Annotated in this window: 53 protein-coding genes, 1 pseudogene and 2 riboswitches (1 of these 56 running past the window's edge); of the genes and pseudogenes, 38 read left to right on the top strand and 16 right to left on the bottom strand. The window is 55.2% G+C overall.

From position 1 onward, the window contains the following. Together zapA and PVA01S_RS14835 are read left to right on the top strand one after the other, a co-directional pair. A protein-coding gene (gene zapA, locus PVA01S_RS14840) for a cell division protein ZapA (protein ID WP_127608247.1) crosses the window boundary here: on the top strand, positions 1-1,138 show its end. The gene continues 1,442 nt to the left of window position 1, outside the view; the window shows 1,138 of its 2,580 coding nt (coding positions 1,443-2,580); its start codon lies beyond the left edge, outside the window; the stop codon is at positions 1,136-1,138. Between the two features lies 1 nt (position 1,139). Then, positions 1,140-1,706: a CvpA family protein gene (locus PVA01S_RS14835; protein WP_054798139.1), complete on the top strand. Its 567-nt coding sequence runs from the start codon at positions 1,140-1,142 to the stop codon at positions 1,704-1,706. A 658-nt stretch (positions 1,707-2,364) separates the two neighbouring features. Here PVA01S_RS14835 and PVA01S_RS14830 read toward each other — a convergent pair. The 3 genes from PVA01S_RS14830 to PVA01S_RS14820 form a co-directional block, all read right to left on the bottom strand. Further along, the gene (locus PVA01S_RS14830) at positions 2,365-3,063 is read right to left on the bottom strand and encodes an SDR family NAD(P)-dependent oxidoreductase (RefSeq protein WP_054798138.1); all 699 of its coding nucleotides are present in this window, start codon (positions 3,061-3,063) and stop codon (positions 2,365-2,367) included. 148 nt (positions 3,064-3,211) lie between these two features. Beyond that, on the bottom strand, positions 3,212-3,625 hold the full coding sequence (locus PVA01S_RS14825; RefSeq protein WP_230876053.1) for a cupredoxin domain-containing protein: 414 nt from the start codon (positions 3,623-3,625) through the stop codon (positions 3,212-3,214). 202 nt (positions 3,626-3,827) lie between these two features. Further along, entirely contained in the window at positions 3,828-4,196 is a 369-nt protein-coding gene (locus tag PVA01S_RS14820) for a phage holin family protein (RefSeq protein ID WP_054798137.1), read from the bottom strand. A 190-nt stretch (positions 4,197-4,386) separates the two neighbouring features. Here PVA01S_RS14820 and PVA01S_RS14815 point away from each other — a divergent pair, with 190 nt between their 5' ends. From PVA01S_RS14815 to PVA01S_RS14715, 21 genes are all read left to right on the top strand, one after another. Continuing rightward, positions 4,387-6,774, top strand: coding sequence for an endonuclease MutS2 (locus PVA01S_RS14815; protein WP_127608246.1), 2,388 nt, complete (start codon positions 4,387-4,389; stop codon positions 6,772-6,774). Between the two features lie 159 nt (positions 6,775-6,933). Beyond that, positions 6,934-7,614, top strand: a complete 681-nt coding sequence (locus PVA01S_RS14810; RefSeq protein WP_127608245.1) for a PspA/IM30 family protein — start codon at positions 6,934-6,936, stop codon at positions 7,612-7,614. Between the two features lie 101 nt (positions 7,615-7,715). Next, the gene (locus PVA01S_RS14805; protein ID WP_127608268.1) at positions 7,716-8,135 is read left to right on the top strand and encodes a DUF350 domain-containing protein; all 420 of its coding nucleotides are present in this window, start codon (positions 7,716-7,718) and stop codon (positions 8,133-8,135) included. Positions 8,136-8,340: 205 nt separating this feature from the next. Next, the gene (locus PVA01S_RS14800; RefSeq protein WP_127608244.1) at positions 8,341-8,835 is read left to right on the top strand and encodes a hypothetical protein; all 495 of its coding nucleotides are present in this window, start codon (positions 8,341-8,343) and stop codon (positions 8,833-8,835) included. Positions 8,836-8,974: 139 nt separating this feature from the next. Then, a complete protein-coding gene (locus PVA01S_RS14795) occupies positions 8,975-10,306 on the top strand; it encodes an MFS transporter (protein ID WP_127608243.1) in 1,332 nt (443 codons plus the stop codon). A gap of 114 nt (positions 10,307-10,420) precedes the next feature. Then, positions 10,421-11,347: a cysteine synthase A gene (gene cysK / locus PVA01S_RS14790; protein WP_127608242.1), complete on the top strand. Its 927-nt coding sequence runs from the start codon at positions 10,421-10,423 to the stop codon at positions 11,345-11,347. A 138-nt stretch (positions 11,348-11,485) separates the two neighbouring features. Next, positions 11,486-11,785 (top strand): hypothetical protein, encoded by a 300-nt coding sequence (locus PVA01S_RS14785; protein ID WP_054798134.1) that lies wholly within the window; start codon positions 11,486-11,488, stop codon positions 11,783-11,785. 177 nt (positions 11,786-11,962) lie between these two features. Further along, positions 11,963-12,454, top strand: coding sequence for an Lrp/AsnC family transcriptional regulator (locus PVA01S_RS14780; RefSeq protein ID WP_054798133.1), 492 nt, complete (start codon positions 11,963-11,965; stop codon positions 12,452-12,454). A gap of 15 nt (positions 12,455-12,469) precedes the next feature. After that, positions 12,470-13,666, top strand: a complete 1,197-nt coding sequence (locus tag PVA01S_RS14775) for an aminotransferase class I/II-fold pyridoxal phosphate-dependent enzyme (protein WP_127608241.1) — start codon at positions 12,470-12,472, stop codon at positions 13,664-13,666. A 129-nt stretch (positions 13,667-13,795) separates the two neighbouring features. Beyond that, positions 13,796-14,065: an aspartyl-phosphate phosphatase Spo0E family protein gene (locus PVA01S_RS14770; RefSeq protein ID WP_054798132.1), complete on the top strand. Its 270-nt coding sequence runs from the start codon at positions 13,796-13,798 to the stop codon at positions 14,063-14,065. Positions 14,066-14,186: 121 nt separating this feature from the next. After that, on the top strand, positions 14,187-14,726 hold the full coding sequence (locus PVA01S_RS14765; protein WP_236596002.1) for a hypothetical protein: 540 nt from the start codon (positions 14,187-14,189) through the stop codon (positions 14,724-14,726). A 35-nt stretch (positions 14,727-14,761) separates the two neighbouring features. After that, positions 14,762-14,975, top strand: a riboswitch (cobalamin riboswitch). Positions 14,976-15,149: 174 nt separating this feature from the next. Continuing rightward, positions 15,150-16,169, top strand: coding sequence for an ABC transporter substrate-binding protein (locus tag PVA01S_RS14760; protein ID WP_372813148.1), 1,020 nt, complete (start codon positions 15,150-15,152; stop codon positions 16,167-16,169). Continuing rightward, a complete protein-coding gene (locus PVA01S_RS14755) occupies positions 16,169-17,212 on the top strand; it encodes a FecCD family ABC transporter permease (protein ID WP_127608240.1) in 1,044 nt (347 codons plus the stop codon). The genes PVA01S_RS14760 and PVA01S_RS14755 overlap by 1 nt, the downstream gene beginning before the upstream one ends. 98 nt (positions 17,213-17,310) lie before the next feature. Continuing rightward, complete coding sequence (locus tag PVA01S_RS14750) at positions 17,311-18,102, top strand: ABC transporter ATP-binding protein (protein ID WP_127608239.1); 792 nt, start codon at positions 17,311-17,313, stop codon at positions 18,100-18,102. Beyond that, a complete protein-coding gene (cobT, locus tag PVA01S_RS14745) occupies positions 18,095-19,177 on the top strand; it encodes a nicotinate-nucleotide--dimethylbenzimidazole phosphoribosyltransferase (protein WP_127608238.1) in 1,083 nt (360 codons plus the stop codon). Before PVA01S_RS14750 ends, cobT begins: the two co-directional genes overlap by 8 nt. Before the next feature lie 118 nt (positions 19,178-19,295). Continuing rightward, the gene (gene cobU, locus PVA01S_RS14740) at positions 19,296-19,841 is read left to right on the top strand and encodes a bifunctional adenosylcobinamide kinase/adenosylcobinamide-phosphate guanylyltransferase (RefSeq protein ID WP_127608237.1); all 546 of its coding nucleotides are present in this window, start codon (positions 19,296-19,298) and stop codon (positions 19,839-19,841) included. 23 nt (positions 19,842-19,864) lie between these two features. Then, positions 19,865-20,851 carry an adenosylcobinamide-phosphate synthase CbiB gene (gene cbiB / locus PVA01S_RS14735; protein WP_127608236.1) on the top strand — a complete coding sequence of 329 codons (987 nt, stop codon included), beginning with the start codon at positions 19,865-19,867 and terminating at the stop codon, positions 20,849-20,851. Next, entirely contained in the window at positions 20,830-21,678 is an 849-nt protein-coding gene (cobS, locus tag PVA01S_RS14730) for an adenosylcobinamide-GDP ribazoletransferase (protein ID WP_127608235.1), read from the top strand. Before cbiB ends, cobS begins: the two co-directional genes overlap by 22 nt. 21 nt (positions 21,679-21,699) lie before the next feature. Further along, positions 21,700-24,495, top strand: a complete 2,796-nt coding sequence (locus PVA01S_RS14725) for a cobyric acid synthase (RefSeq protein WP_127608234.1) — start codon at positions 21,700-21,702, stop codon at positions 24,493-24,495. A 22-nt stretch (positions 24,496-24,517) separates the two neighbouring features. Then, complete coding sequence (locus PVA01S_RS14720) at positions 24,518-25,087, top strand: cob(I)yrinic acid a,c-diamide adenosyltransferase (protein ID WP_054797958.1); 570 nt, start codon at positions 24,518-24,520, stop codon at positions 25,085-25,087. Further along, positions 25,084-26,001 (top strand): RluA family pseudouridine synthase, encoded by a 918-nt coding sequence (locus tag PVA01S_RS14715; protein ID WP_127608233.1) that lies wholly within the window; start codon positions 25,084-25,086, stop codon positions 25,999-26,001. The genes PVA01S_RS14720 and PVA01S_RS14715 overlap by 4 nt, the downstream gene beginning before the upstream one ends. Positions 26,002-26,064: 63 nt before the next feature. On the opposite strand, the gene PVA01S_RS14710 is transcribed toward PVA01S_RS14715, so the two are convergent. Then, positions 26,065-26,811 (bottom strand): YdcF family protein, encoded by a 747-nt coding sequence (locus PVA01S_RS14710; protein WP_054797959.1) that lies wholly within the window; start codon positions 26,809-26,811, stop codon positions 26,065-26,067. Between the two features lie 160 nt (positions 26,812-26,971). On the opposite strand from PVA01S_RS14710, the gene PVA01S_RS14705 reads away from it, so the two are divergent. The 3 genes from PVA01S_RS14705 to PVA01S_RS14695 are packed head-to-tail and all read left to right on the top strand — an operon-like array spanning position 26,972 to position 29,707. Continuing rightward, entirely contained in the window at positions 26,972-27,358 is a 387-nt protein-coding gene (locus PVA01S_RS14705) for an arsenate reductase family protein (RefSeq protein WP_127608232.1), read from the top strand. Positions 27,359-27,381: 23 nt separating this feature from the next. Beyond that, positions 27,382-28,458 (top strand): site-2 protease family protein, encoded by a 1,077-nt coding sequence (locus PVA01S_RS14700; RefSeq protein WP_127608231.1) that lies wholly within the window; start codon positions 27,382-27,384, stop codon positions 28,456-28,458. 55 nt (positions 28,459-28,513) lie between these two features. Further along, positions 28,514-29,707, top strand: a complete 1,194-nt coding sequence (locus PVA01S_RS14695) for an aminotransferase class I/II-fold pyridoxal phosphate-dependent enzyme (protein WP_127608230.1) — start codon at positions 28,514-28,516, stop codon at positions 29,705-29,707. Positions 29,708-29,972: 265 nt separating this feature from the next. Here the strand turns inward: PVA01S_RS14695 and PVA01S_RS14690 are convergent, their stop codons facing one another. Both PVA01S_RS14690 and PVA01S_RS14685 read right to left on the bottom strand, forming a co-directional pair. Next, complete coding sequence (locus PVA01S_RS14690; RefSeq protein ID WP_127608229.1) at positions 29,973-31,949, bottom strand: glycoside hydrolase family 15 protein; 1,977 nt, start codon at positions 31,947-31,949, stop codon at positions 29,973-29,975. Positions 31,950-31,962: 13 nt separating this feature from the next. Beyond that, positions 31,963-32,988, bottom strand: coding sequence for a LacI family DNA-binding transcriptional regulator (locus PVA01S_RS14685; protein WP_127608228.1), 1,026 nt, complete (start codon positions 32,986-32,988; stop codon positions 31,963-31,965). 525 nt (positions 32,989-33,513) lie between these two features. On the opposite strand from PVA01S_RS14685, the gene PVA01S_RS14680 reads away from it, so the two are divergent. Then, a complete protein-coding gene (locus PVA01S_RS14680; protein WP_054797960.1) occupies positions 33,514-34,404 on the top strand; it encodes a 5'-3' exonuclease in 891 nt (296 codons plus the stop codon). Between the two features lie 82 nt (positions 34,405-34,486). On the opposite strand, the gene PVA01S_RS14675 is transcribed toward PVA01S_RS14680, so the two are convergent. The 4 genes from PVA01S_RS14675 to PVA01S_RS14660 form a co-directional block, all read right to left on the bottom strand. Continuing rightward, positions 34,487-35,206 (bottom strand): response regulator transcription factor, encoded by a 720-nt coding sequence (locus PVA01S_RS14675; protein WP_127608227.1) that lies wholly within the window; start codon positions 35,204-35,206, stop codon positions 34,487-34,489. 225 nt (positions 35,207-35,431) lie between these two features. Next, complete coding sequence (locus tag PVA01S_RS14670) at positions 35,432-36,181, bottom strand: LytR/AlgR family response regulator transcription factor (RefSeq protein ID WP_127608226.1); 750 nt, start codon at positions 36,179-36,181, stop codon at positions 35,432-35,434. Positions 36,182-36,191: 10 nt separating this feature from the next. Continuing rightward, positions 36,192-37,988: a sensor histidine kinase gene (locus tag PVA01S_RS14665; RefSeq protein WP_164751843.1), complete on the bottom strand. Its 1,797-nt coding sequence runs from the start codon at positions 37,986-37,988 to the stop codon at positions 36,192-36,194. 191 nt (positions 37,989-38,179) lie between these two features. Then, positions 38,180-39,199: a LacI family DNA-binding transcriptional regulator gene (locus PVA01S_RS14660; protein WP_244932965.1), complete on the bottom strand. Its 1,020-nt coding sequence runs from the start codon at positions 39,197-39,199 to the stop codon at positions 38,180-38,182. Positions 39,200-39,569: 370 nt separating this feature from the next. Between PVA01S_RS14660 and PVA01S_RS14655 the strand changes: the two genes are divergently transcribed. Beyond that, complete coding sequence (locus PVA01S_RS14655) at positions 39,570-40,082, top strand: acyl-CoA thioesterase (RefSeq protein ID WP_054800215.1); 513 nt, start codon at positions 39,570-39,572, stop codon at positions 40,080-40,082. Between the two features lie 100 nt (positions 40,083-40,182). On the opposite strand, the gene PVA01S_RS14650 is transcribed toward PVA01S_RS14655, so the two are convergent. Further along, a complete protein-coding gene (locus tag PVA01S_RS14650) occupies positions 40,183-40,476 on the bottom strand; it encodes a DUF3055 domain-containing protein (protein ID WP_127608224.1) in 294 nt (97 codons plus the stop codon). 218 nt (positions 40,477-40,694) lie between these two features. On the opposite strand from PVA01S_RS14650, the gene ilvD reads away from it, so the two are divergent. Further along, positions 40,695-42,380: a dihydroxy-acid dehydratase gene (ilvD, locus tag PVA01S_RS14645; RefSeq protein ID WP_127608223.1), complete on the top strand. Its 1,686-nt coding sequence runs from the start codon at positions 40,695-40,697 to the stop codon at positions 42,378-42,380. A gap of 88 nt (positions 42,381-42,468) precedes the next feature. Here ilvD and PVA01S_RS14640 read toward each other — a convergent pair whose 3' ends face one another. Beyond that, on the bottom strand, positions 42,469-42,783 hold the full coding sequence (locus PVA01S_RS14640) for a hypothetical protein (RefSeq protein WP_244932964.1): 315 nt from the start codon (positions 42,781-42,783) through the stop codon (positions 42,469-42,471). A gap of 236 nt (positions 42,784-43,019) precedes the next feature. Between PVA01S_RS14640 and PVA01S_RS14635 the strand changes: the two genes are divergently transcribed. Beyond that, complete coding sequence (locus PVA01S_RS14635; protein WP_127608222.1) at positions 43,020-44,030, top strand: HRDC domain-containing protein; 1,011 nt, start codon at positions 43,020-43,022, stop codon at positions 44,028-44,030. A gap of 66 nt (positions 44,031-44,096) precedes the next feature. Here the strand turns inward: PVA01S_RS14635 and corA are convergent, their stop codons facing one another. After that, positions 44,097-45,032 (bottom strand): magnesium/cobalt transporter CorA, encoded by a 936-nt coding sequence (gene corA / locus PVA01S_RS14630; RefSeq protein ID WP_127608221.1) that lies wholly within the window; start codon positions 45,030-45,032, stop codon positions 44,097-44,099. Between the two features lie 441 nt (positions 45,033-45,473). Then, positions 45,474-45,614: riboswitch (SAM riboswitch) on the top strand. Positions 45,615-45,741: 127 nt separating this feature from the next. On the opposite strand from corA, the gene metA reads away from it, so the two are divergent. The 3 genes from metA (at position 45,742) to mqnC (ending at position 49,173) form a co-directional block, all read left to right on the top strand. Beyond that, a complete protein-coding gene (metA, locus tag PVA01S_RS14625) occupies positions 45,742-46,668 on the top strand; it encodes a homoserine O-acetyltransferase MetA (RefSeq protein ID WP_054797969.1) in 927 nt (308 codons plus the stop codon). Further along, positions 46,665-47,864, top strand: coding sequence for an aminotransferase class I/II-fold pyridoxal phosphate-dependent enzyme (locus PVA01S_RS14620; protein ID WP_127608220.1), 1,200 nt, complete (start codon positions 46,665-46,667; stop codon positions 47,862-47,864). Before metA ends, PVA01S_RS14620 begins: the two co-directional genes overlap by 4 nt. A gap of 169 nt (positions 47,865-48,033) precedes the next feature. Next, entirely contained in the window at positions 48,034-49,173 is a 1,140-nt protein-coding gene (mqnC, locus tag PVA01S_RS14615; protein ID WP_127608219.1) for a cyclic dehypoxanthinyl futalosine synthase, read from the top strand. A 162-nt stretch (positions 49,174-49,335) separates the two neighbouring features. Here the strand turns inward: mqnC and PVA01S_RS14610 are convergent, their stop codons facing one another. Continuing rightward, positions 49,336-50,904, bottom strand: coding sequence for a L,D-transpeptidase (locus PVA01S_RS14610; protein WP_127608218.1), 1,569 nt, complete (start codon positions 50,902-50,904; stop codon positions 49,336-49,338). A gap of 117 nt (positions 50,905-51,021) precedes the next feature. Next, positions 51,022-52,134, bottom strand: coding sequence for a GGDEF domain-containing protein (locus tag PVA01S_RS14605; RefSeq protein WP_127608217.1), 1,113 nt, complete (start codon positions 52,132-52,134; stop codon positions 51,022-51,024). Positions 52,135-52,263: 129 nt separating this feature from the next. Between PVA01S_RS14605 and ytxC the strand changes: the two genes are divergently transcribed. The 5 genes from ytxC (at position 52,264) to PVA01S_RS14585 (ending at position 57,078) form a co-directional block, all read left to right on the top strand. Next, positions 52,264-53,187, top strand: coding sequence for a putative sporulation protein YtxC (ytxC, locus tag PVA01S_RS14600; RefSeq protein ID WP_127608216.1), 924 nt, complete (start codon positions 52,264-52,266; stop codon positions 53,185-53,187). 322 nt (positions 53,188-53,509) lie between these two features. Further along, positions 53,510-55,447, top strand: coding sequence for a threonine--tRNA ligase (gene thrS / locus PVA01S_RS14595; RefSeq protein ID WP_127608215.1), 1,938 nt, complete (start codon positions 53,510-53,512; stop codon positions 55,445-55,447). Positions 55,448-55,614: 167 nt separating this feature from the next. Next, positions 55,615-56,298, top strand: coding sequence for a 3D domain-containing protein (locus PVA01S_RS14590; RefSeq protein ID WP_127608214.1), 684 nt, complete (start codon positions 55,615-55,617; stop codon positions 56,296-56,298). A 60-nt stretch (positions 56,299-56,358) separates the two neighbouring features. After that, a complete protein-coding gene (locus PVA01S_RS26655; protein ID WP_164751842.1) occupies positions 56,359-56,517 on the top strand; it encodes a hypothetical protein in 159 nt (52 codons plus the stop codon). A 171-nt stretch (positions 56,518-56,688) separates the two neighbouring features. Beyond that, the gene (locus PVA01S_RS14585; RefSeq protein WP_174817585.1) at positions 56,689-57,078 is read left to right on the top strand and encodes a hypothetical protein; all 390 of its coding nucleotides are present in this window, start codon (positions 56,689-56,691) and stop codon (positions 57,076-57,078) included. 91 nt (positions 57,079-57,169) lie between these two features. Here PVA01S_RS14585 and PVA01S_RS14580 read toward each other — a convergent pair. Then, a pseudogene (locus PVA01S_RS14580) lies at positions 57,170-57,671 on the bottom strand (ammonium transporter); the annotation flags it as partial.

Raw genomic sequence — 57,671 nt, 5'->3', positions numbered from 1 at the left:
GCAGCTTGGCGAGCAGCTCGAGCAATGCCGCGAGCAGCAGCAGCGTGCGGATGGGCTGCAGGCGGAGCTGGAGGCGCTGCGTTCGGCTCAGCGGGAGCAGGCGGAGGAGCTCGAGCTGCAGCTTGAGCTGTACGGCGTGCTCGAAGCCGAGCTGGCCGGTCAGCGCGAAGACAGCGTAACGCGAGAAGCGGAGCTGCGTCAGGCGCTTGAGGCGGAAGCTGCGCGCATACGGGAGCTGGCGGAAGCGGAGGCAGCGCTGCGCGCGGAGCATGCCCGCGAGCTGGAGGCGCTGGAGCAGCGCCGTGTGAGCGAGCTGGCCGAGGCGGAGGCTCGTGCGCGAGTGGAGCTGGAGGCGCGGGCGGCCCGGGCAGCGGAGCTGCAGCAGGAGCTCGCGGAGCGGGAGCAGCGCGGCCAGGAGCTGGAGCGGCAGCTCGGGCAGCAGCAGGCGTATAACCTGCAGCTGCAGGAGAGCAGCAGCCAGTGGCAGCGGCGGAGCGAAATCCAGGCGTCACAAGCGGACGAGCTGCGTACCTTGCTGCAGGGCAAGCAGGAGGAGCTTGGGCTGGTGCAGGAGCTGTATGACGAGCTCCAGAAGAAGTATCAAGAGATGGTTCAACGGCTCGCGGAGCAGGAGTCCTCGAGCACCCAAGAGAATGAACAGCTTCGAACGCGGCTTGCCGAGCTCGAGCGTCAGCTTGAAGAACGGGAACGCCGCTTGATCGACGCGCAGAAGGAAGTGTTGGGCGCCCAAGAATTCAGTCGCGCCCTGCAGGAACAATGCGCGGCCTGGGAAGCGAAGCAAAAAACGTCGCTCGAAGAGCACAACGTCCTGACTGCCCGTCTTGCCTCGCAAGCCTCGCGGATTAACGAACTGGAAGCTGCGGTTTCGCAGGCCGGTCAATTGCAGAAAGAGTTCGTCTCACAGCAGCGTGAACTTAGCTTGCAGGTGGAGCTGTACAATGAGCTGCAAGAGGAGCTGAAGCTCCAAATCGGGCAGCACCAAGCGCTGCAAGCCGAGTATGACGCGCAGCAGGAGAAGGCCGAACGGGTGTTCCGCGAGCTGGAATCGCTGAAATCGGAATACGAGAAGCTGCAGGTCGAATATAACGAGTGGATCGAACTTGTGGAGAAAGATTAGCATGCAGCCGATGAATGGCTTGGATTACGCGGTTCTGGCGGTCGTTGCCGCCGGAACCGTGCTCGGTTACGCCCGCGGTTTCGTCGGGCAACTCGTTTCGTTTGTCGGTTTGTTTCTGGCCTATGTCGCGGCGTTTGCTTTTTATGACGACACGGCCCCGTGGATTCGCAGCCTGTTGAACTTGTCGGAGCATGAGACGTACCGCAAGTACGCGTTTTTGGCGGAAGGCCTGCATCTCGATACGTATGTCTACAACGCGCTGGCTTTCGGCATTCTGCTGTTTGGCGTCAAGCTCGGCTTCAGCGTAGCCGGAAGGCTGCTGAACTGGCTGGCCGCCGCACCGGGCATCAAGACGGTAAACAAGTGGAGCGGCGCCGCGCTCGGGTTCGTGGAAGCGGGGCTGATCGCGTTGATCGCCGTACACGTCATGACGGTCTTTCCTAACGATACGGCGCAGCGCTTGCTCCAAACGTCGATGACAGCCCCGTATATGTTGGAGCATACGCCCGTCGTGACCGACAAGCTGCAGGAAATGTGGGAGAACCGCTCGGAGCGGGTGAAAGCGTAACTTGTACAGCGCTTGCCATGCCGCTGCGATCTGCATCTATGAGATGTCCGACGTTCACCACAGGCCATCATGCAAAATAGGTTTGACGAGCGGCGTATATTTTCGAGATGAACGGTTCATATTAGACTTCGACGGTGAAAGCGAGAGAGGTGTGGTTCCGTTGGAGGTTCTAACGAGCAATGCCGGGGAAGTTGTTGTTGAATCCGACTAGAAGCGAGGGGATGTGCCGCAGAGACGTTATTGTAGTATCCGTACTGCATAGTGTTCAATGAGGGTAGACCCGAGATTCATAAGGTTCAGAGCAGTGACCAAATTGTGTTCACCGTCAGGGACTCCGCAAGGAGTCCTTTTTGGCATACTTTCCAAAAATAGCGGAACACGGGTACCTTGATTCTCAACTTTCAGCACCCATTCGGGCAAAAGCGGAACTGTGGTCTCTTATACGGGGGAATTTCGCTACAAACGCTGCAGAGAGGTGAAAATGCGACCGCAGCCGCCCCAAGTTCCGCTATTATACCAAACGCCAAAACAAAAACGTGGATAACGCATCTGGTTCCGCGATCGCGGCCCTGTCATCGCGTCCCGCCGCTGCGGCCACCGAGCCAGCCTTCTCGCCTTCGCGTTCCGCCTTCGGCTCCCCGCTTTCGCGCTATGCGCCTTATTCCAACACCGTTCCCGCTTCGACCAGCCTCCCGGTGAAGCCGGGGTTGCTTAGCGCAGCCAGAGCAGCGATATCCGGGGCGACGAGGTGCGGGTCTTTACCGGTGGCGTGCATTTCGGACTTGATCGTGCCTGGATTGAACAGGTTCGCCAGAATCCGGTAGCTGCTTTCTTCCTCGGCCGTTGTCCGGGTCAGCGACTCGAGCCCGGCTTTGCTGGCGCTGTATGCGGCGAAGCCGCCCGCTCCGTTGGTAGCGAGCGAAGAGGTGATGTTGATGATGTGCCCGCCTTTTTGCTTGCGCATCGTCGGCAGCACGGCGCGCGTCATCAGGAAGGCTCCGGTGAGGTTGACGCTGATCTGTTCGTTCCAAGCCGAGAGCTCCGTATCAATCACTTGTCCGGTTTCGTAAACGGCGGCGTTATTAATCAGAATATGAATCGTACCGAATCGTTCCACGGCTGTACGAACAAGCCTATTTACATCGGCTTCTTGGCTGACGTCGGCCTGTACGGCCAAGGCCGAGCCGCCGCTGGCTGCAATTTCGGCGGCGACCGCTTCGATTTTACCGAGTCGCCGGCCGCACAATACGACGGTAACGCCCGCGGCCGCCAACGTTATCGCCGTAGCCCGTCCAAGTCCTGTTCCTGCTCCTGTAACAATCGCCGTTTTTCCCTTCAAGCTTGCCAAATTTACCATCCTGTCCGCTCCTTTGCCGATTTTTTATTATTATAACAGCCGCTGGTACAGAGGGGAAATTATATTTCCTGATAAATCGCATAAGGAAAAGTTACTTCATAAAAAAAGCGTCCCTTTCGAGAAAGGACGCTTCTGCGGTATATTCGATTTATTCGACGATCAATTTTGATTTCATGGAGATGTGGCCCTGCCCGCAAGGAACGGTGCAAATAATATCATAGGTGCCGGCTTTGTCGGCCTTCACGGTAGCCGTCTTCGACCCGTTATCCAGCTTCACATTCAAACCGTTGATCGAGATGCCGTGCATGCCTTCTTTGTTTTCCAGCGTAAAGGTGACGTCTTGGCCTTGTTTCACCTTGTATTCCTTCTGATCGAATTGGAAATTGGTGGCGACCAGCTTCACTTGCTGAGCCGAGGAGCTTGAGCTGGAAGCTCCTGTCGAAGCTGGCGGCTGCTCTGCCGCTTTAGGGGCTTCCTTCGCCCCGCATGCCGCTAAGGAAAGCATAAGGGCGAATGCCGCTAACGTTACGATCCATTTATTCATATTCATCTTGATTCTCATTTGTAATCCCTCCGTCTCATTTACATGTCCGGGCATTGCTGCATCCCGTAAAGTAAGTGTAACTCGAAGAGGGACTTTTGGCTGTGTCGGGCGGGTGACAACAATATGAACAGATCGTGAAGTAGCCCGGGCAAGTGAAAAACCCAGCCGCACCGCGGGAAACGGTTCGTTCGCGGCTGGGATGAACCGTGGTTGTTTGTTGTTACTTGGCGTCTTCCCGTCCTGAAATGCCATGTTCGAACGGCGTTTTGACCGGAATGAACAAATCGATAATCCCGACCACAAGGGCGGCCAGAATCGCGCCGACAATGCTTGTCGAAACGCCGCCGACAATAAACTGGGCGAGCCAAATGACGAGTGCGCTCACGAGAAAACCGACGATACCCCGGCCGAACGGCGTAATTCGCTTGCCGAACACGCCTTCGATAACCCAGGCGGCGACAGCGATGACCAGGGCCAAGAAGAACGCGCTCCAGAATCCTCCGACAGTGAAGCCGGGAACGATCCAGCTTACTACGAGCAGCATAAGAGCGGAGACAATAAATCGGACTAGATGACCTAACAGATACATCAGACTCATTCCTCCTTAGCGGAACTTATTGTGCAGCATGCTCATCCGGTGCAACATTTAGGGTTGCCTTGAACCCCGGCCGGTATGAATGGAAGGTGAAGGGAAAATCATTCGCTTTGGTTCCGCAAGTTGGATATAATAGCAGGTGTAAATGGTTAAGCCAGAAAGGCAGGGACCCATGGGGAAACTGATGAAACCTACGAAATCGTATAATGAAAAAATATTGAATACGCTGGACTATCACTCCGTCTTGGAACGGTGCGCCAACCATGCTTCAACCTCGCTCGGACAAGAACGGGTGCTGGAGACGGTGCCTAGCGGACTGTTTTCCGAGGTGAAAAAAAGGCTTCAAGCGACCGACGAAGCGGTCAATGCCGACCGTCTCAAGGGCGCGGCGCCGTTCGGCGGTATTCGGAATATTCGGAACGCCTTGCATCGCGCGCGCATCGGCGGCGTTCTGAACCCGTCGGAGCTGCTCGACGTCGCGATGACGAGTCAGGGCGGCAGGCGGCTGGGACGCTTCTTAAGCGACGTAAACGACGATTACGCGATCCCGTCATTAATGGAGCTTATTGGACAGCTAACCGATCATAAGCCGATGGAAGACCGCATCCGCCAATGTATCGACGAGAATGCGAACGTGGTCGATAGCGCAAGTCCGGAGCTGGCGCGGATCCGTCATGAGCTGCGGGGCAGCGAATCGAAGGCGCGGGAGCGTCTGGAGCAGATGGTGCGTACCCCCTCGATTCAAAAAATGCTGCAGGACAACCTGGTCACGATCCGCAATGACCGGTATGTCATCCCGGTGAAGCAGGAATACCGCAGTCATTTTGGCGGAATGATCCATGATCAGTCGGCGTCGGGCGCCACGTTGTTTATTGAGCCGGAAGCCGTCGTACAGATGAATAACCGCGTCCGCGAGCTGAAGCTCAAGGAAGAAATCGAAGTCGAAAAAATATTGCGCATGCTGACGGTGCTCGTCGCCGAAGCCGCGGATACGCTGCTCGTCAATGTCGAGGCGCTGGCCGAGCTCGATTTTATTTTCGCCAAAGCGGGACTCGCCCGGGAGATGAAAGCGACGCTGCCGATTTTGAACGACCGCGGCTTCATCAAGCTGAAGCGCGGCCGGCACCCGCTCATCGCGAGCGAGCAAGTCGTACCGATCGACGTGGAAATCGGCAATAAATATTCTTCCATCATCGTTACCGGCCCGAATACAGGCGGTAAGACCGTCTCGTTGAAAACGGTCGGTCTGCTGTCGCTGATGGCGATGTCGGGACTGTTCGTTCCGGCCGAAGAGGGCAGTCAATTGTGCGTCTTCGACGCCATTTACGCCGATATTGGCGACGAGCAAAGCATCGAGCAAAACCTCAGTACGTTCTCCAGCCACATGACGAATATTATCCGGATTCTGAAAGAAATGACGCCAAAAAGCCTGGTGCTCCTCGACGAGCTCGGCGCCGGCACGGATCCTGCGGAAGGCTCTGCCCTCGCCATCTCGATTCTTGATTTCATGCACCGGATGGGCTGCCGGATTATCGCCACGACGCATTACAGCGAGTTGAAGGCGTACGCGTACGACCGTCCAGGCGTCATTAACGCCAGCATGGAGTTCGACGTGCAGACGCTGCGGCCGACTTACCGGCTGCTGATCGGCGTGCCCGGACGAAGCAACGCGTTCGCGATTGCCGAGCGGCTTGGCCTGCCGCGCGCCATCATCGAGAGCGCCCGCGGTCAAGTGGGCGAGGAAGAGCAGCGGGTTGAATCGATGATTGCCACGCTCGAGGAGAACACGCTGCAGGCTGAAGCCGAGCGGACGACGGCGGCACAGCTGCGCAACGAAGTCGAGACGCTCCGCGAGGAGCTGAAGCGCGAACGGCAGAAGTTTGAAGAACAGCGCGACAAGATGCTCGAGCGCGCCGAACGCGAAGCGCGGGAGGCGGTAGCTAAAGCCCGGCGCGAAGCCGAGGAAGTCATTGCCGAGCTGCGCCGCCTGCAGCGCGAGGAGGCCGGGGGCGTTAAGGATCACAAGATCAGCGAGCTGAAGCGTAAAATGAACGACGCCGTGCCGGAGTTGAAGGCCAAACACGCGGTCAAATCGGCGAAGAAGAAGCCGGATCGCCTGGAGCCGGGCGACGAGGTGCTCGTGACCACGGTCGGGCAGAAGGGTCATGTCGTCGAGATCGTGGGCGAGCATGAGGTTTCGGTACAGCTCGGCATTCTCAAGCTGAAGGTGAATAAAGCTGACGTTGAGCTGATTAAAGCGGCTTCCGCGCAGCCGAAGCCCCAGCAGCCGAAGGCAACGTCAAGCCTGAAGCGGACGCGCGACGACAACGCGAAGATGGAGCTTGATCTGCGGGGCGCGAATGTCGAGGAGGCGATTGTGGAAATCGACAGATTTCTCGACGAATCGTATTTGGCGAATTTCGGCCAGGTCTATATCATTCACGGCAAAGGAACCGGCGTTCTGCGTTCCGGGGTGCAAGAATATTTACGCAAGCACAAGCATGTGAAAAGCTACCGCATGGGCAATTACAATGAGGGCGGGGCCGGAGTAACCGTTGCCGAACTGAAATAGTCCCGAGTCGAACGCGCATATCGAATTTTTTCTGCGATCCTCTGAAACGAAAAGCCTCTTGCTTTCGTAATAAAGAAGTGTAAACATCGATGTTCAGGTTGAAGGGTCTGCAGGCTTGTCTTCCACATAAATAATAATTTGAGAGGATGTTAGGTAAAGATGGGGATTTTTAAACGATTGCGCGATTTGACGATGGCTTCGATTAACGACTTGCTTGACAAGGCCGAAGATCCGGTGAAAATGCTGAACCAGTTCCTCCGCGATATGGAAGAGGACATCCTCGAGGCGGAAACCGCAGTCGCGAAGCAAATCGCGATTGAGAAAAAGTTCAAGCAGCAGTATGAGGAAGCGCTGGAAATGGTGCAAAAGCGCGAAGAGCAGGCGCTCAAGGCGCTTGAATCCGGCAACGAAGATTTGGCCCGCCGCGCGCTTCAGGACAAGAAGGAGCATCAGGCGCGTTACGACGAAATGAAAGCGCAGTTCGATACGGCCAAAGCGAATGCAGATCGCCTTCGCGGCCAGCTGGCCGAAATGAAAAACGAATTCGGCAAGTTGAAGAGCAAGAAGGAAGTGCTGGTGGCCCGGGCGGAAGCGGCTAAAGCGCAGAAGCAAATCAACCAGGCGATGTCCGGCTTCGGTACCGATAATGCGGCCAAAGGCTTCGACCGTATGAGCGAGAAGGTGCTTCAGCTTGAAGCGGAAGCCGAAGCGAGCAATGAGCTGCGCGGCAAAAACAAAAGCTTGGACGACGAGCTCGATGCGCTTGGCAAGAACGACGGCGTCGAAGACGAGCTAGCCGCTTTGCGTGCCAAACTGGCTGCCAAGAAACAATCGGAATAAGACGATATGGACGAGACTGAAGGTTAATCGCCTTCAGTCTCTTCGGCTGTTCTCGGATGTGAGCAACCATATGCAGGGAGAGGCAGGGGCAATCGATCATGATGAATGAAGAGGTGGATCGTTTGATGGGAAATCCGTATGTGGAAACCTTGGCGTTTTTTTCGGTCGCCGTATTGGCGCTCGTCGTCTTCTTGGCGGTTTTCGAGTTGGTTACGAAATACAAGGATTGGGAAGAAATCAAGAACGGCAATGTGGCGGTTGCGATGGCGACGGGCGGTAAAATTTTCGGCATATGCAACTTGTTCCGGTTTGCGATTCTTAACAACGATTCCGTACTGCATTCGCTGATTTGGGCGGGATACGGTTTTGTATTGCTGCTTGCAGCCTATTTTATTTTTGAGTTTTTGACGCCCTACTTCAAAATCGACGAACAAATCCAAAAGGATAATCGCGCGGTCGGCTTTCTCTCGATGATTCTTTCCATCTCGCTCTCGTATGTGATCGGCGCGAGCGTGACCTAAGGGCACCGGCTTGCAGACACCGTAGAAGATGAACAAGCCCTGAGGGAGAGGTGCGGAGATTGAAGTATTTATGGGGGACCTTGTTTGCGCTTGCGCTTGTGTTTTTGGGCGCGGGCGTTTACTATTTTATTAAATATGCATGAAGAGAGTGGCCCGGCGATATGGAACATGGACCCGAGGCCGGTCACCCGAGGAGGTATGACGATTGTCGCAAGCGGAAGATTTGTTTTGCCCTTGGTGCCAAACCGAAATTGTATGGGATCCCGAGATCGGACCGGAGACTTCGTGTCCGCATTGCTATAATGACTTGGGCGATTACCGCAGCATTCAATTAACGGTCAAGCAGACAGGACAATCGATCCAGTTTGACGAGGATGAAGACGAAGACGACGATATGGACGAGGCCGAGCTGGAAGCCATGGACGACGAATATGAGGAAGGCGTGCAGCGGCTGCTGGACCATCAAGAGGAAGCGCCCGAGTGCACGTCCTGTCAAAGCTTTATGCTGCTCGCGGGCACCCGGACGTCGCCGGATTCGTTCGTACCGTTCGTTCATCAGGCGATCAAGAAACCGCTGCTTTCCGCTTCGCATGCGAGCCAGGTATACGTTTGCCCGTCATGCTTCAAGGTTGAGCATGTATTGGCGGAGAAGGATCGCGTGGCGATGATCGAGCTGCTCAAGCAGCACGGGAAGGCGTAAATTCGATAGCAACGATGTACAAAAAAAGGGAATCCGAAGCTGGGCCGCCGGCGGAGGATTTCTTTTTTTTGCTTCAAGTCATGCTTTCCGGCCGATTGGGGAAGCTAAAGCTTACACACTCCAAAGAGAGGGTGAGGGCATGTACACCGGATCGAAACATGATTCGCACCATGGCAGGACGGGCTTGCTGCAAGACGGGAAAGACCGGCACGAATGGCGTGAGGTGCGGGGGGAACATGAAGAGGAAGGAAAGCGGGGCGGCCGCAAATCCGTCCTGAAGAAAGGCGAGCCGCTCTCCGCACAGTCCAGACTGCTGCTTGCGGTAAGCGGTTTTTTTGCGGCAGGCAACGCTTTATCCGGGACGTTCGTTAACGTGTACTTGTGGAAGGCGAAGCAAGATTTCACGCTGATCGGTTGGTTTACGCTGATTCATCATTTGACGATGGCGCTGACGTTCTGGATCTCGGGTAAATGGGTGAAGGAACATAACAAGATGAATTGTCTGCGTGCCGGCGTGGCGGTTTCCGCGCTGTTCTACTTGATTGTGCTGTGGTTCGGCGAAAGCGCAGCTGAATATTTCGTGCTGCTCGGCGTAACGCAGGGGCTCGCCGCGGGCTTTTTTTGGCTTGCGTTCAATGTCGTTTATTTCGAAGTGACGGATCCGGACAGTCGTGACCGGTTCAACGGCTGGGTCGGCCTCATCGGGTCGGGCGTCGGGATGATTGCCCCGTGGCTTTCCGGTATGTTGATCGTACGCATGGGCGCCGTCAGCGGATACCGGTTTATTTTTACGCTGTCGCTGGTCGTCTTTGTCGTCGGCGTGATCGTCAGCTTTTTTCTGAAAAAGCGGAAGACGACCGGCACTTATGAATGGATGCTGACATGGCGATGTTTAAGGCAAAAGGATACCGCATGGCGCACGGTCAGCGCCGCGCTTGTCGCTCAAGGCTGCCGCGAGGGCGTGTTCGGCTTCATGATTGCGCTGCTCGTGTATGTGCATACGGGCAACGAGATGAAGCTCGGCAATTTCGCGCTCATTTCCTCGGCCGTCTCGCTGGTGTTCTTCATGCTGGCAGGGCGTCTGTTGAAGCCAAGATTTCGGCGAATGGCCATGCTGATCGGCGTTGTGATGCTGGTTCTGATCATTTTGCCTTTCTTCTGGAAGGTAAGCTTCACGACGCTGCTGATTTTTGGAATAGGGGCCGCGATTTTCTATCCGCTGTACAGCATCCCTATGACGACCATCGTCTTCGATTTAATCGGCAAAGAAGAGGAGAGCGCGAAGCTTCGCGAGGAGTACATCGTTATGCGCGAGCTGGCGCTGAATGCGGGAAGGCTGCTCGGCACAGCCGTGTTCATCGCCGTCATTTCCTTCGCGAGCTCTCCTGCGGTGATGAACTGGCTGCTGCTCGGCATCGGCAGCTCGCCGCTGGCCGCCTATTACTTCATGCGCAAGGCGCATGCCGCGTGATGGCGGGCCAGACAAACGGCCGACTTGACCTCGGGCGGTCCGGGTCTTTACAATTAAGGCCATAGGCCCGGGTGTTCGCACCCGGCGCAAGCGGAAGTAAAGGAGCGGCGCGGTATGACGAAGCGAACAAGAATGGTAAACAGCATCACCGAGCTGATCGGGGACACTCCCGCAGTTCGGATTCGGCGGCTGGCAGGCGAAGACGATGCCGAATTGTATGTAAAGCTTGAATATTTCAATCCCAGCGGCAGCGTGAAGGACCGGGCCGCTTATAATTTGATTATACAAGCTGAGAAGGACGGGCGTCTGAAGCCGGGGGCTACGATTATCGAGCCGACGAGCGGGAACACGGGGATCGGACTGGCGATGAATGCGGCGGCCAAAGGGTACCGGGCGATATTGATCATGCCGGATAATATGTCGAAGGAGCGGATTAATATTCTGAAAGCCTATGGGGCCGAAGTTGTGCTCACGCCAGCCGAGGAGCGCATGCCAGGGGCTATCCGGAAGGCCGAGGAGCTTCGCGGGCAAATCCCCGACAGCTTCATTCCGCAGCAGTTTGAAAACCCCGCGAACCCGGACATCCACCGGGTGACGACGGCGCTCGAAATTCTCGAGCAGATGGAAGGGCGTCTCGATGCGTTCGTCGCCACTTCCGGAACGGGAGGCACGATTACCGGTACGGGTGAAGCGCTTCGCAAGGAGCTGCCGGACATCCAGATTTATGTCGTCGAGCCTAAGGGCTCGCCGGTGCTGTCCGGAGGCAAGCCGGGGCCGCACAAGCTGGTCGGGACGAGCCCGGGCTTTGTTCCGGCGATCTTGAATACGAGCGTATACGACGAGATTGTGCAAGTATCCGACGAGGACGCGCTGCATACGATGCGCGAGCTCGCCAGGCGCGAGGGCATTCTTGTCGGGCCGTCGGCAGGGGCGTCGGTGTGGACCGGGTTGCAGGTGGCGCGCAGGCTTGGAGCCGGCAAACGGGTGTTATGCATAGCTCCTGATACGGGCGAACGCTATTTAAGCATGGATATTTTTTAAACGAATACAAAGATACTCGGCTAAGAAGCCGGGTATTTTTCATTCAGATAGTTTGCATATTTATTCAATAATGTGTATAATAATCAATATAAAGCAGGTGGATGTTACGGTCCTGAATCAGGGGAGGAGAATCGCGAAATGAAAATCGCGCTGCATAACGAGCTTCCGGGTGAAGCGCAATTTCGTCAATGGATCGACTCTATGGCGGGAGAAGCCGACGGCTTTCCGGTCTTCGAATATGAAACGATATGTCAAAGCGGGCGTATTATCGCCGCTTATGATCAAGAACGATTAGTTGGCCTCGGCCGGCTGTCGGACAATAACGCCGCTTCGCAGATGGAATTTTCCATATTGCCGGAGTACCGTAACCGGGAGATTGAAATGTATATGCGTAAGCTGCTGCCCGTTGCATCGTCGAAGTCGTCCGTTCATTCATAGCGGCCAAGCCCGCCAATCCTACCAGTGCCCATATCAGGTGTCCAGCGGAATGAAGCTGAACGCCTTTTTTTTGCGCCCGGAACCTCGAAGAGGAATCACCTATTTTTGCTTTGCCAAGCGGGTGCGATAGGTGTAATATGAAGAAATAGTTTCTTGTTTAAACAGGAGGATGAGTCCATGGAACAATTCAAAATGAAAATCATTGAGCTGCTGAAGGAAGACGCTCGCCGCACACCAGCCCTGATCGCGACTATGCTTGCGGCACCGGAGGCGGAAGTGGCGGAGGCGATCCGCGAGCTCGAGGAAGCGAACGTTATCGTAAAATACGCGACGGTCGTGAATTGGGCCAAAGTGGATAGCGAGAAAGTCACCGCTTTAATCGAAGTGCAGATTACACCTGAACGCGGCCGCGGTTTCGATGCCATAGCGGAGCGTATTAACTTATATCCGGAAGTGAAGTCGGTTTACTTGATGTCGGGAGCGTACGATTTGCTTGTTGAAATTGAAGGCAAGACGCTCAAGGAAGTCGCGTCGTTCGTATCGAACAAGTTGTCCCCGATCGATCGCGTGCTGTCGACGAAGACGCATTTTATTTTGAAAAAGTATAAACAGGACGGGATTTCGTTCGAGGATCATCAGGACGACAGCCGTCTGCTAATCTCACCGTAAAGGACGTCGTGAACGATGATAGAACAACAAAGTCAAAGTCAAACCAAGAAATCGATGTCGAGCTATATTGCTCCGCTTGTACGCGAAATTCCGCCTTCGGGGATCCGCAAGTTTTTCGATCTGACTGTCGGCAGTAAAGATATCATCTCCCTTGGCGTCGGCGAACCGGACTTTAGCACGCCTTGGCACGTCAGAGAAGCATGCGTCTATGCGCTGGAGAGGGGAAACACCAAATATACGCCGAATTCCGGCTTGCCGGAGCTGCGCGAAGCTATCGCCGAATACTTGTACGATTCGTTCCAGGTCCCTTACGAACCGACGGACGAGGTGCTCGTTACGGTCGGCGGCAGCGAAGCGATCGACCTGGCGCTTCGCGTGTTGGTTACGCCGGGCGACGAGATTCTGATCCCGGAGCCTTGTTATATTTCGTATAGCCCGATTACGAAAATCGGCGGCGGCATTCCCGTAGGGATCGAGACGTTCGCCAAAGATCAGTTCAAGCTGACGCCTGAAGCATTGAAAGCGGCCATCACGCCTCGCTCTAAAGTGCTGATTTTGTGCTACCCCAGCAATCCGACGGGAGGCATCATGACCTATGAGGATTGGCTGCCTATCGCCAAAATCGTCGAGGAGCACGATCTTATCGTCATCTCGGACGAAATATACGCCGAGCTGACGTATGAGAAAAAGCACGTCAGCTTCGCCTCCATACCCGGCATGCGCGACCGGACGATTCTGGTTAGCGGGTTCTCCAAGGCTTTCGCCATGACCGGATGGCGGATGGGGTATGCTTGCGGACACCGCGATTTGATTGCGGCCATGCTGAAAATCCATCAATACACCGTCATGTGCGCGCCGTCAATGGGCCAAGTGGCGGCCATCGAAGCGCTTCGGCACGGGCTGGAGGAGAAGGACCGGATGGTGGAGTCGTACAATCAGCGCAGGCGGTTAGTTGTGCATGGTTTCAGCCAGATCGGTTTGCCGTGCCATGAGCCGCAAGGAGCGTTTTATGCGTTTCCTTCGATTCAAGCGACCGGCCTTACCTCGGAGGAATTTGCGCAGCGCCTTTTATTCGAGGGGAAGGTCGCGGCGGTGCCCGGATCTGCGTTCGGACTGGGCGGCGAAGGTTTTTTACGCTGTTCCTACGCCTATTCGGTCAGTCAATTGACGGAAGCGATCGATCGAATAGGAAATTTCATGAAAAAGTTGTAGGTTCGACAAAAATAGTCATTTTCAAGTTTCTCCAAAACTGGTATGTTAGATGTATGGAAGTTTCATAGATAAATCCTTTATGAAGCTGTTATCCATAGGTCTAAAGATCGGGAACGGGAGGGATGAACGATGGCATTTCCGGAATATCGGCTTCGGCAGTATTTGAACGTCGTATGGATTCAAGAGAACGATCGCAATGCCAAGTGGATTTTTGGTAAACGGAAAACAAACTCATCCGCAACGTCTTTAGAAGATGAAATTTACCGTCTGCGACAAGAGCTGGAATCGTTAGTCCAAAGCGGGAATACGTTAACTTCCCCTCGAGTCGTCGAGATTAGCATGGAACTGGACATTAAAATTAATGAATATATGAATCGTCATCGTGGAAGCCGTTCCTGAACGGCTTCTTTTCGTTATTCCTTATATTTTGATACAAGCCTTTCGGGTATGGTAAGATAGGTCGATAGAGACCTAGCAGATGAATGTTTTGATGCAACGCGGCAAATGGGAGGAAAAGGATTTGAGGAAAGGAAGCTGGCTGGTCATCGCGTTGGTCCTTATGCTTCTGGCCGGATGCGGCGGCGGAGGAACGAAAGCGGACGTGCCGATTTTTATCATGTCATCGACAAGCATGCCGGGCGGTGCGGCGGAGAAGCTTGAAGCGGCCCTTGTGTCTAAAGTGGGAGAAGCCCCAACGGTGGCAGTCGCGGTCTCCCCGATGTTTTCGCTCGAGAAGATGATCATTGAGGTTGCGGCGGCCGGTAACGGTATTCTCATCCTTCCCGGCGATCAATTCCGGGGCTTGGGTAAGCAGGGTGGATACGTGCCGCTCGACGAATTGGCGAAGGCGGAAGACTTCCCGGACGGAGTGCTGGAACTGCCGGTGGACGGGAATCCGGACGGCAAGCTCGAAAAGCACTTATTCGGCATCCCGGTCGAGAAGACGACATGGTTCGCCGATCTGGGCCTGGGCGGCCAAGACTTGTACGCGTTCATTCCGCAAAATGCGCCGGATATTGAAAAAGCGAAGCAAGTGATGAAGCACATTGCGCAAAAATAGCCGTTGTCCTGAACGATTGGGCAATAAGCGGCGTTGTTCTAAATAAAGGTTCGGGTGCCTGCGGGCGGCGAAAGCCGCTGGTTCGCAGGTTAAAAGGGAAGCCGGTGCGATTCCGGCGCGGTCCCGCCACTGTAACCGGGCGATAAGCTCTCTCTGATAGCCACTTGCCGGCAATTGCCGGTTGGGAAGGCGAGAAAGCGCCGAAAGGAGCCCGGAAGCCAGGAAACCTGCCCGAACTTCATACGCTTGTTCCTTTCGCGGAAAAGGAGCGCAGCGGCGGTTTGCTCCGGCCCCAGGTCTTTACGACCCGGGATCGGGTCTGAAACATGCCCTCTGCTCCGGATTCGCGTCCGCAGGCGGAGGTTTTTTTGTATGTTCAGTCAAGGGAACGTTCTAGCCAATGATGAATGAAGGAGAGAAAAGATGATGAATACCAGCACGAAACGACACTTGCGAAAGCTGACGACGGCCGTCGTCAGCTTAGCGCTTGCGGCCGCATTGGCTGCTTGCGGCAGTAAGGCGACCGCGCCGAACCAAGGTCAGATCGTCGACCCGCCGAAAGCGCAGAGCAGCCAGCAGGAAGGAACGGAGCAAGCGAAGCGGACGACATACCCGCTGAAGGTGCAGGATGCGACAGGCAAGGAATTCGTGTTTGAGAAAGCGCCGGAGCGGATCGCTTCGACGTCACCGAGCGAAACGGAGATCTTGTTTGCGCTCGGACTCGGGAGTAAAATCGTCGGCGTCTCGGATTATTGCGATTACCCGGCGGAAGCTGCGACGAAGCCGAAGCTCGGCAGCATCACGAAGCCGAACGAAGAAGCGCTGATCGGAGCGGGCGCCGATCTTGTTCTGACCGGCGTTTCCATGAAAGCGCCGACGGTGGACAAGCTGCGCGAGCTGAAGATCAATCTGTATCAGGTACAGCCGAAAACGATGGACGACGTCCTGGCGAACATTGAGAGAATGGGCGAAATTTTCGATCGCCAAGAAGAAGCCCGGAAGCTCGTCGAGCAAATGAAAGCGGATCGGCAAAGCGTGGTCGACGCTGTAAAATCAGTAAAGCCGGAGCAGAGGAAAAAAGTGTTCATCGAATTTTCCCCGGGCTATACCGTCGGTTCGGGCGAGTTTTTGAGCGAACTGATCGAGACGGCAGGCGGGATCAACGTATACGCATCGGAGAAAGGGTACGTCAAGCTGAGCGAAGAGAAAGTCATCGCCGCAAACCCGCAGGTCATTTTGTATCCGAAAAATTTGATCGACGACAAGTCGAAAAAAACGCTCGACCAAATCATTCGCGAGCGCAGCGGCTGGGATCAGCTCGAAGCGGTGAAAGGAAACAAGCTGGCCGGCATCGATAAAGATACGACAAGCCGTCCGGGTCCGCGAATTACGGAAGGCTTGAAGGAAATCGCCAAAGGGATTTATCCGGAACTGGTGAACTAATGAAGCGGAAGCTGATGCTATGGGGCGGACCTTGCCTTGTCTTGCTTCTGTTAGCCGCAACCGTCTCATTATCGGTCGGCTCGGTGCAGGTGCCTTTCGTGCACGTCTGGAAAATATTGCTGCATCACCTGCCTGGCATGGAGGGGCGCTTAACGGTAGATTGGCAAACGTCTTCGGAGCAAATCGTGTGGAAGGTCAGGCTGCCTCGCGTCGTGCTCGGGATGCTCGTCGGAGCGGCCTTGGGACTGGCTGGCGCCGCTTTCCAAGGGGTGCTGCGCAATCCGCTGGCCGATCCGTACACGCTCGGCGTTTCCTCGGGCGCGTCGGTCGGCGCTTCCTTTCTTATCTTATTCGGCTTGCAGTATGTATTCGGCGAATGGAGCGTTCCGGCGGTCGCCTTCGGTACAGGAACGCTAACGCTTGCGGTCGTGCTGATGCTGGCGAGAGCGGACGGCAAGCTGCGGATCGAAACGGTGATTTTATCGGGTGTGGTGATGCAGGCGTTTTTGTCGGCCCTAGTCTCGCTGATGGTCTCGATGTCGAAGCAGGTCATCAATGAAATTATATTCTGGCTGATGGGCAGCTTGGCGCTTCGCGGTTGGTCGTATACGTTGATATTGCTGCCTTACCTGGTAATTGGCGTAGCGGTGCTGACCGGTTACGGCCGGGCCATGAACGTATTCGCGCTAGGCGAGCGGCAAGCGGCATACTTAGGCGTCAACATCGAGCGCACCAAGCTGATCGTATTGATCGCTTCCACGTTAATTACGGCGGCGGCCGTATCCGTCTCCGGCGTGATCGCGTTCGTCGGACTGCTCGTGCCGCACTTGCTGCGGCTGATCGCCGGGCCGGATTACCGCCTGCTGCTGCCGTTATCGGTGATAGGCGGCGCCATCTACGTGCTGCTCGCGGATACGCTTGCGCGCACGCTGCTTAGTCCGACGGAGATTCCGCTAGGCGTGGTGACCGCATTCATGGGCGCGCCGTTCTTCGCTTATTTGTTGCGACGACGAAAGCGCATCATTCGGGACCAAGCGGTGTGAGCGCAGCAGGGAAACGGTAAGGGGACGCTAGGAAACGAAGGAGGAGGCTGGACGGCGGTTAGGCGGAGATTGGCGAATGCGGCGAAGGGGGACTTGCCATGATCGAGGTTGCGATGGAACGGGTGGTGAAGCGGTACGGCGCGCGGACAGTTCTGAACGGCATCGACTTTCAGGTGGAGCCGGGGGAATGGTTTGGCATTCTCGGTCCGAACGGCGGCGGCAAATCGACGCTGCTGCAGGCTATGGCCGGCGTCGAGCCGATAGACGTCGGGACGGTGAAGCTTTCGGGCAAGCCGGTCGGCGAGTACTCGCGTAAAGCGCTGGCCCGGCAGGTCGCGGTGCTGCAGCAGGATGCGCTGCCGCCGGTTGGCTTCACGGTGCAGGAAGTGGTGGAGATGGGCCGTTACCCGTATCAGAACTGGTTCGGCGATGAAGCGGAAGACGCCGCCGCCTTGGTCGACCGCGTCATTCGCTGGCTCAAGCTCGAGCCGCTGCGGGAACGCCCGGTCGACGCGCTGAGCGGCGGAGAACGCCAGCGTGTCGCGCTCGGCAAGGCGATGGCGCAGCAGCCGAAGCTGCTGCTGCTGGACGAGCCGACGACGTTCCTCGATATCGGCTTCCAGCTCGAGATGATGGATAGGATTCGCCTGTTGCAGAAGGAGTGCGGCATGACGGTCGTCTCGGTGCTTCACGATCTGAACTTGGCCGCACAATATTGTGACCGGCTGCTGCTGCTGCACGAAGGCGTCATTGCCGGGATTGGCGGAGCGGGGGATGTGCTGCAGGAGGATTTGCTCGAAAGGGTATACGGTACGCGGCCGTTCGTGGTGTCTCATCCCGAACGGGGCGTCCCGCAAATTTTATTGGCAGGGGGCGTTCATGATGAATAACGACAGGTGGAAGGACTTCGTTTCCGGTATTGAGCCTATAAATGACGGCAAGTGGGCGGAAGCCGCAGCGCGGCTGGATCGGCTGACGAAGCCGCCGGGCAGCTTAGGCCGGCTTGAGGATATGGCGAAGCAGCTTGCCGGGATTACGGGGCAGTTGTACCCGGATTTGTCGCGTAAAGCGGTCATTGTGATGGCCGGCGACCACGGCGTGTGCGAGGAGGGCGTGAGCGCCTTCCCGTCGGAAGTGACGCCGCAGATGGTATTGAACTTCTTGAACGGCGGTGCGGCCGTCAACGTGCTGGCACGCCAGGTCGGAGCCGATGTCGTTTGCGTCGACGTCGGCGTGAATGCCGACTTGAGCCATCCGTCGCTCGTCTCGCGCAAGGTGCGCAAAGGAACGGCCAACATGGCGCAGGGCCCGGCGATGACGCGTGAAGAAGCGATTGCGGCGATTGCCGCCGGCTTCGACTTGACCGGCGAGCTGGCCGCGCGCGGTTACCGGCTGTTCGCGGCGGGCGAGATGGGCATCGGCAACACGACGGCCAGCTCGGCGATTTTATCCGTGCTCGGCGCGACCGACACGGTGCAAGCGACAGGGCGCGGGACCGGCATTGACGACGTGCGGCTGGCGCATAAGCAGGACGTCATTCGCCGGGCGATCGAGCGGAATCGGCCGAATGCCGACGATCCGATCGACGTGCTGGCGAAGGTGGGCGGGCTGGAGATCGCCGGGCTTGTCGGCGTCATTCTCGGGGCCGCCCGGCATCGCTGCCCGGTCGTGATCGACGGCTTCATCTCGTCGGCGGCTGCGCTGATCGCATCGCGGCTTGCCCCGCTCAGCACGTCGTATATGCTCGCTTCGCACCTGTCGCACGAGCAGGGGCATGCCCGCCTGCTGGAGCGAATCGGCCTTGCGCCGATATTGCGCATGGATATGCGGCTCGGCGAAGGAACGGGCGCTGTGCTCGCCTTCCCTCTTATCGAAGCGGCCGTAAATATTATGAGCCAGATGGCGACGTTCGACGATGCTGGCATCTCGCAAGCGGTGGATAAGAGTACGCCGGAGAAGGTGTAGCCCCACCGGTCCGCGGCCGGGAGATAGGGGAGGCGGCTGAGCGGTTTCGTTCAAGGTTCGGCATTTGGCATTTGGCGTAGGCATTCACAAAAACAGATAGCATCGGGAGGCTCGTGCAATGAAGGTGTTGGTGACGGGCGGCGCGCGCAGCGGCAAAAGCTCCTTCGCGGAGCGGTATGCCGCCACGCTCGCCCCCGAAGGGTTGTACGTTGCGACGGCGCACGCGTATGACGAAGAGATGAAAGCGCGTATCGGGCTTCATCGCCAGGAGCGCGAAGAGCGCGGTTTTTCATGGACGACGGCGGAAGCGCCTTACGCGCTGGCGGAGACACTGCGTCAGGCGGATGCGCCGGTCGTGCTGGTCGACTGCCTGACCTTATGGCTGTCGAACTGGCTGCTGCGCTTTGAAGGGCACAGCGCCCGCGATCGGCTGCTGGAAGGGAAGATCGGGGAGCTGGTTGAAGCTTTCCGGGAGCTGGAACGGCCTGTCGTGCTTGTCACGAACGAAGTCGGCAGCGGGCTTGTGCCCGAAAATAAGCTGGGACGGTTATTCCGCGATTTGTCCGGTCGTATGAACCAGCGTCTGGCCCGGGAAGCGGACCAGGTGTTTCTGGTTACGGCCGGCATTGCCGTTGAGTTGAAAAGCCGTGAGTTTCGTCTGTAGCCGGGGAAGGCGAGGGAACGGAGTTGCTTGTATACAGTTGGGAAGAAGCGGCCTGGATGGCCTTGGCCGCGATCGTCACGGATTGGATCGTCGGCGATCCGGCCTGGCGCTGGTTGACGCATCCGGTTGTGTGGATCGGGCGATGGATCGGATGGCTGGAGCGCCGGCTAAGAGAGGACGGGCGGCCGTTGCCGCCCGCTTCGCTTCGCAGGCGCGGGCTCGTATTGACAGCGCTGACGGTAGGTTTGGCGTTTGCCGTCATCTACGCCATCGTCTGGGCGGCGTTTTGGATCCATCCATGGCTTGGGTACGCGGTTAACGTATGGTTCATCTCGACCACCATCGCGGTCAAAGGCCTGAAGCAAGCGGCGATGGCCGTTTATGTGCCGCTGCGGGAAGGACGGCTTGCCGAAGCGCGCACCTTCACCGGTTATATCGTCGGGCGCGATACGACGAAGCTGGAGGAGCCGGAGCTGACGCGCGCCACGGTGGAGACGGTGGCGGAGAACATCGTCGATGCGTTCACAGCTCCGATTTGTTTCGCTTTATTGGGAGGCGCGCCGCTGGCGATGCTGTACCGGGCGACGAACACGCTGGATTCGATGGTCGGGTACAAGAACGACAAGTATGCGGATTTCGGCTGGGCCTCGGCGCGCTGGGACGATGTGCTCAATTACATACCCGCCCGGCTGGCCGGCCTGCTGCTCGTAGTGTGGGCGTGCTGCGCGCCGGGTATGTCGGGAAAGCGCGCGGCGATGGCGGTGCTTCGCTTCGCGAAGCTGCATCCGAGTCCGAACAGCGGCATTCCTGAATCGGCGGCGGCCGGCGCGCTGGGCATCGAGCTTGGCGGCGTGAACGTCTACCATGGGCGCGCCAGCGAACGCGCCCGGATGGGCTGGCCGCTGCGGCAGCGCGGACGGGACGATATCGTCCGCACGGTGGGGATGCTGTACGGCGTCAGTTATCTCATGGCAGGAGGGCTGCTGATATGCGCGCTGTTGTCGCTCTGATCGGAGCGTGGGGTGCCGCTTGCGCGGCGGCCTTTCAGTTTTTGACCCGGCTTCCGGTGCCGTTCCGGCTCGAGTACAATGACGCTTTGTTTCGGCGGAGCGTCGTTTTTTATCCGTTCGTCGGCTGGGTGCTGGGGGGGCTCGTTGCTGTACTCGGCGGTATGCTGACGGCCTTGGGCCTGCCGCCGACGGTAGCGGCTGCGCTGACGCTCTGCGGCTGGATCGCCTTGACCGGCGCGCTGCATCTGGACGGTCTCATGGATACGGCGGACGGAATTTTCAGTCACCGCTCTCGCGAGCGTATGCTTGAAATTATGAAAGACAGCCGCGTCGGCGCCATGGGCGTTATTGCTTGCGTGCTGCTGCTGCTCATCAAATGGTCGCTGTTGTCCGAGCTGCTCGGCACATCCGGCGAACGACTGCCCTCCAGCTGGCCGCTCGTCTCGCTTGCGCCGTTGTGGAGCCGCTGGTTCATGGTGGCGGCGATCGTCGGCTGGCCCTATGCGAGAGCGTCGCAAAGCGGCGGGCTGGGCGGTTTTTTTCGCGGGGTCGGATGGCGGCATGCGGGCGTGCAAACGGCGCTTGCTCTGGCGCTGTCTTGGCTAACCATTTGCGGCTTAACAGCTGCCGGCTGGATAAGCTCGACGCCCGGAGAAGGCCTAAGGTTGGCGCTGGCGTTCGGCTTGACGGCAGGTGTGCTCGGCGCGGTCATGAGCACGTATATCGCCAGAAAGCTGGGCGGCTTGACCGGAGACACGTACGGCGCGATGAATGAAACGATCGAAGCGGCGCTGCTGCTGCTGCTGTGGATGATGGCGGTGAGATGATACAAGAAGGGAGCGTGTCTCATGCTGGAACAATACGGACACGGAGGGGATTTGCGGACGGCGGCCGACATATTCGGACAGCCGAAGGACGGGTTTCTGGATTTCAGCTCCAATATGAATCCTTTGGGGCCTCCGGAGGCGGTACGAGCGATGATGGCGGATCGGTGGCGGGAGCTCGCGCATTATCCGGACCCGGCTGTGCGGGAGCTGACGCTGAAGCTGGCCGCCAGACACGGCGTTGACCCGGCCTGCATACTCGTCGGCAACGGAGCCGCGGAGCTGATCGATTTGACGGTGCGGGCGCTGCGGCCCGGGACGACCGGCCTGGTGCGGCCTTCCTTCAGCGAATACGAAGAAGCGGTCCATAAATGCGGCGGCCGTATTGTCGATATTCCTGTTCAAGCGGATCGCGGCTTTGAGCTGCAGCTGCCTGCTCTTCAAGCGGCCGCAGCGGGGTGCGACCTGCTGTTCCTCGGTCACCCGAACAACCCGACGGGCCGATTGCTGCCCGCCGATGTGCGGCAGGCGCTTGCAGAAGGCAGCCTCGGCAAGGGAGGCTGCGAGAGTCCCCATACGATCGTGGACGAAGCGTTTCTCGATTTCGTCGCGGAGGAGGAGCGGTTTACGCTGGCGCGAGCTGCGGCGCAAAGCCGGCGGTTGATCGTCATCCGATCGATGACGAAGTTTTATGCGGTTCCCGGCATCCGGCTCGGCTACGCGGTCGCGCATCCGGAGCGGATCGCCGAGCTGCGGCGTCTGCAGGTGCCGTGGAGCGTGAACGCGCCGGCGCAATGGATCGGCGCGGCCGCTCTCGACGACCGCGATTATGCGCAGCGGACGCTCGCTTGGCTGAAGCCCGCGCGGGAGCAGCTTGTCGCCGGGCTGAGGGGGCTCGGGCTTCAAGTATACGATAGCGAGGTCAATTTCGTATTGTTCTCGCTGCGGCCGTTAGGCTTGCGGATCGGGGATTTGCAGCGGGAGATGGGCCGACGGGGTATCCTGATCCGCGACGCTTCGACGTTCCCCGGTTTGGATGCCTCCTATGGCCGGCTGGCCGTCAAGCGGCCGGAGGACCATCGCAGGCTGATCGCCGCATTGCGGGAAGCGCTCGAGGCGCTGCTTGCGGACGGTCAAGCTGCTGGAAAAGCTTCGGCGGCGGCGAGCTCCCCTGCAAGCGCCCGCACAATCGCCGCGGCTTCCGCTGCCCGGCCGGGGCCTGCGGGCTCGGCCGGTTCGCCGCCTTACGCGGCGACGCTGATGCTGCAGGGCACGGCGTCCGACGTCGGCAAAAGCTTGCTGACCGCAGCGCTTTGCCGCATTTTGCTGCAGGATGGTCATCGGGTGGCGCCCTTCAAGTCGCAGAACATGTCGCTCAACTCTTACGTGACGCCCGACGGGAAAGAAATCGGGCGGGCACAAGGGATGCAGGCGGACGCCTGCCGGATCGCGGCAACGACCGATATGAATCCGATTTTGTTGAAGCCCAAAAAAGACATGGTGTCCCAAGTTGTCGTGCATGGCAAGCCTTACCGCGATTTGGACGCGCGCGCATATCGGGAGCGATATTTGCCCGAAGCGGAAGGGGTCGTGAAAGAGGCCCTGCACCGGCTTCGGCAAACATGCGATATCGTCGTGATTGAAGGGGCGGGCAGTCCGGCCGAGGTCAACCTGAAGGACCGCGATATTGTCAACATGCGGCTTGCCGGGTGGGCGGACGCTCCGGTGCTGCTTGTCGCGGATATCGACCGCGGCGGCGTGTTCGCGTCGCTCGTCGGGACGCTCGATATTTTGACCCCGGAGGAACGGGCGCGCGTTCAGGGCTTCGTGATCAACAAGTTTCGCGGCGACGCGACGCTGCTGAAGCCGGGCATCGACTGGCTGGAGGCGCGTACGGGCAAGCCGGTGCTCGGGGTCATTCCTTATTTGCCTGACCTCGGCCTCGAAGACGAGGATTCGGCTTCGCTTGACCGGAAGCTGGCTGAATCAAGCGGACATGGCGCTCCCAAGGGTACCCCGGACGAAGACGGTGTGCTCGACATCGCCGTCATCCGCCACCCGCGCCTGTCGAATTTTACGGATATCGATCCGCTCCTGTACGAACCGGATGTGCGGGTTCGATTCGTCACGACAGCCGCCGAGTTCGGCCGGCCGGATGCGGTTATCGTACCCGGGAGCAAAAACACGGTCGACGACCTGCTCTTTCTCCGCGAAACGGGCTTGGACCGCCAAATCCAGATGCTGGCGGCTCATGACGGTTGGATCGTCGGCATTTGCGCCGGATATCAGATGCTGGGCGCCCGGCTGCTCGATCCTGATCTTGTCGAGTCCGATCGCCCCGAACTGCCGGGCCTCGGCCTGTTCCCTACCGAAACGGTGTTTGCAAGCGACAAACGGACCGTACGCGTCGAAGGCCGTACAGCGTTGTACGCCGGCGCCGGCGAAGCCGGCTGCCCCGTCACCGGTTACGAGATTCATATGGGGCGGACAACCTTTCTCGAACCGGTAACACCCGCATTTCGGGTGCGCCCTTGCGGATTCGCTGCTGCAGGAACGGTTCCTGACTCGGATGAGCTGACCGCGGACGGTGCCGCATCGGCGAATGGCCGCCAATGGGGGACGTACCTGCACGGCATCTTGCATAATGACGGCTTCAGGCGCGCGTTTCTGAATCAAATCCGCGTGGCCAAAGGCTGGGAGCCGCTGCCCGCAGCCCTGCGCTTTCTGGAGCGGCGCGAAGCGGCGTTCGACCGGCTGGCCGACCACGTGCGGATGCACTTGGATATGGACCGTTTATATGAGATGATACAAAATAAATAATCAACAGGCAGGAGGCGTTCGAATGCGAATCTATACGCGTACGGGAGATGCGGGGCAAACCGGTGTGATCGGGGGCCGTGTGGATAAGGACGACGTTCGGGTCGAGGCGTACGGGACGGTGGACGAATTGAACAGCTTTGTCGGGCAAGCGATGGGCTTCCTGGATGCGGGAAGAGATGCCGATTTACTCGCCGATTTGCTGGAGATTCAGCATGAGCTGTTCGACTGCGGCTCGGACTTGGCTTTGCTGAAGCAAGAGCTTCGGCCTTACAAGGTAACGGCGGAGATGGTCGATCGCCTGGAAACATGGATCGATAAATACGATGCGGAAACGCCGGATATCAAGCGGTTTATTTTGCCTGGAGGGAGCGTGGCATCTTCGACGCTGCACGTCTGCCGGACGGTATGCCGCCGGGCGGAACGGCGGGTCGTGACGTTAGCGCGGACGCAGCCGATCAACGAAGAGGTCCGCCGGTATTTGAACCGCCTGTCCGATTTGTTCTTCACGATCGCCCGTACGGCCAACCATCGCGCAGCAGTCCCCGATGTGGAGTATGCGCGCAGCGCCGAGGTGTTCAGACGTAAATCATGACAACCTACTATAAGCCTTTAGAATATGTAGTGCCGCCGGAAGACGACGGCATTGTGCTGCGTACTGTCCTTCGCAGCCGCTTGGGCGTGTCCCGCAAGCTGCTCTCGCGCTTAAAAATGACGGAGCAGGGCATAACCGTGAACGGCGAGCGGAAATACATCGATGTGAAGGTGAGAACCGGCGATCTGGTTGCCGTCCGCATGATCGAGGAACAATCGGACGACATTATGCCGCAGCCGATGCCGCTCAACATTTTATACGAGGATGAGGAACTGCTCGTGCTCAATAAAGAGGCAGGCCTTATCGTGCATCCGACGCATGGCCACTACACCGGGACGATCGCGAACGGCGTCGTTCATTACTGGCGCGAGCGCGGAGAAAACTTCCGTTTCCGTCCCATTCACCGGCTGGACCAGGAGACGTCCGGTGCGCTGGCGGTAGCCAAAAATCCTTACGTCCACCAGCAAATTTCCGAGCAGATGCAGGCGCATCAGTTGAAGAAAGAGTATCTCGCCATCGTCCACGGGCGCATGGCCGACGATACCGGCACCGTGAATGAGCCGATCGACCGCAATCCGGACGCTCCGCATCTCCGCATCGTAACGGAAACGGGCTATGCCGCGGTCACGCACTACCGGATCGAGCGGCGGTTCGCCAAAGCGACGCTTGTCCGGCTGCGGCTGGAGACGGGGCGGACACACCAGATTCGCGTTCATATGCAGCATCTCGGCCACCCGCTGCTCGGCGATAAGCTGTACGGCTTCAAGAGCGAATCCGCTGAAGCCGGGATCGACAGGCATGCGCTTCATGCATGCACGCTTGGTTTGACGCATCCGACACTGAAGCGGTGGATGGAGTTCGAGGCGCCGATGCCGGACGATATGGAGCATTGCTTGGCACGACTTGCACGGTAAAGCGCAAATCAAAATCCGCAGGGCGGCTCCGATCGGAGAAACCGGCCCGCGGATTTTTCGTATTTACTGGAGCATGCCCAAATATTCCTTCAGCGCGACCGCGATATCGTCCATCGAGCTGGACTTGGGCGTCAACAGCTGCATGTACGTTCGCGGGAGCGTGCCCGGACTCGTGCGGAAATCGACCGGGTACGGAGTCACGATGACTTGGCGAGCCTCAAAATGTTTCACCGACCGGGCCATATGGAAGGCCGATGTGATGAGAATCGGGCGGCTCAGTCCGGTTTTCGTCAGCAGCTCCTTGCTGTTTTGCGCGTTTTCCCGGGTGGTGCGGCTCTTATCGTCGAGCAAAATGTCCTGCTCGGGTACGCCTAAGCGGAGCAGCGTCCGTTTGGAAAGCTGCCCCTCGTTCCCGGTGTTCTCGTTCACTTGTCCGCCGGATACGAGGATCGGCAGCGGCTTCTGCTTGTACAGCTCGGCAGCCGATACGACGCGTTGAAGCGTTGAGCCGGATAGCTGCCCTTCTCCCGCCGGGCTCGCAACACCGCCGAGCGCACCTCCCGTCAGCATCACGTATACGTCGCCGTCCAGTCGGTCAGGAACAGTGTACCGGTTCTCCAGACTGCGCACGATCGGGTCGCTCACGAGCTGGATCGAAGCTGCATACAGCAGCAAGGCCGCTGCCAGCATCGTCCATCCGGCTTTGCGGTTTACTTTGAGGTACAGCCATCCGGCGGCGAGCAGCAGAAGCGCGACGAAGAGGCCCGGCGGCAGCAAAAACGCGTATACAAATTTAATGATGTAAATCACGTGACGGCGCTCTCCTTTATCAGCGGATTTCGAATCTGGGCTTCTTCCTCATTATGTGACCGCGGCATCGCTTTTTTCAACCCTGGAGACGCGTAGATTTGCAGGCCGTTCCGGGTCATCGGTATAATAAAAGGGAATTCAAGAAACGAGGTTGAACACAATGACGACAACGCATGATAAAAACACGGTTACGATTTACGAATATCCGACCTGCAGCACGTGCCGAAGCGCGGTGAAATGGCTTGAAAACGAAGGCTGGACTGTGAACAAACATCATATCAAGGAACATCCGCCGACGGTGGAAGTGCTGACCGATTTAATTGCACGAAGCGGACTCGATATTAAAAAGTGGTTTAATACGTCGGGCGACGTGTACAAAGAACTGCAATTGAAAGATAAGCTGCCTCATCTTTCGCAGGAGGAGAAAATCAAGCTGTTGTCCTCCCACGGCATGCTGATCAAACGCCCGGTCGTAACGGACGGCGAACGGGTGACGGTGGGCTTCAAGCCGGAGCAGTACACGGAAAACTGGAGCCGGTCCGTATAAACCCTGAAGGAGCGTGGCCTGGTTTGCAGCAAAAAAAAGAGAGGAACAAGCAAAACCCCCTATGGTTCATCGGAGCCGCAGTCATGTTCTTGTTATCGCAGCTGAAGCTGCTGCTTCCGCTGCTTAAATTAGGAAAAGCTGGTGGAGCCATCATCTCGATGGCGATTTCCGTCGGAGCGTATGCGATCATTTATCCTTGGCAATTCGCCGTAGGCGTTGTCTTGCTTATCTTTGTGCACGAGCTCGGTCATGTGCTTGCCGCCAAGCAAAAGGGGCTGCCGGTGACGGCGCCGGTATTTATTCCGTTTCTCGGAGCGATGATCAGTATGAAGCGTCATCCCCGGGATGCCGTAACGGAAGCGTATCTCGCCTTCGGCGGGCCGCTGCTGGGGACAATCGGGGCGATGGCTGTGTTCGGCGCAGCCTATGTGAAGGATAGCGATTTTCTGTATACGTTATCTTATGTGGGCTTTTTCATCAATTTGCTGAATTTGCTCCCGATTCATCCGCTGGACGGCGGCCGCATTTCAACCGCGGTTACGCGCTGGCTTTGGCTGGTCGGTCTGATCGGCGGGCTCGCGTTCATTATTTACCGGTTTAGTCCGATTTTGATGCTGATCTGGGCGTTATTTGCCTATGACCTGTATAAGAAATACGTGAAAAACCGCAAACACGGGGAGAAGCGCTCCCTCACGCTAAGCTTCATGATTGACGCCGAACCGCTAATCGCTCAAGGGTATATCATTCCGGGAACCGAGCATAAGCGTGATTTGTCTTTTACGACGTATACCGATTTGAAGGAAGAGCAGCAGCTGGTCGACATCTATTGGGACAGCCTGGATTTTCGAGGTACGGTTCCGATGAGCCAGCCCTCGATTATTCATCGGGTACGCTTGATGGGACTGCCGCGGGTACAGAAGGAGAACGGGCTGCAGCTGGAAATGCTTTGCCTGATCGACTACTCGGTACACGAGAACGATCGGTACTATGAAGTGCCGACGGCGGCTAGATGGAAGTTCGGCGCCGCTTATTTGGGGCTGGCCGTTGTTCTGCTGTACATGATGTGGCAGGTGCACGAATTGACGGGCATTAACTTTTAAGGTATGAACGATTCATGGGATACACCATATTAAGTGGAAGTCGGGGATGGATTCGATGAAAAAAAGGGAGTCCAAACGGTTGGCCGAACTCGGTTCGGCCATTTTTTCTGAGGTGGCTCAGTGGAAGCGCGAAGTGATTGCGCGAGGAATAGACGTGATCGATCTGGGGATCGGCAGTCCTGACCGCGGACCTTCGGAACGGGTGAGGAGCGCGTTAAGCGAGGCGGCGGCAGACCCGACGTTGTACGGTTATCCGGGCACGGAAGGAACGCTTGCATTCAGGCAAACCGTGGCGGCATGGTACGACTATCGTTTCGGCGTCAAGCTTGACCCGGAGACGGAGGTGGTTGCGCTTATGGGATCGCAGGATGGGCTCTCTCATCTGGCCTTGGCGGTGACCGACCCGGGCGATGTGGCTATCGTGCCCGATCCGGGTTACCCTATTTATGCGGCGAGTCTCGTGATCGCGGGGGTGACGCCTTATCTTGTGCCGCTTTGTGCGGAACATGATTTCTTGCCGCAGCTGGACCGGATTCCGGCGGATGTGTTGAAGCAGGCGAAGTTCATATTGCTCAACTACCCGAGCAATCCGCTGTCGGCGGTCGCCACGCTGCCTTTCTTCGAGAGGCTTGTCGATTTTGCGCGTCAGCATGATTTGCTGATCGTCCACGATATCGCATATTCGGAAATGGCGTTTGACGGTTTTCGGCCGCCGAGCGTTCTTGAAGTGGAAGGGGCCAAAGACGTCGCCGTTGAATTTCATTCGTTGTCGAAAAGCTTTAATATGGCGGGCTGCCGGATCGCGTTTATGGTCGGACAGCCGGAGGCGGTGCGTGCTCTGCGCACGTTGAAGTCGAATATTGATTACGGGGTGTTTCTCGCGGTGCAGCGGGCGGGAATTGAGGCGATGCGGGAAGATATGGAGCCGGGAAGCGTTTCGGTAGCCGCGTTGTATCAAAGGCGGAGAGATATCGTCGTGGAAGGATTAAACGCCGCAGGTTGGGCAATCCCTAAGCCGAAAGCGTCGATGTTCATCTGGGCGCCGATCCCGCACGGATGGACATCTCGACAGATTTCCCGGGAAATGCTGTACACCGCGGGAGTTGTCGTAATCCCGGGAGACGCCTTCGGGAAAGAAGGCGAAGGATATGTCCGAATTGCGCTGGTACAAGAGGAGGACAGGCTGCTGGAGGCAGTCCGTCGCATCGGCGAGTTTTTGCGAGTGATCGGCAAGAAGAGCGGTCTGTAAATCGAATAGCGGAACTTCAGTACATGATTTGCACAGGTTGGGGCGTATTGAAACAAATAGCGGAACCATGGGATCTAATTTGCCTTATGATCGGCTCAAAAGCCGATTAGTAAGGCAGATAGCGCACCAGAGTTCCGCTATTTATGTGAAGTGTCTGATTTCTGCTTGCATCCAAGCCCAGTTATTCAGCACCTCCGGGAAAAGGCGAGCGGTTACCGGGGGTTAAGAAGAACGCTGCGGGACTAAGCTTGGTAGGCAAGAGGGATTAAGATTCCGTCGCTTGCGTGGCCGGGATTTGTCCATGCTCGACTAACATCTGTACGGCAAGGATATACATCGCATGCGACCAAGTCAGCGGTACGACCCATGCCGTTTCGCCGGTCAATTGATCCACCTGCTCGGGCAGCAGGCCCATCGCAGTGCGATGCTCGACCGCCCACTGAAGATGACGCCAAGCTTCGTCGTATTGACCGCGCGCGATCCGGTAGTGGCATAGCCACAACGTGGTCAGAATCCACGGATTGCCGCCGATGTAGGGGTCGTTCTCGTAACGCTTGATACCGCCGACGACGGGCGCCGTAAGCGCCTGCTCTACTGCTTCCGCGGTGGAGATCATGATCGGATCGTCCACGGGCAGGACGCCGAATGGCACGGACACCCCAAGCAAGCTGATGTCGAGAACCGGATCGAACTCAAGCGCATAGGTGACATATCCTTTCGCGTTCACCGATGTCGAGACAGGCTGTCCTTGAGCCGCAGCTTCGCGGTAAACGCCTTCCGGCACGCCCAGCTTCAACGCGCGGTACAAGGCCCCGCGCTCCTCGTTCCAGCATCGCTCGCGGATGCTTCGCGCAATCGTATCGGCAGCCCGGCTCCAGCCGGCCGCGAGCGCTTTATCGCCGCGAAGCCGGGCGAACGATGCCGCGGCGGTCAGCCCTCCGTATACGGCCGCAGCCGAATACGTATGCTCAGCCGAGCGCTCCTCCCACAGATCGCGGCTCGGCAGCGGCAGTCCGGTTTCGGCGTCCAAATAGCCGATCAAGAAATCGGCGCCCTTCGCCACTGCCGGCCAGACGCGGTCCGCGAACGCGGCGTCCCGGGTGTGAGCGTAGTGCTGCCACATGCCCCATAGGATCGACGCGCCTTCGTCGATCTGCAGCCCCCATGACGGTGCCAGGCGTCCGTCGTGGTAATGCCGCTGCTGCCAAGAGCCGTCCGGATCCTGGGCCGTCAGCGTCCAGTCGTAGAAGCGGGTGGACAGTTCCTGAAGGCCGACGCGGTCAAGCGCAGTCGTGATGAAGGCGGCGTCGCGCCCCCAGCAGTAGGCGTAACCGCCGCAGCGGGTGAAGCCTTCGTCGAATTCCGGCGCAGCTACGACGCTGCCGCTGCGCTCGTCGGACATCAGTTTCATCGCGAGCAGCGAACGTTCATACAGCTCGCGAACCGATTCGCTGGCGGCCGGAGCGGGAACCGCAGCGGCCAGAAAACCGTGCCAATAGCTGATGGTCAGCTCGCGCCAGTGCGCTTCGGGCTGGCTTTTCGCTTTGGCCAAGGTGTCGTAAGCTTCCTGCCGGGTGGAGCCGGCGGCGATATAGACGGGCACATCGATGACGGCGCCTGGCTGCACGTCGTCAAAGCGCCAGCTGAGCGCCCCGTCCGGAGTCATATCGATCACGTTGCCGTCAAGCTCGCCGTCTTGCGCGTCGCTCCAGGCGGAGCCAGCCTGATAACCTGCGCAAACGTTTGAACTGGAGACCGAAAAAATATACTCGTGGCGTAGATGAACAAGCGCGTCGTTCGATTCTTCAAACGATGTCGTATGGTAATAAGACGTCTCCATCGAACGGAACGAAGAGTAATACAGGAACCGGAACGACACGGCTTCACTGCCCCGGTTCGTGAAACGGTAGCTGCGCACATAAATATCTTCGGAAGGTACGGCGTAATCTAACGTTTCGACGGATACCGGCACATGCGAAGAAACCGCCTCGACGCGGAATACATTCGTGCGCGGCACATAACCGGCCTCATGCCGCCATCCGTCCTGCTCGCTGTCGAACCAGGTGGTTGCCGTCGTATGTCCGTCCACGAACAAACCGCTGCGAATTTCGTCGACATGCTGCGGGTAGTCAATGTGCGGCCACCATAGGCGGAACAGCCGTCCCGTTCGTCCAAGAGAGGCCAGAAACCTTGAATTTCCTGCAATTGCGTCGATCAGATAAGGCTTTTTGTCTTGTGTCATTGCGTTCAGCTCCTTAGGGTTGAATGTGATGCAGAGATGATTCGCGCGCGATCAAGCGATGCGGAATGATCATTCTCGTATGATGGATAGCTTCCCCTTTAACCGCTCGGATTAACGTTTGAGAAGCGGTATAACCGAGTTGGTAAATGCCGATGTCCACCGAACTGATCGGCGGCGAGGCGAGCTCGGACATCGGGATGTTGTTGAAGCCGATCAGACTGAGATCCTGAGGCACCTTGTAGCCGAGCTCGGTCAAGCCGCGAAGCACGCCGAAAGCGACGAGATCGTCCATGACGACGAGGGCGGTAGGGCGTTCCGGGAGCGTCATAAAGAACGACATCGCCCGGTATCCGCTTTCCTGCAAAAACTCGCCCTCGACAATCCACTCCGAATGAAATTCCACTTCGGCATCTGCGAGCGCCTGCTTGTAGCCTTCCAAACGGTCTCGCGACACGATCAGATTGGGCGGTCCGCTGACGAAGCCGATTCGCCGGTGGCCTTGCGCGAGTAAATGCTTGGTTACGTCGTAAGCGGCTTGTACATTATCGTTGTCCACGGATAAAACATCGGGATGCTCTTCACTGCGGCCGATCAATACGAACGGAAACCGCTCTTCCTTCAGGAACGAAATGACCGGATCGGAATTCCGCGAGTACAGCAAAATAACGCCGTCGACTCGGCGGCCCCGCACCAAGCGGGTGACGGCTTCCACTTCTTCGCGCTCCGTGATGCCCGTCGTCATCATCAGATCGTACTCCGAACGGGCTGCTTGAGAAACGACGCCGCGTATCACCTCGGAGAAAAATTGGTTCAAAAACAATTCCTCTGCGGAGCGGGGCAGCAGCAATCCGATGGTCTGCGTCGTTTTGGACACGAGGCTCTTGGCCATCATATTGGGATGATAGCCGAGCTCCTCCATGATGTCCTTCACTTTGCGGACGGTGGCCGGGCTGATCCGCGGATGGCCGGAAATGACGCGGGATACGGTGGAAGGCGAGACGCCGGCTTTTTTGGCGACATCGATAATGGTTACATTCATGGAGTTCCTCCGAAAGTGGAGCGAGCCTGTGCCATTTGCATAGTTGGTGCAAACGTTTGTATTGCGGCTGCTCTTGAAGTCATTTGCTTTATTAACGAACCGAAAAGTGGATGTTTATCCTGGGATCCAAGTGCTGGGTGTATCGTAAGCGAAGGTTCGTTTTGAGCACGAATGTTTTTTGAAAGGGCTGCAAACAGCTGCTTTTCTTATATTATCTTAATTTTGTTGGAAAAGTAAACCGTCAACTCGCAAAATTTGCGGCTAGCTTACGCAAAAGCAAAAGCTTTTAATCATAAGTTGAACATACTGCAAGGCAACAGGAATAGTGCAAACGTTTCTACAGCCTTCGCGTATTTGTCAGGGCTCTCTTCCAGCCATGTTTGCCCCCTGCCGGGAGAACGCTTGTTACGACATCGGTTCGGACGGTAATAGACCGCTCTGAGCTGTAGACGGGTTTCGTTTCCAATGCGAGCCCTTGGTTCCTATGCTATAATGAGAGGAAAAAGGTTGGAGCGATGCAAGGGAATGGACAACAATAACGTGATGCTGATCGACGGAATGGCGCTTCTTTTTCGCGGTTACTATGCCAATTCTTATGGGGGATACATTCGGAAAACAAGCGCCGGCTTGCCGACCAACGCGGTGTACGGCTTCGTCAAATATATGCTGGATGCGATATCCAGGTTTAAACCGACCCACGTCATCTGCTGCTGGGATATGGGCAGCAAGACGTTCCGTACCGAGAAATATGACGGCTACAAGGCGAATCGCCCGGATGCGCCGTTAGAGCTTGTGCCGCAGTTTGATCTGGTGAAAGAGGTCGTATCGAGCTTCAACATACCGAATGTCGGCATCGCCGGGTTCGAGGCGGACGACTGCATCGGAACGCTGGCGCGAAAGTTCGAAAGCGACGACACGAACGTACATATATTAACCGGGGACCACGACATGCTTCAGTTGGTGACGGATCGCACAAGAGTCATTATTATGAAAAAGGGAGCATCCAACTACGCCGTGTACGATGCGCAAACGCTGCTCGAGGAGAAACAGCTTACCGCCGCCCAGTTCATCGATTTGAAGGGGCTGATCGGCGATACGAGCGATAACTATCCCGGCGTCAAGGGCATCGGCGAGAAGACGGCCGTCAAGCTGCTGCTCGAATACGAATCGATTGACGGCATCGTTGCCAATTTGCCTTCGCTATCGAAGTCGGTCAAGGCGAAGATCGAGTCCGATCTGGACATGCTGCATTTATGCCGGGAGCTCGCTACCATCAAGTGCGACGCCCCGATCGATTGTGCGGTCGAAGACAGCTTGTGGCGGCCGGATCCCGACAAGGTTCGGGAGAAATTTTTGGAGCTTGAGTTCAACAGCCTAGTGAAGGAAATCTCGGCGTTCCATTCGGTCGTGGCCTAAGCGGGACAATCGGGATATAACTACGCAGAAAGGCCGGAAGGCGCCCTAAGGGCGCCTTCCGGCCTTTCTGCGCTAAACCGAATCACCCGCTAGCTTGAATGTCAAACCCGCTTATCTTGTAACCGAAGCCGCGAACCGTGACGATGAAACAGGGGTTATCCGGATCGGGCTCCAGCTTCTTTCGGATATTGCTGATATGCACGAGCAGCGTACGCGTATCTCCGTTGCTGTCGAAGCCCCAGGTCAGCCTGTACAGCTCCTCCAGGGACAGCGCACGCCCGCGCATCCGGATCATATGATACAGGATATCGTACTCTTTCGTTGACAAAGGCACGGGGCTTCCGTCGACCCACACGGTCCGGTGCAAGAAATCGATCTTGAGCCTTCCGAGGGTCATCGTTTCCGGTGCTTCCTTGATTCGTCCGAGGATGTCGCTGCGGCGCAGATGAGCCTTCACGCGGGCGACCAGCTGTTCCGGGCTGAACGGCTTCGTGATGTAATCGTCGGCGCCTGAGCTGAGGCCGCGAATAACAGCGCTGTCATCGCCGTTACAGCTCATCAGAAGAATCGGAGCTTGATAACGGGCCTGGTTTCGTAATTGGCGCATAACCTCTAAACCGTCCATTCCCGGCATCGCCATATCGAGCAGCACAAGGTCCGGACGATGCTGCTCAACCTTCTGGATCGCTTCCGCACCGCTTGCTGCCTTAACGACGCGGTATCCGTCACGTTTCAAATATTTTTCCACTAATTCGGCGACTTCGTTTTCATCATCTACGATTAATACCAGCTTGTCGGTCATATTGTTCAGTCTCCCTTATTAGCCGCTGATGAAAAGTATTGCTGTAATTATAAAATATTCTTTAGGATTTACGAATCAAGATGACGTCAAGTGGTTGTATTTTTATGTTAATCGGTAAAAAAAATGTCGAAAAATATCGAATTGTTTCAAGCCAATCTTCTTGAAGAAGAGCGCTGCAATATAAAAGCCCCTGCCGTCAACCAAGACGCAGGGGACGTTTCAAATCTATTCATGACGATACAACCGTTCAAATTCTTTCCGTTTACGCCGCGACAGATCGATCTCGATGTCGTCCGGGAACAGCTTGATCTTATAGGTGCCGAAAAACAGATCGCTCGCATGGATCGATTTCACGAAATTCAGATTAACCAGGTTCGAAGGGTTCGGACAAAAAATTTGCTTCGAGCACTGGCTTAAAATCTCGGTAAGCGGCGTAGTCGTTTCGACGACTTCCCCTCCCTCGATGTAAAGGAACGCTTTCCGTTCGCCCTTCGATTTTTGTGCGTAAATGAGTTTATGTTCATTGATAAAGACGGTCTTGTAGCTCGCTTTAACCTCAAGAATGCGGGAATTCGGAGCAGGCATATAAGTAAGAGCTTTTTCAAAAGCGGTTCTTGCCTTCTCCACTGCCGCCGATAAATGCTCGAATGTGACCGGCTTCGTGACAAAACTGATGCAATCCAGCTCGTATCCGGCTATGACCAAGCTGTAATCCTGCGTCCCGGATACCATGATCAGGTAAGGGGCCAGTCCTTGTTCGAGCAGCCTTTTGTAAGCGGTGATACCGTCCATCATATGAAGCCCGATGTCCAGAAACACGAGATCCGGCTTGTATTTTAAGCAATCGTCAAGAAACCAGGTGCCCGACGCCGTCGAGCTTACGACCTTCAAGCCTAATCGTCCGGCGTACATCTCCAGCTTCTTCCGGTCCAGCTCCTGATCCTCGGCGATCGCGACCGTTAAGACTCTAGACATTGTTCATCCCTCACCCGATTGGAATCGAAACATGAAATTCGATTTGCTTGTCCCGGGCATCGACGCTGATCGTACCCCGGTGCTTGTGGATTAAATTTTGCGTGATGGCGAGCCCTAATCCGGCGTGATTCTGACCCGTTTTGGTCGTGAAGCCGGCTCTGAAGAGGGACGCTTGCTCTTCTTCGGTTAATGCGTTTCTCATCGGGTTGATCACGGTAAAGTGGAAGTGCTTGCCATCCAGCCATCCTCTGCACTCTACATGCCGAAGCTCCGCATCGAGCTCCATCACTTCGTCGTAAGCGTTGTCGATCAAGTTCCCGATGATCCGAACGAGGTCCATCGATTTCGCCCCGGTCATGATACGCTCCATGCTCGTAATGTTATGGATCAGTTGAATTTTTTTGTTCATCGCAGTGACCATCTTGGCTTGTATGATGGCTGCGATCTCCGGCTGCCCGATCCGGATAAGGTCGTTCAACCCCCCGATATCTTCCACTAACGTTTTCGTGTATTGGTGAAGCTCTTCGTATTTCTCCAATTCGACGAACGAATGAATGACATTGACATGATTCAGGAAATCGTGCCGCTGGCCCCGTATGTTCAAGAACATCCGGTTGACTTCTTCGGCGTACGTTTCCGACGTTTCCTTGACCGCTTTGTCCCTGGAGTTGCTAACCAAGCGAATGATCACGAATAAAATGGCGATGCTGAGCAGCGTCAAACCTGCGAAAATGATCATCAGCGTCTTAAACTGGCTGCTGAGCTGGGCGTCCAGCTTGTCCATGTCCGATACGAGATTCAAGACGTAATATTGGTTTTTGGTCACTTCGGCGCTTTTTTTCGCATATTGCTTGTACAAGAGGTCCGGATCCGGAATCGGCGTCGCTTCGTCCAGCAGCTGGCTTTGGACCGGAATAAACGTTTTTTGAATATGTTTTCCGTTATAGGTTGTTTGGTAGGATACGGTCGCACCCGTTTGGATCGCGGTTTGGATGAAGCGCGCGTCTTTTTCGGTATGTTTGATCTCGTAGCTTCCGAAGAAGACCGGACGGTGAACTAATGGATCGAGGGTTTCCCCTTTTTCGGTAATGAACGTCTTCTCGTGCCCGAACGTGGCCGGGTTGATGCCCGTCACCTCAAGCAGGAACGGATACGTTTGGAGCGTTCGTTCGATAATAGCCTGCGTCCCCGTGAGTTCTTGATATCTTCGCCATGCCGTGTCGTCGACATAAGGATCCAGCATGTAATTGGTCGTGCCGTCGTAATAATACCCCCATTTAGATATTCGTTTGATGTCGGCGCTCGCGATCTCATAAGGACCCGACCAATAATTGGGCAGCTTTTGTCCCCAGTCCATGGTAACGTCCCGATTGTCGAACAATTCCTGAAAAGCTTTGTACCAGTTGCCCCAGCCTTTCGTGCTGAGGCCTACCTCGTCCGCATTGGACGATTTATACAGCACGATGTTGTCGGGCGTCCGTTTGAGCAGCGTCAATCCTTGCAGCTGCAGCCGGTCCCGCAGCGCGACGAGCTGGTCGGTCGTCACTTCCTCGACATCGGCCGGCAGCGCTTGTTGGGCGGCGATGGACGCCAGACGCAATTTTTCGCCGATCATGTCTTCATATAATTTGGAGCCGATGCGCGATTGTTCGACGGAAGATTGGATTTGATGCGCGATCGATTCGATTTCCCGATTATGGTTCGATTCCAGCGAGTTTCGGGTGAGAACGAAAAAAATGACGGAATTGGCTGCTATAATTAAGCAAACCGCAATGCAAATCGATAACAGCCTTACTCTTTGAGACAAGATGAGAACTCCCTCCGGTGTCTGACAGTCTGGCTCCATTATACCGCAACAGCTGTCGTTTAGACACGACTTTAGTTGGATCCGTACAGGAAAGAACCGTAGTGAAGAAGGGGATGGGCAAAGCCGCCCGATCAAAGCTCCTTGAAGATTGATGTACAGGAAGAAATTACCTGGAGAAAAGAAGACGCCGCTTAGTTTGCCCTACAGGATGAGCGGATGATCATTTCCGGCTCGACGAGCACCGAAGTCGACTCCATTTGATTGTTCATCAGATCGAACAGCATCAAGGCGGCGAGCAGGCCGATTTTTTCGTGGTCCTGGCGGACGGTGGTGAGCGGTGGTGTCGTATATTTACAGGCGTCGATATCGTCGCAGCCGATAATGGCGATGTCGCCCGGCACATCAAGGCCGCGTTCCTGGATTGCGCGAATCGCGCCGATTGCGAGCAGATCCGAAGCGGCAAATACGGCCGTTGGCTGCTTCTCCTGTTCAAGCAGCTGCTGCATCAGCTGGTAGCCGCTTTTCTCGTGGAAGTCGACCCCGTTGACGATCCAATTCGGATTGATCGAAAGGCCGAAGCTGGTTAACGCCTGTTTGAACGATTCTTCTCGAATGTGGGAAATTTCCGATTTGACCGAGGAGCCGATGAAGCCGATGTCACGGTAGCCGTTCAAATAAAAGTGCTCGACGACTTTACGCGACACCTTGGTATTGTCGGTCATGATGTAACCCGAGTTTTGGCCGGAAAGCGACAGGTCGACGCCGATACAGGGAATGTCGCTGCGGTCCAGCTCGTGCACGAAGGGCTCGATATCGTCGCCGGCGAAAATTACGCAGCCGTCAATGTTGAAATATCGACATCGGGATAAGTAATCTTCGCGGGTATGAAGCAGCTTCTCGTTGGAGAAGAACAGCAGATCGTAACCGAACAACCCGATGCGCTTCTTAAAGGTGCTGAGGACGTGGAGGAAAAATGGATGGTTCATCTCGAGGTTCATTTCGCCGGCGAATATAACGCCCACCAGATTCGATTTGCTTTTGCTTAAACTTCGCGCGCTGAAGGATGGCGTATAACCGTTCGCTTCCATAATCTCCAGCACTTTTTTCTTCGTTTCATCGCTGACGTCGTTATAGTTGTTCATAATTTTTGAAACGGTCGATACGGAAACGCCGGCCAGCTCCGCAATCGTTTTGATCGTTAGCTTCTTCACGATGAAGGTTCCTCCCAACAGCTTCCTCCGCACGAAAGACGAATCGCGGCAGGTTGACGAAAATTTTCGTTAAACTTATTGTATACAGCAAGAAAAGCTTCGTCAATGATGGGCTAATAATCGCAGTTAAAAGAAGATCATTTGCGGAATTTTGAGCGAATATTTATTGGCGAAACCGGTATCGGAAGCTCGGTTGTTCCCATCCTTCAGAAAATGTTTACTAAGCTTATGGCCCCTAAGCGCCGCCTTGCTTTCAGAAGCGTTTCACGAACGTTGGGAAGCGGCGTGCTCCGCCTCATTGGTAAATCTATCCCTTACAGGTATAATAAAACGAAAAACAGGTTATAGCCTGCAAAGGGGAGCTTCTGCGATGGAACAAAGATATGTGAAAGAAACGCGCTGTTACAAGACGAACCGGGTATTCCCTACAGACGTCAACAATCATAACACCTTATTCGGCGGCAAGCTGATGGCTTATATCGACGATATCGCCTCGATTGCCGCATACAAGCATTGCCGGCGCAGCGTGGTGACGGCGTCCACCGACTCGGTCGATTTTCTGACCCCGATCCGTCCGACCGATTCGGTCTGTTTCGAGTCGTTCGTCACTTACACAGGCACCAGTTCGATAGAAGTGTTCGTGAAGGTAATTAAGGAAGATTTGCGCACGGGAGAGCGCGATATCGCCGCTACCTCGTTCCTGACTTTCGTCGCACTGGATGAAAATAACCGGCCGGTAGCCGTTCCGAAGGTGATCCCGCAAACAGCGGAGGAAATCCGGCTGAATGAAACCGCGGTTCAACGTGCGGAGATGCGTAAGCAGCGCAGAGAGCAAAGCAAGAAGTTTGCGGACGTGCTGACGACGCAATTTGCCTGGGAGTAAAGCGGGGGCGCTTGATGAAGCGAGAAGCCAAGCTTTCCGGCCATCAAACAAAGAAGCCGAATCGGTTCTGCAGATGCAGGCCGGTCCGGCTTCTTGGCGATTAAATATCGGTGAAGTTAATAGGCCCTACGATGGCGGACAGAAACTCGGTCAGTTCAGCGGCTTCTTCCTCGTTGATTTTAAACACGTGCTCAAGGTATCCTTCTTCTTCCAGGTCGTCGGGACCGATGACCGCCGTACGGCCGATTTGCAAATCCGTAACCAGCTTCTTGCCGTAAAACCGGTTGGTGCTTGTAATTGCAAGGTCGAATCGGCGCAAGGACTCTCCCACAAAGCAGACAAATCTCGTTTTCGTCTCTTCCGTCCCGTCGTATAAATAATCGAATTCCATCACTCGAACATCCTCCGCTTCCTCATTTGGCGTGCGTCTCAAGGCATTATACCAGATTTCCCCGTTCAGCGGCAAAAATAGTCGAATTTGGCGCCATCCTGCGGAATTTCGGCCAACCTCTTCATTTTCATTTATCTCGAAACATGGTACAATCGAAAGAAGTGCATATCTTAAATTATAATAGACGATTTATTCGATAGAAACGGAGGCTTTCAACTAAGATGTCCAAAGCTAAAATGAGAAGCGACATGATTAAAAAGGGCTTCGACCGTGCTCCGCACCGCAGTTTGCTGCGCGCCGCCGGCGTTAAAGAGGAAGATTTCGACAAGCCGTTCATCGCGGTGTGCAACTCTTACATCGATATCGTACCGGGTCACGTCCACCTGCAGGAATTCGGGAAAATTGTCAAAGAGGCGATTCGCGAAGCCGGCGGCGTACCGTTCGAGTTCAATACAATCGGCGTCGACGACGGCATTGCCATGGGTCATATCGGGATGCGTTACTCGCTGCCAAGCCGCGAAATTATCGCCGATTCGTTGGAGACTGTCGTATCGGCCCACTGGTTCGACGGGATGGTTTGTATTCCGAACTGCGACAAAATTACGCCTGGCATGATGATGGGCGCGCTGCGCGTCAACATCCCGACGGTGTTCGTCAGCGGCGGACCGATGAAAGCGGGCAAAACAAGCGACGGCCGTTCCATCTCGCTGTCTTCCGTCTTTGAAGGCGTAGGCGCTTACCAAGCCGGCAAGATCGACGAGAAAGGCCTTCAGGAGCTGGAGCAATACGGCTGTCCGACATGCGGATCCTGTTCCGGTATGTTCACGGCCAACTCGATGAACTGCCTGGCCGAAGGTCTGGGGCTGGCGCTTCCGGGCAACGGTACGATTCTCGCGGTTGCTCCGGAGCGTAAAGAGTTCGTGAAACGTTCCGCGAAGCAATTGATGGAACTGATCCAAAAGGACATCAAGCCTCGCGACATCGTAACCATCGAAGCGATCGACAATGCGTTCGCGCTCGATATGGCGATGGGCGGTTCGACCAATACGGTGCTGCATACGCTTGCTTTGGCGCACGAAGCGGGCATCGAATATCCGATCGAACGCATCAACGAAGTGGCGAAGCGCGTACCGCATCTTGCGAAAATCGCACCGGCTTCCGATTACCACATCGAAGACGTGCACAATGCGGGCGGCGTAAGCGCGATTCTGAACGAACTGTTGAAAAAGCCGGGCGCTATCGACGGGTCGCGAATCACGGTCACGGGTAAGACGCTGGCGGAGAATGTGGCGGGTCATGAAATTTTGAACAAGGACGTGATTCGTCCGCTCGACAATCCGCACTCCGAGCAAGGCGGTTTGGCCGTATTGTTCGGGAACCTGGCGCCTAACGGCTCCATCATTAAAGTCGGTGCAGTCGATAAGTCCGTCGGCGGTTATCACAAAGGACCTGCGATTTGCTTCGACTCCCAGGAAGCGGCGCTCGAAGGCATTGCGAACGGCAAAGTGAAAGAGGGCCACGTCGTCGTCATTCGTTACGAAGGACCGAAGGGCGGGCCGGGCATGCCGGAAATGCTCGCTCCGACATCGCAAATCGTGGGGATGGGTCTCGGCGCGAAAGTCGGTCTGATTACCGACGGCCGATTCTCGGGCGCATCCCGCGGAATCAGCATCGGGCACATCTCGCCGGAAGCGGCGGAGGGCGGTCCGATCGCGTTCGTCGAGGATGGAGACATCATTGAGCTCGATTTGATCAACCGTACCATCGAGCTGCAAATCAGCGATGAAGAGATGGAGCGGCGCCGTGCGAACTGGAAAGGCTTCGAGCCAAAAGTAAAAACCGGTTACCTGGCGCGTTACTCCAAGCTCGTGACTTCGGCCAGCACCGGCGGCGTCATGAAAGTGTAAGCTGCTGTACAACAAGACATGAACGTTTCGCTCGGGGTCGTTGACGGCCCCGGCGGAACGTTTTTTTTGTAAATCGGGCCCGGGTTCGCTATTCTTCGACTTGATCGTCCCCGGTCGAATCATGGGTAGGATGAGCGCCCGGATATCCGCGTGAGACACCGGCATGAAGCTCGCGGTTTTCGTACGTAAACCGGTTTTGCGGACGCTGGTCTGCCCGCCACGGCGAACTCTTGCCTAAGGATTCTTGCAGGAGACTGCTGCCGTAAGGACCCTCCGGAAATTCCTCCGCCGTCAAGTCGTTCCGCTGCGACTCGACTGTTTTCAGATCGGTGTATTTGCGGTGCGGCGCTTCGTCGATAAAACCTTTCTGGCTTTCGTTTCGGGTTACGTCGTTATCGTTCATGGCGATGATCTCCTTTACAGGCCATTATGTAAGAAATAAAACCTTCACCACCATTGTGTCCGTTCCAGGTCGAGCTTATCCGGCAGCTAACGTGTCAAGCTTGTCAATTAGGGAATGTTATGATAATATAGAAGTAATTTCAAACGTTCAAAATTGAGGAAGCACCTCTCATTCCCATCGGGAAGAGGGTGCTTTTTTTGCGTTTGAGTAAAAAAAATCGACGGAGGGTGCAGAAGATGAATCTGATATTCCTGAACAGTTTGGAGAAGGCAGGCAAAGAAGGAAACGTACGGACGGCACAGGTCACGATCGGCGAGCAGCAAGGGATCTGGCATATCATGTGGACGGAGGTGCAGGAGGACGGGCGTAAGACGCAGGAGTCGTGGTATGAAGGGCTGCACTGGGAGGAAATGCTGGCCGTCTTCCGGGAGCGGGTTTTCGCTAAACAGTGCGAAGGTTTTAAACCGCTGCTCGACATACGGATAAGCGAGCTTGCGGATATGGACGATCGAACGGCTTACACCCAACTTTTGCATTATTACAGTGAACAGCATGCAGAAGAGCCGCTGTACGAAGCGCTGCGTCAATGGCGGTTCAAACAAGCGGCAAGTGACGGCAAGGCGCCTTTCATCATAGCGACGAACCGTTTGCTTAAGATGATCGCCGCTTTCTTGCCGCATACGGAGGATGAGCTGCGCCAACTGCCGGGAATGGGCAAAGCGAAGGCGGAGCGGTATGGAAAAGATATTCTGGCTATTACGATCCAGCAAGAACGCGTAACTTCGTTCCCCCTGGCTTGGGTTCAGGAGCAAGTGAATCCGGCCGAGTTCAACACATGGCTGCTCCAAGAGAAGGAGCGGCGGCGCAAAGCGGAAGCGGATAAGCTGGAGAACAAGCGGGTGCTGCTTGAAGCCATTTCGCGCGGCGAAATGCTGGATGAGCTGCAGGAGAAAATTCGTGTGCAGCGTAAGGAGCTGCTAGGTTGGATCGAGGAGCTGGATCGGGACGGATACGATCTGGCGCCGTATATTGAGCAGGTGCTGGAGCAGGTTCCGGCTGTGGAACGGGAGCTCGCTTGGCAGGCGTTCGAGCAGCAGGGCGATCGTTATTTGAAGCCCATTCTGCAGAAGGTTTATGCGCAGGACAGCCTCTCGGCTAAAGAGGCGGAGCGCATCTACGAGTGGCTTCGCCTGCTTAGGCTGAAATTCCGGCGCACGGAAAGGCCCAAGCAAGGGGAGGCAAGTTAAAACATTATCGGGGGGAGTTGAAACACAACGCGAACCCGGTTGGAAAACAAAAAAGACTGGGCTCTCTTAGAGCCAGTCTTTTTTGCGGAAAAGGAAGAACATGGATAATCCGACAACGACCATCAATAGAATGGTAATGAAACCGCCCATTTCGGAATGCAGTCCCGGCAGTTTCTCAAAATTCATTCCATAAATGCCGGTGATAAACGTCAGCGGCATGAAGATCGTCGTTATCGCCGTAAACACGCGCATGATCTCATTGGCCCTGCTGGCGATGCTCGATTGATAAGCCTCTCGCAAGTTTCCCATCAATTCCCGGAACGTATCGAACGTCTCCGAAATTTTGACGGCGTTCTCGTAGATGTCGCCGAAATATTTGCGCAGCGGCTCGCTGATCAGCTTCAAGTCTTTTTTATTGAGGGTGTTCAAAACTTCTTTTTGCGGAACGAGCACCTTCTTCAACCACAAAATTTCGCTTCGCAGCCCGATAATTTCGTTCAAATGCGATTTCTTCGTATGCATCAGAATGTCTTCTTCCAGCTTCTCGATCTTCGCTTCGATCCGGTCCCCGACATTCGTATAATTATCAACGATCAAGTCGATTAGATGGTATAAGAATTGGTCCGGCGCCGTGACTTCCTCTTCCCACAATACGGGCTTTAAGGCGCGGATTTCATTAATTTTTTGCCGAGTAATTGTAATAATATAATGTTTACTCAAGAAGATGTTAAGGGCGCGCAGGAAAATTTCTTCGTCATCGAACCGAATGCTGTTAACCACGATAAAATAATGCGTATCGTACAGCTCGATCTTCGGCCGCTGTTCTTCCTCGGTCAGTACATCCTCTACGGCCAATTCATGTAAATGGAATAAGGGCTGAAGTAATTCCAAATCCTCAGGCTCAGCATCGATCCAATAAAATCCGTGCTGAGGCGGTACAACGGTCTGGGTAATATCGTCTACAATAGTAAAAACGCCGTCCTGAACTAAGCGTGCCTTCATCGGTTCCACCCCTTTGTGTTGATCGAGAGGAACACGCGGCCGCTGCGGTTCAAGCAGCATGACTCACGATGACGCCGCACGTAACGCGTCACACGGGGGTTGAGCTATGATAACGAACGGGTACAGACGGCCGGGTTCCAAACGAAGTATTCAATTGTGTTAAACGCGGGGATCTACTCCTCGGGTCTCCGTCCATTCGGTTGCTACACCCCTTTTTTGGCATGAGTTTGTCGAATACTTGTCTAGTATACCCCTACATAATTGAGAATACAATCATTTTGTTATAGAAAAACTCCGCCTGGGATAGCTTATGTAATGAACCTTCACATGGTGTGGGCGCAGCGTTTTTTGGTTTTGACGCCTAAGGTACCGCTTGACGCTTCGGACATTTTCGATTACATTAATAATATCCAAAACGAACTGAATAGATTCGGTTTCACACTCTTATCAAGAGCAGGTGGAGGGACTAGCCCGATGATACCCGGCAACCGACATGAATTTGCTTCGGCGAAGACATGCACGGTGCTAAATCTTGCGGAAGGTTGTGTGCTTAAGTTGCGCATAATTTCTGAGAGATGAGAGAGGACGATGTACTTATACAAAGGCCTTTCTCGTGCGCGCGAAGAAGGCTTTTTCCTGTTGTCCGGAAAACTTCGGCGGCGCGGGGTGCGAGAAACTTGGAATCCAACGATGAAAAGGAGTGAATTCGATGCCTCTCAAAATTCCGGATCATTTGCCGGCCAAAGAAGTGCTCATTCAAGAGAACATCTTCGTTATGGATGAAACGGTGGCTTTTCACCAGGACATTCGGCCGCTGCGGATCGCCATATTAAACTTAATGCCTACCAAAGAAACGACCGAAACCCAGCTGCTCCGGCTGATCGGCAATACGCCGCTGCAGGTCGAATTCGTTCTGCTGCATCCGAAGACGCATACGTCCAAGAACACGTCGGCCGAACATTTGGAGCAGTTCTATAAAACGTTTGACGATGTGAAGAACGAACGGATGGACGGCATGATCATTACCGGCGCACCTGTTGAAACGATGGAATTCGAAGATGTGAATTATTGGGATGAATTGAAAGAAATTATGGCATGGAGCAAAACTCACGTCACCTCGACGCTTCATATATGTTGGGCCGCCCAAGCCGGACTGTATTACCATTACGGCGTGCCTAAATACGGGCTTCCGGAAAAAATATTCGGCGTGTTCCCGCACACGGTCTCCAAGCCGAACGTGAAGCTGCTTCGCGGCTTCGACGAGGAATTTTGGGCGCCGCAATCGCGCCACACGGAAGTGCGCCGCGAAGACATCGAACGGGTGCCGCAGCTTGAAATTTTATCGGAGTCCGAAGAGGCCGGCGTGTATATTGTGGCAACGCAAGACGGCAAGCACATTTTCGTAACCGGTCATTCGGAATATGATGCTTGTACGCTGAAGCTTGAGTACGACCGCGATGTGAACAAAGGCATGGATATCGCCATACCGAAGCATTACTACCCCGGAGACGATCCGACCAAACAGCCGCGTAATACATGGCGCGCGCATGCGAACCTGCTGTTCTCGAATTGGTTAAACTACTACGTATACCAGGAAACGCCGTACGATTTGTACAAGGGGGATTATGTCATATGAGTTCCAATGACAACAAAGAATTGAGAATCGAAAGCCGCTTGGCGCAAATCGGATCCCAAGAAGAGCCGGTAACGGGAGCGGTCAGCTTCCCGATCTACCAAGCGACGGCGTTCCGCCATCCGAAGCTCGGGCAAAGCACGGGCTTCGACTACGCCCGTACGAAAAGCCCGACGCGTAAAGTGTTGGAGGAAGCGATTGCCGAGCTGGAATCCGGGGACGCCGGTTTCGCCTGCAGCTCGGGGATGGCCGCGCTGCAAACGATCTTCGCGTTGTTCGGACAAGGCGATCACTTGATCGTCTCGCTCGATCTGTACGGAGGCACCTACCGTTTGCTGGAGAAGATCATGTCCCGATTCGGCGTGAGCGCTACATACGTCGATACGAACGACATGGATGCCTTGGAATCGCATGCGAAGCCGAATACGAAGGCGATTTTGATCGAAACGCCGACAAACCCGCTGATGATGATCACAGACCTCGAGAAAGTGTGTGGATGGGCGAGAAAGAAAGGCATCCTGTCCATCGTCGACAATACGCTGCTGACTCCGTTCTTCCAGCGGCCGATCGAGCTGGGAGCGGACATCGTCATTCATAGCGCCACCAAATATTTAGGCGGTCATAACGATGTGCTCGCCGGTCTGATCGTCACGAAAGGCAAGGAACTTTCCGAGCAAATGGCGTTCCTGCACAACTCCATGGGCGCCGTGCTGGGGGCGCAGGACAGCTGGCTGCTGATGCGCGGCATGAAAACGCTCGCGATCCGGATGGAGCGTCACCAAGCCAACGCGACGAAGATCGCCGAGTATTTGCAAGCTCATCCGGACGTCGAAGCAGTGTACTACCCGGCGCTGCCTTCGCATCCGGGCCACGAGATTCAAGCCAAGCAATCCTCGGGCAATACCGGCATTTTTTCTTTCAAAATGAAAGACGCCCGTTATATCGAGCCGATTTTGCGCCATATCAAGCTGATCGCTTTCGCTGAAAGCCTTGGCGGCGTCGAATCGCTGATGACGTACCCGGCCGTCCAGACGCATGCTGATATTCCCGAAGACATTCGCCGCAGGATCGGTGTCGACGAGAAGCTGCTGCGATATTCCGTAGGGATCGAGCATGCGGACGATCTGATCGCGGACTTGTCGCGTGCGATCGACCTCGCGAAGCAAGAAATTGAAAGCGGAGTGCCGCTGCACGGATAACATCCCAAGCAAGAGAAAATCAATCAGCAGCGGCGTGTACATATCGCCTGCACGACCGGGCCGTCAGCTCCTTTGCGAGTTGGCGGCTTTTCTGTGAACACGGAGCGGGGCATATAGCCGTAGGGAAGCTTTTTGTGGTACGATGGAAGACATAAAGGAGATGAGAGCGATGAGTTCCGTCGATCGGATATTGGAGCAAGCGCTGGCCGGCCATCGGATTAGCGCGGAAGATTGCGTCACGTTATACGAATCAGATCAAATCGAGAAAATGGGGCACGTTGCGAATCAGATCATGCTGCGGCATCATCCGGAGCCGATTACGACCTTCGTCATCGGACGCAATGTGAACTATACGAATATTTGCGATGTCTATTGCCGTTTTTGCGCCTTTTATCGGGCTCCGGGCTCGAAGGAAGGGTATGTGCTTCCGGATGAAACGATTTTCCAGAAAATCCAGGAAACGATAGACGTAGGCGGTACCGAGATTTTGATGCAGGGCGGTACGAATCCGGATCTGCCGTTCAGCTATTATACAAATTTACTGCGCGAGATTAAAACAAGGTTCCCGAACATTACGATGCACTCCTTCTCGCCGGCAGAAATCATGAAGATGAAAGAGGTTTCCGAAGGCTTATCTCTGGAAGAAGTCGTCCGTGCGCTGCACGAAGCCGGACTCGATTCGCTGCCGGGCGGAGGCGCGGAAATTTTGGACGACCGGACCCGTCGGAAAATCAGCCGTCAAAAGGGTTCTTGGACCGATTGGATGGAAGTCATGAAGACGGCGCATCGTATTGGGATGAATACGACGGCTACGATGGTGATCGGCTTTGGCGAGACGAATGAAGAGCGGGCGCTGCATCTGCTGCGCGTTCGTGAAGCTCAAGACGCTTGCATCGCGGCGGGCTACCCTTCGGAAGGGTTCCTTGCGTTCATCTCGTGGACGTTCCAGCCGGACAACACGAATTTGAAAGCCGAGAAGCTCGGGGCCGACGCTTATTTGAAGAATGTGGCCATCAGCCGCATCATGCTCGATAATATCAAAAACTTCCAGTCGTCCTGGGTCACGATGGGGCCGGAGGTCGGCAAGCTGTCGCTGCATTACGGCTGTAACGATTTCGGTTCGACGATGATCGAGGAGAACGTCGTTTCCGCCGCAGGCACGACGCATAAAGTGACCATCTCCTCCACGCTGGACCTGATCCGTCAGGCTGGCAAAATCCCGGCTCAGCGCAACACGCGTTACGAGATTTTGCGCACATTCGACGATGCGTCCGTGAAGGTCGAGAACGACTTTATTATGCAGAACTAAACAATAGCTGAAATCGATTGGCTGCCTTATTGGCGTATAGTATAAAGCGCCTAGCAAAAGAAATAGCGGAACTGTGATTTCTTATTGGCTTCCTTGTCAGCATGTAGACTGATAAGGAAGCTAACAGCGAATCATAGTTCCGCTTTTTGATCTTTTCATCCTTCAGCCCAGCCAATGGAAAAGAATGCCTTTTGCGGTTTCAACCGGCTTCAGCGGGCCGCTTTGCGACCGTGCACCAAGCAGCAGCGCCTCTGTAAGCGCTGGCGTAGGAGCCGTAGAGTCTGCTGCGACGGCAGGCGCAGGAGCCCAAGCGTCCGCCGCGGCGACGTTCGCGCTTGCTGTGCCGCCAGGCTCTGCCGGCACAATCACAACCTGCGCCCCGCGCGGGGTCAGCGGATAAAGCGAAGCCATCTCTTCGTTGCTCAGGCGGATGCATCCGAGCGAGACGCTGCGGCCGATCGAAGATACGTCCGTGGTGCCGTGAATGGCAATGCTGCCGAGGCTGAGCGCTGCGGCGCCGTATACGCCGGGGGAACGTCCTTCGGGCTCGATAACGCGGTTGCCAACCGTGAATGAGCCCGTCGGCGTAGGCGTGCTGTCCGAACCGAGACCGATGCGGTACCGTGCGATCGGCCTATCGCCGGTTCGCAGCTCCAGCGAATGCTGCGCGGCTTCGACGACCAGCTGTACGGGCGTATACGGAATCGGCTCGTCTCCTGGTTCCGTGTTCGGGTAAAACATGCGCTCCGCATCCGCCGCTTCACGGTCGTAAACCCAGCCGCCCGATCCATTAAAAAAGGTTCGGACCAAGGCCGAACCGGATTGACCTTCCGCGGGAAGGAAGCTCATATAATTGTTGGGGTAATCTTGCAGCAGATCGTCAAGCCGGGGCGGTGCGGTGCCGTGCTCCGATATATAAGCGTTCAGTGCTGTGCGGACAATATTCGCTCCGACCGCTGTCAATTCCGGATGAACAAACCGGATTTTCACCGCTTGATCGATCGCCGGATTGTACTCTGCAACGACGAAAGCTTGCCGCTTCCAATCATCATTCGTCAGAGGCACCGCTTTCTGCTCCGCACCGGCTGCCGAGGAGGCGATTCCATAGATGACAATATGCGCGTTAGGGTAGGCTTCAGCAAGCTTTATAGCTTTTTGATGAAGCGCATCCTCGACTTTACGGTTCGGCTCGCCGTGCGGGAAGTGCAGGAGAAACGGCTTCTCGACGCTCTCATAGGTGACCGATTTTCCAACGGTGAAGGGTGATAACACGGTGACGGCTTTGGATATCGCGGACGGTGCAAAAAAAATGAACAGCAATGCGATGTTGATCATGAACAACGTCATAACGAGAACCTTGAGGAATAAAGGAAAGGCCCGTTCCGCCCGCTGCTCCGGAGTTGATCCGGCGACCGTTCCCGAAGCTGTAGCTGCACCCGCACCCGCTGCCGCGTTCTGTTCCAGACGGCGAATGGCCCCGGACGCTTGATAATAATAAGGGGAGGGATAGACCTTCATCGATTGTTTGTAGTGGTAGAGCGCTTTCGATTTCAGTCCTTTTTGATCAAAATGCTGCCCTAACCGGTAATGGGCTTCAGGTGAATGCGGATCGAGGTAGCGGATCACCTTCTCGTGATATTTGGGATCATGGCGGTTGACATACAAGTTTTTATGCAGGTGTACCAATTGTTGTGCCGCGGGAGACGGAAATCGGCCTTGCGACTGCTTCATGACGAACCTCCTTCGACGAGAAGTTATATCTTGAAACAAATTGTATCATGAATCATAGAAATGCTCAAATAAAATACATTATGTATCATATAAATCAAAAAAAGACCCCTGCATCCATCACGATGTTAGGGTCATCGGCTCATCTTGATAAATCTCCAGGCGATTGCGTCCTTTGTGTTTGGCCCGATACAGAGCGGTATCTGCTTTGCCGAACAACTCTTCCTTCGCGCACCCTCTTCGAAACTCGTAAAGCCCGATGCTGATCGTCACTTGATTGCCGTTCAGCTCTTCGTGGCGAACCGCAGCGATGTGGTGGCGAATTCGCTCCAATTGACTTATGGTATCCGTTACATCGGTTTCTGTAAACAGGATGGCGAATTCTTCGCCGCCGTAACGCGCAGGAAAGTCATTGGGAGATACCGAGCGCTGCAGGATGCCGGCGACCTTGCTTAAGACGGCGTCTCCTGCCCGATGCCCGTAGGTATCGTTTACTTTCTTGAAGTGGTCGATGTCGAGGAGCGCCAACTGAAACGATAGCTCGCTTTGTTCGCCTTGGCGGATCAGCACCTCTAAATACTCGTGGAACGACATATGATTGTATAAGCCGGTAAGCGCATCGGTTTTTGCCTGCTTATCCATCATTATATTTTTGACAAGCAAGTCTTGTTCGGAGGCAAGAGTGGAGCGTAAATCTTTGAGCAAATCGGTGCCGCGGCTCATAATTTCCAGTCCGACGAAAGCGCCGATCAATAAAATTAACGTCATCGCAAAAGCGTCGAGCCACCCGTACTGCGTCGTCTGACGAAGCAGCAGCGCATACAGGCCATAGTATGTAAATAAACTGACGCAAAAAGCAAAAATGACTTTGCGCCTTTGGAAATAAAAGACGGAAGTCAATATCGGCAGAAACAGTGTCGTAAGCGTCGGGCTGACCAAAGGAAAAGCGGAAATCAGGTTCGCGGAGAGGAGGGCGCCGCCCAGAATAATGATGTAGTCGCTCCATTGCTTCGACAGGCCGTATGCCGCTTCAACGACTAAAAGCCCGATACAAGTCCACAGCGCATGCAGACCGACACGAGCGACTGTAAAATCGATAGCATTCGTAAAGCGACCGAACCAGGCAATGATAACCGTGGCTGCAATGGACAATACAGCCATTCCCCAATAACCGTTCAAGATCCTCCGGTTCCAACGCGGTAATTTCACATGATTAACCACATCGAAAATCATAAGGCTTCACTCCATAATTCTGTGTAAATCTCATATATTACTATACCACGGACGCTTGTTATTTGTATATATGAGACTCAGGGGCCATATACTTTAAAGGAAAGCAACGGCCCGAAAGGAGTGGATGGCATGAAGCTGTTAACGGTGTTTGCATCGAAGCGCACGGAACTGCAGGCGGATCTCCTCAGCCGCGTATTGACGCGTTCCGGCGACCTGCTACATAACGAAAACAAAATCCATATGACCTTGGAACGGCGGCAAGGGTTGAGCGCGATTGAAATCTCAGGGCGGCTCCCGGCTTTTGAGTTAAAGAAGGATGGGAAACGCGTTTATGCCGAGACGGCTCAGGCGCTGGCGGAATACATTATTGGCGAAGAAGAGCCCCTGCTGCTTCGCAAACTGATACGGGACGAATATCATTACAAGCAAGAGCAAGAATTGGACCAAATTCTAAGCTATTGCGAGCAGTTGCTGGGTTCCAGAAGCGAGAACGATCCGGAGAAAAGGGCGCCTTTCCTGCGGCGCAAAGCGTTGATCGCTTCGGAAATCGCGGATTATATTCAGGAGCAAACCGAACTGCATTTGGACGGATTTATTCGCTTTCGTCTGCAGGCTTATAAGCAAGAGCTGCACGATATCGTCGAATATGCGGTCGATGAATATGTGATGGACCGGCAGTATCAGGAATTCATTTCATTGTTGCAATATTTTGTCTATATACAGGAAGCGAAGATTCCATTCGTACACTTGATTCATAAAGGCGGCAGTGAATTCATGCTGCTGAACGACCGGATGGAAAAGATCGACACGGACGATCCGGAGACCGTCGTGACGGTAGAACTGCTGGAGAAGGATATGAACTTCGAAGACATGATCGTCAGCACGCTGATCACCGTATCTCCGCAGAAAATCTATATCCACACACGCGAGCCGGAAACGCAGGTGATCAAGACGATTTCGCAAATTTTTGAAAATCGGGTGGAGCTGTGCGGGTATTGCCGGTTATGCCAAAACCTTGACCATTCGACCGCCGCTGAATATAATAAAGGCTAAGGCAACGATCAAAGACATGAATGGTTGAAGCGCCGCCCAGAGAGAGGGAACCCGGCTGAAAGTCCCTTCGGAACGATTTCGTCCATTTACCCCTTTGTAGCCGTGAGATGGAACGGCGTCAGGTCAGGCGTCCAGTATATGTCACCGGGTCATTCCCGTTACCGAATGCTGGAGGATCCGCAAAGCGAAGCAGGAACGGTTTCAATACCGAGCTGCCCAAAGCGTCTGAGCGGATTGAATTAGGGTGGAACCACGAGCTAAGCGCACTCGTCCCTTTCGGGAGGAATGCGCTTATTTTTATTGGATATGGAGGATGAACAAGATGGCAGTTAAGGTAACTTTTCCGGACGGAGCGGTTCGGGAGTATGAGAGCGGCATTACGGTAGAAGAAGTGGCGGCTTCCATCAGCAGCGGGCTGAAAAAGAATGCGGTCATCGGCAAAGTGAACGGAAAGCCGGTCGATTTAAATACGGCAATCGAAGAAGATGCGGCGCTTGAAATCGTTACGCTCGACAGCGAGGCCGGGATCGAGGTGTACCGTCACAGCACGGCGCACCTGATGGCCCAGGCGATCAAACGGATTTACGGCGACAAAGCCGTGAAGCTGGGCATCGGTCCGGTCATCGAAGACGGATTTTACTACGATATCGATATGGAGACTTCCTTAACTCCGGACGATTTGACCAAAATCGAGAAAGAAATGGAACGCATCGTGCAGGAGAACTTGCCGATCCGCCGTCGCGTCGTCAGTCGTCAGGAAGCGATCGCCATTTTTAGCGAGCTTGAGGATCCGTTGAAGCTGGAGTTAATTCGCGATTTGCCGGAAGATTCCGTCATTACGATTTACGATCAAGGCGAGTTTTTTGACTTGTGCCGCGGGCCGCATTTGCCTTCGACCGGCCGTATCAAAGCGTTCAAGCTGCTTAGCGTGGCCGGCGCTTACTGGCGCGGCGACTCCAAGAACAAAATGCTGCAGCGCATCTACGGAACGGCTTTCCCTAAGAAGGCTGAGCTTGACGAGCATCTGCATCTCTTGGAAGAAGCGAAGAAGCGCGATCACCGGAAACTGGGCAAGGAGCTGAATATTTTTACGTTCAGCAACGAGGTCGGACAAGGCTTGCCGCTTTGGCTGCCGCATGGTTCCAAAATTCGCCGCACGATGGAACGTTACATCGTCGATTTGGAGGAGCGCCTCGGCTACCAGCACGTCTATACGCCGGTTCTCGCCAACGTTGAGCTATATAAGACAAGCGGACACTGGGATCACTACTCGGAAGATATGTTCCCCAAAATGGTGATGGACAACGAGGAGCTTGTGCTTCGTCCGATGAACTGTCCGCACCATATGATGGTATACAAAGCCGAAATGCGCAGCTACCGCGATCTGCCGGTCCGAATTGCCGAGCTTGGCACGATGCACCGTTACGAAATGTCAGGCGCTTTAACAGGGCTCCATCGGGTGCGCGCCATGACGCTTAACGATGCGCACATTTTCTGCCGTCCGGATCAAATCAAGGAAGAGTTCGCGCGCGTCGTCAACCTGATTCGTCACGTGTACGAAGACTTCGGGATTAAGGATTACCGTTTCCGCTTATCCTACCGCGATCCGAAGGATACGGAGAAATATTTCCCGAACGACGAAATGTGGGAAATGTCCCAGCGTATGCTGCGGGAAGTCGTGGAAGAGCTCGGGTTGCCGTTCTTTGAAGCCGAGGGCGAGGCGGCCTTCTACGGACCGAAGCTCGATGTCCAGATCAAAACCGCACTCAAGAAGGAAGAGACGCTCTCTACCGCGCAGCTCGATTTCCTGCTGCCGGAACGCTTCCAGCTCGAATATGTAGGTACAGACGGTCAAAAGCATCGTCCGGTCGTGATTCACCGCGGCATCATCTCCACGATGGAGCGTATGACCGCCTTCTTGCTGGAGAACTTTGCCGGCGCATTGCCGACTTGGCTGAGCCCGGTGCAGGCGAAAGTTCTGCCGGTTTCCGGCAACTTTGACGCTTACGCCAAAGAGGTGAAAGAGAAGCTGCAATTGGCCGGCGTGCGTGTGGAGGCCGATCTGCGCAATGAGAAGCTCGGCTATAAAATTCGCGAGGCGCAGCTTGAGAAAATTCCTTACATGCTCGTTGTCGGCGAGAATGAAGTGCAAGCTGGCGGAGCATCCGTCCGTAAACGCGGCCAAGGGGACTTGGGCGCGCAAAGTCTGGATCAAGTCATCGCGATGATCCAAGAAGACATCCGCACCAAACAGGTTTAACTTCTATCGGCGCTGAAGCCAGCCCCGGCAAGCCTCATCCTTAGGGATGAGGCTTTTTTGCGTTTTGACGTTAGTCCCGGCCTCCTAGCGATATTTGGAAGAGTAGCGTATAGAACCTCCCCGCAATGGACAGCCTTTTATATTAAGGGGAGGTTTTAAAAAAACTTATGTTACCTAGAACCGCAAGCCATGCAAAATGGATTTGTTTCATCGCGTTGATGCTGTCCGTATTGATATGGTTTGAAAATAAGCGACAGCCGTCCGTCTTACCTGAAAGCGGACAATCGACGCGAGTCGAAGCCATTACGGCTTCCGCGCCGAATGTTCTTGCTTCATCCAAAACGACGACGGTTACCCATTCCCAGCCAGAGAGCAAGCTTGTAACGGCCGCTAATAACGCCGAGGCCCGTGCGGCAAGCCGACAACAAAACTACAAGCTGTTTCCGCATCAACGGCAGGATCTTACGAAACTGACGGCCGTTCAAGTAACGGCGACGGGCTATTACGCAGGTAGAGAATCGACCGGCAAAAACCCGGGCCATCCCGAGTACGGTGTAACCTATTCCGGGCTCAAGGTGACGCGGGATCACACCTCTTTTTCTACGATTGCCGCCGATCCGCATGTATTTCCGTTAGGTACGGTGCTGTACATTCCTGGTTACGGCTACGGCGTCGTCGCCGATACCGGCAGCGCCATTAAAGGGAAGCGAATTGACTTGTATTTCGAGACCAAAGATCAAGTGTACAAAGAATGGGGCAAGAAAACATTGAATGTATTTGTCGTCAAAAAAGGCGGCGGCAAAATTACCGAAGCGCTATGGAACCAGCTCAAGGAAGAGCTGCTGCTATAAGTTTCCATCATAACCCACCTCCTTTCGGACCATACTATGGTTGTCAGGGAGGTGATAGCGATGGCCACTAACAAACAAAACAACAAAATTCAAAACCAAAACCAAAAGTACAACGCTGAGTTTTCCGAAGAAGTAGGGGCTGAAGCAGGGGCTGCTGCTGCTGAGAACAATGCGAAGAATGCCGTGCAAAACCGAAAAGCAAATGAATCTCAAAAATAAAGCAAGTATACTTCATACAGCAACGGAGACTTGGACGCTTAACGTCCAGGTCTCTTTTTTAGTGTTTGCCTGTTTTCGCTTATGTTAAATTTAATGTTTTCAAAGGCTGTATTTTAGTGTAAAATAAATCTATTGTTATGAATGTTAACATATTAGGACAGGTGATGTTTCATGATCAACGCTTTGCTGACAGGGAACTCGATGCGCGTAAATAAGCGAAAAGCGGCTGAGATATACCCTTTTTTAGAAGCTTACATCGCTCATAGAGAGGCGCAAATCACGGAAATCGAGCAAGCGATCGGACGTTATGAGAAACGGCGTGCAATGGAAGAACGAAGCTATCAGTCTATGTCAGCTTTTCGCCGTATATTTGCGGGTAAAAAGCCGGATCATCATCTTGCCGTCGAATACATTCATTATGTGAAGAAACCTATGGAACAAATTCGATCGCTGCGTCTGGAGGTCGAGCAAGCCCGTGCCATCTTGACCGAAAGTCAGCCTACCGACTTGATCGACGTTAGCGAAGAGCTGGAGAAAGAACTGCAATCGAAACCTGTATAGATCGTAAGGGTTAGCGCTTCTGTCGCGAGACGGAAGTGTTTTTTTGTTGCGAGGGAAACCCGAGGCTGTCTTGCGGCAGCCTCAGGTTGACTTATCGATTTTTAAGCTGTTTCAGCTCGATGAAATCGTGCTCCTGGCTGTAGGCCGGGACGCCGTGGATACCGACATCGAGGCCGACGAGTTCTTCGTCGCGGCTGACGCGGATGGGAACCATTTTATTGATCAGCTTGAAGGCGATCCAGGTCATGGAAAAGCCCCAGATGATGATGACGACTAAGCCGAGCGCTTGAACGCCGAGCAATTGGAAGCCGCCGCCGTATAACAAGCCGCTGTAGCCTTGGCCGATGCCTTCCGTCAGTTCAGGCTGGGCGAAGAGTCCGACGGCGAGCGCTCCCAGGCTGCCGCTAACGCCGTGAACCGCGAACGCGCCGACCGGATCGTCGATCCGTCTCGATTCAAGAAATTCGGTTGCGAATACCATGGCGATCCCGCATACCGCACCGATCAGGATCGCCGCCAAGTCGCTGACGAACGCGCAGCCGGCCGTGATGCCGACGAGACCCGCTAACGAGCCGTTAATGACCATCGGCGGG

It is taken from the genome of Paenibacillus validus NBRC 15382 (genome assembly GCF_004000985.1).
Taxonomy (GTDB): domain Bacteria; phylum Bacillota; class Bacilli; order Paenibacillales; family NBRC-103111; genus Paenibacillus_G; species Paenibacillus_G validus.
The sequence above is the reverse complement of the archived record's forward strand: the minus strand, read 5'-3'. Positions and strand labels throughout refer to the sequence as shown.

What these genes read in the sequence shown, in the direction of transcription:
- PVA01S_RS14825 (WP_230876053.1), bottom strand. Translation starts at nt 3,625, where the DNA reads ATGAGAATCAAGATGAATATGAATAAATGGATCGTAACGTTAGCGGCA.
- metA (WP_054797969.1), top strand. Translation starts at nt 45,742, where the DNA reads ATGCCTCTCAAAATTCCGGATCATTTGCCGGCCAAAGAAGTGCTCATT.
- PVA01S_RS14775 (WP_127608241.1), top strand. Translation starts at nt 12,470, where the DNA reads ATGATAGAACAACAAAGTCAAAGTCAAACCAAGAAATCGATGTCGAGC.
- PVA01S_RS14585 (WP_174817585.1), top strand. Translation starts at nt 56,689, where the DNA reads ATGATCAACGCTTTGCTGACAGGGAACTCGATGCGCGTAAATAAGCGA.
- PVA01S_RS14695 (WP_127608230.1), top strand. Translation starts at nt 28,514, where the DNA reads ATGAAAAAAAGGGAGTCCAAACGGTTGGCCGAACTCGGTTCGGCCATT.
- PVA01S_RS14830 (WP_054798138.1), bottom strand. Translation starts at nt 3,063, where the DNA reads ATGGTAAATTTGGCAAGCTTGAAGGGAAAAACGGCGATTGTTACAGGA.
- cysK (WP_127608242.1), top strand. Translation starts at nt 10,421, where the DNA reads ATGACGAAGCGAACAAGAATGGTAAACAGCATCACCGAGCTGATCGGG.
- PVA01S_RS14655 (WP_054800215.1), top strand. Translation starts at nt 39,570, where the DNA reads ATGGAACAAAGATATGTGAAAGAAACGCGCTGTTACAAGACGAACCGG.
- PVA01S_RS14810 (WP_127608245.1), top strand. Translation starts at nt 6,934, where the DNA reads ATGGGGATTTTTAAACGATTGCGCGATTTGACGATGGCTTCGATTAAC.
- PVA01S_RS14725 (WP_127608234.1), top strand. Translation starts at nt 21,700, where the DNA reads ATGCTGGAACAATACGGACACGGAGGGGATTTGCGGACGGCGGCCGAC.
- PVA01S_RS14815 (WP_127608246.1), top strand. Translation starts at nt 4,387, where the DNA reads ATGAAACCTACGAAATCGTATAATGAAAAAATATTGAATACGCTGGAC.
- PVA01S_RS14620 (WP_127608220.1), top strand. Translation starts at nt 46,665, where the DNA reads ATGAGTTCCAATGACAACAAAGAATTGAGAATCGAAAGCCGCTTGGCG.
- PVA01S_RS14780 (WP_054798133.1), top strand. Translation starts at nt 11,963, where the DNA reads ATGGAACAATTCAAAATGAAAATCATTGAGCTGCTGAAGGAAGACGCT.
- PVA01S_RS14640 (WP_244932964.1), bottom strand. Translation starts at nt 42,783, where the DNA reads ATGAACGATAACGACGTAACCCGAAACGAAAGCCAGAAAGGTTTTATC.
- PVA01S_RS14715 (WP_127608233.1), top strand. Translation starts at nt 25,084, where the DNA reads ATGACAACCTACTATAAGCCTTTAGAATATGTAGTGCCGCCGGAAGAC.
- PVA01S_RS14610 (WP_127608218.1), bottom strand. Translation starts at nt 50,904, where the DNA reads ATGAAGCAGTCGCAAGGCCGATTTCCGTCTCCCGCGGCACAACAATTG.
- PVA01S_RS14690 (WP_127608229.1), bottom strand. Translation starts at nt 31,949, where the DNA reads ATGACACAAGACAAAAAGCCTTATCTGATCGACGCAATTGCAGGAAAT.
- PVA01S_RS14720 (WP_054797958.1), top strand. Translation starts at nt 24,518, where the DNA reads ATGCGAATCTATACGCGTACGGGAGATGCGGGGCAAACCGGTGTGATC.
- PVA01S_RS14760 (WP_372813148.1), top strand. Translation starts at nt 15,150, where the DNA reads ATGATGAATACCAGCACGAAACGACACTTGCGAAAGCTGACGACGGCC.
- PVA01S_RS14835 (WP_054798139.1), top strand. Translation starts at nt 1,140, where the DNA reads ATGCAGCCGATGAATGGCTTGGATTACGCGGTTCTGGCGGTCGTTGCC.
- PVA01S_RS26655 (WP_164751842.1), top strand. Translation starts at nt 56,359, where the DNA reads ATGGCCACTAACAAACAAAACAACAAAATTCAAAACCAAAACCAAAAG.
- PVA01S_RS14820 (WP_054798137.1), bottom strand. Translation starts at nt 4,196, where the DNA reads ATGTATCTGTTAGGTCATCTAGTCCGATTTATTGTCTCCGCTCTTATG.
- PVA01S_RS14755 (WP_127608240.1), top strand. Translation starts at nt 16,169, where the DNA reads ATGAAGCGGAAGCTGATGCTATGGGGCGGACCTTGCCTTGTCTTGCTT.
- PVA01S_RS14605 (WP_127608217.1), bottom strand. Translation starts at nt 52,134, where the DNA reads ATGATTTTCGATGTGGTTAATCATGTGAAATTACCGCGTTGGAACCGG.
- cobT (WP_127608238.1), top strand. Translation starts at nt 18,095, where the DNA reads ATGAATAACGACAGGTGGAAGGACTTCGTTTCCGGTATTGAGCCTATA.
- PVA01S_RS14675 (WP_127608227.1), bottom strand. Translation starts at nt 35,206, where the DNA reads ATGACCGACAAGCTGGTATTAATCGTAGATGATGAAAACGAAGTCGCC.
- PVA01S_RS14750 (WP_127608239.1), top strand. Translation starts at nt 17,311, where the DNA reads ATGATCGAGGTTGCGATGGAACGGGTGGTGAAGCGGTACGGCGCGCGG.
- ytxC (WP_127608216.1), top strand. Translation starts at nt 52,264, where the DNA reads ATGAAGCTGTTAACGGTGTTTGCATCGAAGCGCACGGAACTGCAGGCG.
- PVA01S_RS14795 (WP_127608243.1), top strand. Translation starts at nt 8,975, where the DNA reads ATGTACACCGGATCGAAACATGATTCGCACCATGGCAGGACGGGCTTG.
- ilvD (WP_127608223.1), top strand. Translation starts at nt 40,695, where the DNA reads ATGTCCAAAGCTAAAATGAGAAGCGACATGATTAAAAAGGGCTTCGAC.
- cobS (WP_127608235.1), top strand. Translation starts at nt 20,830, where the DNA reads ATGCGCGCTGTTGTCGCTCTGATCGGAGCGTGGGGTGCCGCTTGCGCG.
- PVA01S_RS14680 (WP_054797960.1), top strand. Translation starts at nt 33,514, where the DNA reads ATGGACAACAATAACGTGATGCTGATCGACGGAATGGCGCTTCTTTTT.
- PVA01S_RS14590 (WP_127608214.1), top strand. Translation starts at nt 55,615, where the DNA reads ATGTTACCTAGAACCGCAAGCCATGCAAAATGGATTTGTTTCATCGCG.
- PVA01S_RS14635 (WP_127608222.1), top strand. Translation starts at nt 43,020, where the DNA reads ATGAATCTGATATTCCTGAACAGTTTGGAGAAGGCAGGCAAAGAAGGA.
- PVA01S_RS14670 (WP_127608226.1), bottom strand. Translation starts at nt 36,181, where the DNA reads ATGTCTAGAGTCTTAACGGTCGCGATCGCCGAGGATCAGGAGCTGGAC.
- corA (WP_127608221.1), bottom strand. Translation starts at nt 45,032, where the DNA reads ATGAAGGCACGCTTAGTTCAGGACGGCGTTTTTACTATTGTAGACGAT.
- mqnC (WP_127608219.1), top strand. Translation starts at nt 48,034, where the DNA reads ATGAGTTCCGTCGATCGGATATTGGAGCAAGCGCTGGCCGGCCATCGG.
- thrS (WP_127608215.1), top strand. Translation starts at nt 53,510, where the DNA reads ATGGCAGTTAAGGTAACTTTTCCGGACGGAGCGGTTCGGGAGTATGAG.
- PVA01S_RS14705 (WP_127608232.1), top strand. Translation starts at nt 26,972, where the DNA reads ATGACGACAACGCATGATAAAAACACGGTTACGATTTACGAATATCCG.
- PVA01S_RS14785 (WP_054798134.1), top strand. Translation starts at nt 11,486, where the DNA reads ATGAAAATCGCGCTGCATAACGAGCTTCCGGGTGAAGCGCAATTTCGT.
- PVA01S_RS14685 (WP_127608228.1), bottom strand. Translation starts at nt 32,988, where the DNA reads ATGAATGTAACCATTATCGATGTCGCCAAAAAAGCCGGCGTCTCGCCT.
- cobU (WP_127608237.1), top strand. Translation starts at nt 19,296, where the DNA reads ATGAAGGTGTTGGTGACGGGCGGCGCGCGCAGCGGCAAAAGCTCCTTC.
- PVA01S_RS14770 (WP_054798132.1), top strand. Translation starts at nt 13,796, where the DNA reads ATGGCATTTCCGGAATATCGGCTTCGGCAGTATTTGAACGTCGTATGG.
- PVA01S_RS14805 (WP_127608268.1), top strand. Translation starts at nt 7,716, where the DNA reads ATGAATGAAGAGGTGGATCGTTTGATGGGAAATCCGTATGTGGAAACC.